Origin of the sequence: Agromyces sp. CCNWLW213 (assembly GCF_037199545.1) — a bacterium.
In the GTDB taxonomy this organism is placed as follows: Bacteria; Actinomycetota; Actinomycetes; order Actinomycetales; family Microbacteriaceae; genus Agromyces.
This window is the reverse complement of sequence record NZ_JBBBDX010000011.1, coordinates 1-57,671: the sequence shown is the minus strand read 5'-3', so window position 1 is coordinate 57,671 and position 57,671 is coordinate 1. Positions and strand designations below refer to the sequence as shown.

At 73.2% G+C, this 57,671-nt stretch carries 40 protein-coding genes (1 of these 40 running past the window's edge); 24 read left to right on the top strand and 16 right to left on the bottom strand.

Annotated features, from left to right (window positions below):
* A protein-coding gene (guaA, locus tag WBQ80_RS16230; RefSeq protein ID WP_336572007.1) for a glutamine-hydrolyzing GMP synthase crosses the window boundary here: on the top strand, positions 1–890 show its 3' portion. It extends 688 nt beyond the left edge of the window; the window shows 890 of its 1,578 coding nt (coding positions 689–1,578); its start codon lies off the left edge, out of view; its stop codon occupies positions 888–890.
* Positions 891–953: 63 nt separating this feature from the next.
* Here guaA and WBQ80_RS16225 read toward each other — a convergent pair whose 3' ends face one another.
* Complete coding sequence (locus WBQ80_RS16225; RefSeq protein WP_336572008.1) at positions 954–2,924, bottom strand: cell wall-binding repeat-containing protein; 1,971 nt, start codon at positions 2,922–2,924, stop codon at positions 954–956.
* 147 nt (positions 2,925–3,071) lie between these two features.
* On the opposite strand from WBQ80_RS16225, the gene WBQ80_RS16220 reads away from it, so the two are divergent.
* The 3 genes from WBQ80_RS16220 to WBQ80_RS16210 all read left to right on the top strand — a co-directional run bounded on the left by WBQ80_RS16220 (position 3,072) and on the right by WBQ80_RS16210 (position 5,906).
* The gene (locus tag WBQ80_RS16220) at positions 3,072–4,019 is read left to right on the top strand and encodes an L-lactate dehydrogenase (RefSeq protein ID WP_336572009.1); all 948 of its coding nucleotides are present in this window, start codon (positions 3,072–3,074) and stop codon (positions 4,017–4,019) included.
* A 123-nt stretch (positions 4,020–4,142) separates the two neighbouring features.
* Positions 4,143–4,574, top strand: coding sequence for a YciI family protein (locus WBQ80_RS16215; RefSeq protein WP_336572010.1), 432 nt, complete (start codon positions 4,143–4,145; stop codon positions 4,572–4,574).
* 24 nt (positions 4,575–4,598) lie between these two features.
* A complete protein-coding gene (locus tag WBQ80_RS16210; protein WP_442892693.1) occupies positions 4,599–5,906 on the top strand; it encodes an RNA polymerase sigma factor in 1,308 nt (435 codons plus the stop codon).
* 204 nt (positions 5,907–6,110) lie between these two features.
* On the opposite strand, the gene WBQ80_RS16205 is transcribed toward WBQ80_RS16210, so the two are convergent.
* Positions 6,111–6,923 (bottom strand): Bax inhibitor-1/YccA family protein, encoded by an 813-nt coding sequence (locus WBQ80_RS16205; RefSeq protein ID WP_336572011.1) that lies wholly within the window; start codon positions 6,921–6,923, stop codon positions 6,111–6,113.
* 136 nt (positions 6,924–7,059) lie between these two features.
* Between WBQ80_RS16205 and WBQ80_RS16200 the strand changes: the two genes are divergently transcribed.
* Positions 7,060–8,130: a glycerophosphodiester phosphodiesterase family protein gene (locus tag WBQ80_RS16200; protein ID WP_336572012.1), complete on the top strand. Its 1,071-nt coding sequence runs from the start codon at positions 7,060–7,062 to the stop codon at positions 8,128–8,130.
* Between the two features lie 87 nt (positions 8,131–8,217).
* On the opposite strand, the gene WBQ80_RS16195 is transcribed toward WBQ80_RS16200, so the two are convergent.
* Positions 8,218–9,111 carry a DUF559 domain-containing protein gene (locus WBQ80_RS16195; protein ID WP_337282610.1) on the bottom strand — a complete coding sequence of 298 codons (894 nt, stop codon included), beginning with the start codon at positions 9,109–9,111 and terminating at the stop codon, positions 8,218–8,220.
* A gap of 208 nt (positions 9,112–9,319) precedes the next feature.
* Between WBQ80_RS16195 and WBQ80_RS16190 the strand changes: the two genes are divergently transcribed.
* Positions 9,320–11,830, top strand: a complete 2,511-nt coding sequence (locus WBQ80_RS16190; RefSeq protein ID WP_337282609.1) for an ATP-dependent helicase — start codon at positions 9,320–9,322, stop codon at positions 11,828–11,830.
* A gap of 48 nt (positions 11,831–11,878) precedes the next feature.
* Here the strand turns inward: WBQ80_RS16190 and WBQ80_RS16185 are convergent, their stop codons facing one another.
* From WBQ80_RS16185 to WBQ80_RS16175, 3 genes are all read right to left on the bottom strand, one after another.
* A complete protein-coding gene (locus WBQ80_RS16185) occupies positions 11,879–14,368 on the bottom strand; it encodes a hypothetical protein (RefSeq protein WP_337282608.1) in 2,490 nt (829 codons plus the stop codon).
* 80 nt (positions 14,369–14,448) lie between these two features.
* Positions 14,449–15,318 (bottom strand): DUF72 domain-containing protein, encoded by an 870-nt coding sequence (locus WBQ80_RS16180; protein ID WP_336573570.1) that lies wholly within the window; start codon positions 15,316–15,318, stop codon positions 14,449–14,451.
* Positions 15,319–15,339: 21 nt separating this feature from the next.
* Complete coding sequence (locus WBQ80_RS16175) at positions 15,340–16,062, bottom strand: VIT1/CCC1 transporter family protein (protein WP_337282607.1); 723 nt, start codon at positions 16,060–16,062, stop codon at positions 15,340–15,342.
* A 225-nt stretch (positions 16,063–16,287) separates the two neighbouring features.
* Between WBQ80_RS16175 and sucC the strand changes: the two genes are divergently transcribed.
* Positions 16,288–17,457 carry an ADP-forming succinate--CoA ligase subunit beta gene (gene sucC, locus WBQ80_RS16170; RefSeq protein WP_336572244.1) on the top strand — a complete coding sequence of 390 codons (1,170 nt, stop codon included), beginning with the start codon at positions 16,288–16,290 and terminating at the stop codon, positions 17,455–17,457.
* Positions 17,458–17,491: 34 nt separating this feature from the next.
* Entirely contained in the window at positions 17,492–18,400 is a 909-nt protein-coding gene (gene sucD / locus WBQ80_RS16165; protein ID WP_336572243.1) for a succinate--CoA ligase subunit alpha, read from the top strand.
* 83 nt (positions 18,401–18,483) lie between these two features.
* Here sucD and WBQ80_RS16160 read toward each other — a convergent pair whose 3' ends face one another.
* Positions 18,484–20,241 (bottom strand): prealbumin-like fold domain-containing protein, encoded by a 1,758-nt coding sequence (locus tag WBQ80_RS16160; RefSeq protein ID WP_336572242.1) that lies wholly within the window; start codon positions 20,239–20,241, stop codon positions 18,484–18,486.
* A gap of 362 nt (positions 20,242–20,603) precedes the next feature.
* Here WBQ80_RS16160 and WBQ80_RS16155 point away from each other — a divergent pair, with 362 nt between their 5' ends.
* The 8 genes from WBQ80_RS16155 to ddaH all read left to right on the top strand — a co-directional run bounded on the left by WBQ80_RS16155 (position 20,604) and on the right by ddaH (position 30,539).
* The gene (locus tag WBQ80_RS16155; RefSeq protein ID WP_336572241.1) at positions 20,604–21,113 is read left to right on the top strand and encodes a hypothetical protein; all 510 of its coding nucleotides are present in this window, start codon (positions 20,604–20,606) and stop codon (positions 21,111–21,113) included.
* A 90-nt stretch (positions 21,114–21,203) separates the two neighbouring features.
* Complete coding sequence (locus tag WBQ80_RS16150) at positions 21,204–22,676, top strand: hypothetical protein (RefSeq protein WP_336572240.1); 1,473 nt, start codon at positions 21,204–21,206, stop codon at positions 22,674–22,676.
* 30 nt (positions 22,677–22,706) lie between these two features.
* Positions 22,707–23,975 carry a cell division protein PerM gene (locus WBQ80_RS16145; protein WP_336572239.1) on the top strand — a complete coding sequence of 423 codons (1,269 nt, stop codon included), beginning with the start codon at positions 22,707–22,709 and terminating at the stop codon, positions 23,973–23,975.
* Between the two features lie 134 nt (positions 23,976–24,109).
* Entirely contained in the window at positions 24,110–25,672 is a 1,563-nt protein-coding gene (locus WBQ80_RS16140; RefSeq protein ID WP_336572238.1) for an APC family permease, read from the top strand.
* Between the two features lie 72 nt (positions 25,673–25,744).
* Positions 25,745–26,335: a phosphoribosylglycinamide formyltransferase gene (gene purN / locus WBQ80_RS16135; RefSeq protein WP_336572237.1), complete on the top strand. Its 591-nt coding sequence runs from the start codon at positions 25,745–25,747 to the stop codon at positions 26,333–26,335.
* Positions 26,332–27,966, top strand: coding sequence for a bifunctional phosphoribosylaminoimidazolecarboxamide formyltransferase/IMP cyclohydrolase (gene purH / locus WBQ80_RS16130; protein WP_336572236.1), 1,635 nt, complete (start codon positions 26,332–26,334; stop codon positions 27,964–27,966). The genes purN and purH overlap by 4 nt, the downstream gene beginning before the upstream one ends.
* 108 nt (positions 27,967–28,074) lie before the next feature.
* Positions 28,075–29,172 carry a Glu/Leu/Phe/Val dehydrogenase dimerization domain-containing protein gene (locus WBQ80_RS16125; RefSeq protein WP_336572235.1) on the top strand — a complete coding sequence of 366 codons (1,098 nt, stop codon included), beginning with the start codon at positions 28,075–28,077 and terminating at the stop codon, positions 29,170–29,172.
* A 107-nt stretch (positions 29,173–29,279) separates the two neighbouring features.
* Positions 29,280–30,539: a dimethylargininase gene (gene ddaH, locus WBQ80_RS16120; RefSeq protein ID WP_336572234.1), complete on the top strand. Its 1,260-nt coding sequence runs from the start codon at positions 29,280–29,282 to the stop codon at positions 30,537–30,539.
* Here the strand turns inward: ddaH and WBQ80_RS16115 are convergent.
* From WBQ80_RS16115 to WBQ80_RS16100, 4 genes are read right to left on the bottom strand one after another with little or no spacing between them, the layout of a single operon-like run.
* Positions 30,511–31,209 carry an ABC transporter ATP-binding protein gene (locus WBQ80_RS16115; protein ID WP_336572233.1) on the bottom strand — a complete coding sequence of 233 codons (699 nt, stop codon included), beginning with the start codon at positions 31,207–31,209 and terminating at the stop codon, positions 30,511–30,513. The two genes, ddaH and WBQ80_RS16115, sit on opposite strands and share 29 nt — an antisense overlap.
* On the bottom strand, positions 31,206–32,168 hold the full coding sequence (locus tag WBQ80_RS16110; RefSeq protein WP_336572232.1) for an ABC transporter ATP-binding protein: 963 nt from the start codon (positions 32,166–32,168) through the stop codon (positions 31,206–31,208). Before WBQ80_RS16110 ends, WBQ80_RS16115 begins: the two co-directional genes overlap by 4 nt.
* Before the next feature lie 2 nt (positions 32,169–32,170).
* Positions 32,171–34,963 carry an ABC transporter permease gene (locus WBQ80_RS16105; RefSeq protein WP_336572231.1) on the bottom strand — a complete coding sequence of 931 codons (2,793 nt, stop codon included), beginning with the start codon at positions 34,961–34,963 and terminating at the stop codon, positions 32,171–32,173.
* Complete coding sequence (locus tag WBQ80_RS16100; RefSeq protein WP_336572230.1) at positions 34,960–38,013, bottom strand: hypothetical protein; 3,054 nt, start codon at positions 38,011–38,013, stop codon at positions 34,960–34,962. The genes WBQ80_RS16105 and WBQ80_RS16100 overlap by 4 nt, the downstream gene beginning before the upstream one ends.
* Before the next feature lie 430 nt (positions 38,014–38,443).
* On the opposite strand from WBQ80_RS16100, the gene WBQ80_RS16095 reads away from it, so the two are divergent.
* Complete coding sequence (locus WBQ80_RS16095; RefSeq protein ID WP_442892703.1) at positions 38,444–40,348, top strand: ABC transporter ATP-binding protein; 1,905 nt, start codon at positions 38,444–38,446, stop codon at positions 40,346–40,348.
* Positions 40,345–42,150, top strand: a complete 1,806-nt coding sequence (locus WBQ80_RS16090; RefSeq protein WP_336572229.1) for an ABC transporter ATP-binding protein — start codon at positions 40,345–40,347, stop codon at positions 42,148–42,150. The genes WBQ80_RS16095 and WBQ80_RS16090 overlap by 4 nt, the downstream gene beginning before the upstream one ends.
* A gap of 99 nt (positions 42,151–42,249) precedes the next feature.
* Here the strand turns inward: WBQ80_RS16090 and WBQ80_RS16085 are convergent, their stop codons facing one another.
* The 3 genes from WBQ80_RS16085 to WBQ80_RS16075 all read right to left on the bottom strand — a co-directional run bounded on the left by WBQ80_RS16085 (position 42,250) and on the right by WBQ80_RS16075 (position 47,879).
* Positions 42,250–43,626 (bottom strand): type III PLP-dependent enzyme, encoded by a 1,377-nt coding sequence (locus tag WBQ80_RS16085; protein WP_336572228.1) that lies wholly within the window; start codon positions 43,624–43,626, stop codon positions 42,250–42,252.
* Positions 43,623–44,201: a hypothetical protein gene (locus WBQ80_RS16080; protein WP_336572227.1), complete on the bottom strand. Its 579-nt coding sequence runs from the start codon at positions 44,199–44,201 to the stop codon at positions 43,623–43,625. Before WBQ80_RS16080 ends, WBQ80_RS16085 begins: the two co-directional genes overlap by 4 nt.
* A gap of 84 nt (positions 44,202–44,285) precedes the next feature.
* Entirely contained in the window at positions 44,286–47,879 is a 3,594-nt protein-coding gene (locus tag WBQ80_RS16075) for a DUF3376 domain-containing protein (protein ID WP_336572226.1), read from the bottom strand.
* A gap of 237 nt (positions 47,880–48,116) precedes the next feature.
* Here WBQ80_RS16075 and WBQ80_RS16070 point away from each other — a divergent pair, with 237 nt between their 5' ends.
* Positions 48,117–48,788: a response regulator transcription factor gene (locus WBQ80_RS16070; RefSeq protein ID WP_336572225.1), complete on the top strand. Its 672-nt coding sequence runs from the start codon at positions 48,117–48,119 to the stop codon at positions 48,786–48,788.
* Between the two features lie 17 nt (positions 48,789–48,805).
* Positions 48,806–50,707 (top strand): sensor histidine kinase, encoded by a 1,902-nt coding sequence (locus WBQ80_RS16065; RefSeq protein WP_336572224.1) that lies wholly within the window; start codon positions 48,806–48,808, stop codon positions 50,705–50,707.
* 27 nt (positions 50,708–50,734) lie between these two features.
* Here the strand turns inward: WBQ80_RS16065 and WBQ80_RS16060 are convergent, their stop codons facing one another.
* Together WBQ80_RS16060 and WBQ80_RS16055 are read right to left on the bottom strand one after the other, a co-directional pair.
* Positions 50,735–51,049 carry an MGMT family protein gene (locus tag WBQ80_RS16060; protein ID WP_336572223.1) on the bottom strand — a complete coding sequence of 105 codons (315 nt, stop codon included), beginning with the start codon at positions 51,047–51,049 and terminating at the stop codon, positions 50,735–50,737.
* Between the two features lie 29 nt (positions 51,050–51,078).
* Positions 51,079–51,537 carry a GNAT family N-acetyltransferase gene (locus WBQ80_RS16055; RefSeq protein ID WP_336572222.1) on the bottom strand — a complete coding sequence of 153 codons (459 nt, stop codon included), beginning with the start codon at positions 51,535–51,537 and terminating at the stop codon, positions 51,079–51,081.
* Positions 51,538–51,699: 162 nt separating this feature from the next.
* Between WBQ80_RS16055 and WBQ80_RS16050 the strand changes: the two genes are divergently transcribed.
* The 4 genes from WBQ80_RS16050 (at position 51,700) to WBQ80_RS16035 (ending at position 57,539) form a co-directional block, all read left to right on the top strand.
* A complete protein-coding gene (locus tag WBQ80_RS16050) occupies positions 51,700–52,917 on the top strand; it encodes an NADP-dependent isocitrate dehydrogenase (RefSeq protein ID WP_336572221.1) in 1,218 nt (405 codons plus the stop codon).
* Between the two features lie 98 nt (positions 52,918–53,015).
* A complete protein-coding gene (locus tag WBQ80_RS16045; RefSeq protein ID WP_336572220.1) occupies positions 53,016–54,902 on the top strand; it encodes a heavy metal translocating P-type ATPase in 1,887 nt (628 codons plus the stop codon).
* Positions 54,903–55,068: 166 nt separating this feature from the next.
* Complete coding sequence (locus WBQ80_RS16040; protein WP_336572247.1) at positions 55,069–56,202, top strand: ROK family transcriptional regulator; 1,134 nt, start codon at positions 55,069–55,071, stop codon at positions 56,200–56,202.
* A gap of 71 nt (positions 56,203–56,273) precedes the next feature.
* Positions 56,274–57,539, top strand: a complete 1,266-nt coding sequence (locus WBQ80_RS16035; protein ID WP_336572219.1) for an extracellular solute-binding protein — start codon at positions 56,274–56,276, stop codon at positions 57,537–57,539.
* Positions 57,540–57,671 lie beyond the last annotated feature (132 nt).

The following is a 57,671-nucleotide window of genomic DNA, read 5'->3' as shown; positions in this document are numbered from 1 at the left end:
GCGTCGACTCCGCGGTCGCCGCGGCGATCGTCCACGAGGCCGTCGGCGACCAGCTCGTGTGCGTCTTCGTCGACCATGGACTGCTCCGCAAGGACGAGCGCAAGCAGGTCGAGGTCGACTACGTCGCCGCCACCGGCATCCGCCTCGTCACGGTCGACGCCGCCGATACGTTCCTCGCCGCGCTCGCGGGCGTCACCGACCCGGAGGAGAAGCGCAAGATCATCGGGCGCGAGTTCATTCGCGCGTTCGAGCAGGCCGAGCGCGACCTGATCGCCGAAGCCGACGCCGACGGCGAGCCCATCCGGTTCCTCGTGCAGGGCACGCTCTACCCCGACGTGGTCGAGTCGGGCGGCGGCTCGGGCACGGCGAACATCAAGAGCCATCACAACGTCGGCGGCCTGCCGGAGGACCTGCAGTTCGAGCTCGTCGAACCGCTGCGCACCCTCTTCAAGGACGAGGTGCGCGCCATCGGACGCGAGCTTGGGCTGCCCGAGGCGATCGTCGGCCGCCAGCCGTTCCCGGGCCCCGGTCTCGGGATCCGGATCGTCGGCGAGGTCACGCGCGACCGGCTCGCGGTGCTCCGCGAGGCGGATGCCATCGCGCGGGCGGAGCTCACCGCCGCGGGCCTCGACCACGAGATCTGGCAGTGCCCGGTCGTGCTGCTCGCCGACGTGCGCTCGGTGGGCGTGCAGGGCGACGGCCGCACGTACGGCCACCCGATCGTGCTGCGTCCGGTCTCGTCGGAGGACGCGATGACCGCCGACTGGACGCGCCTGCCCTACGACGTGCTCGCCAGGATCTCGAACCGCATCACGAACGAGGTGCGCGAGGTCAACCGCGTCGTGCTCGACGTCACGTCGAAGCCGCCGGGCACCATCGAGTGGGAGTGACGTCGCACCGGTGACATGAGCGAAGGGGTGCCGGTCGCTCGAGACCGGCACCCCTTCGCCTGCTCACTGCGACAGCGCGGCGATCTGCGTCTCGACGGTCGTCGACACCGCTCCCGGGCTCCCGAGGATGACGATCCGGGCCGGCCGCAGGCGCTTCAGTTCCTTGGCGATCGCCTCCGGGAGGGCATCGGTCGGGGTGAGGAGCACCGGTCCGCTCGTGATGCCGGCGACCGGGCCGGCCGCGAGCGCGTCGGGGAAGTTCGCGCCGTTCGCCACGTACGCGACGGAGACGCCGGGTTCGAAGGTTCCCGAGAGGACCGCCGAGGTCTCGTACCTCGTGGGTCCCGCGTACCGGTCCACGAAGTACAGCCCGAGCTGCCGCAACTGCGCCTCCACGGTGCTGCTGATGACACCGGCGCTGCCGAGCACCCGCACCTGCTCCGGCCGCAACCGTTTCAGCTCGTCCACGACGACGCTCGGCAGGGCCGTGGCCCCCGTCAGGAGGATGGGGCCATCGGCGAGCCCGGCATGCGGGGCGCCGGACAGCGCATCCGGGAACGTCGCACCGCTCGCGAGATAGACCACTGGGATGCCCGGCTCGTATCGGGACTTCGAGACCGCGACCGCCGTCGCATACCGGTCCGCGCCGGCGAGTCGGGTGACGGACCCGGTCGTGAATTCCCTGAGTCGGCCTGCGACGGTGGAACTGACCGCGCCGGGACTGCCGAGGACGACGATGCGGCCCGGCTTCAGGCGGCGGAGCTCGTCGGCCACGACGGCTGGGAGTGCATCCGGAGCGGTCAACAGGACCGGGCTCCGGGTCGCAGCGGCCACGGGTGCGGCCGCGAGTGCGTCGGGGAACGCGACGCCGCTGGCGACGTACGCGACCGGGACACCGGCGGGGAACTGCGCCGCGGACACGGCGACCGCGGTAGCGTAGCGATCGCTCCCCGCGACCCGGGTGACCTCACCCCATGACGTGGTCGGCGACGTGGAGGCGAGCTGGGCGTCCTTGCCCGTGATCTCGGTCTGAGGCAGTACGCGGATCACATCCCGGTTGCTCACGCTCCGATCGCTCCAGAACTCGGTGCGGTATGTCGAGGCCCAGGGCGCATTGAACTGCAGACTCCAGAAGCCGGGGGGCAGGCCTTCGACGGTGTACCGACCCTCCGCATCGGTCTGTGCCACCTCCAGCGTCTCACCCTGCTGCACGCCGGTGGCGAGGCTCTGCATGCTCTCGGCGTAGACGTTCCCGCCGACGACCGGCTTCCCGTCGGGGTCCGTCATGCGACCCGAGATGCTGGCGCCTCGTGCGAGCTCCGCGTTCATGGTCGACAGATTCGCGCCGGCGGCCATCTTCACGAAGGCCGCCTGGGAGACGTAGGGTTTGTCACCCCAGTACTCCGTCACGTACCGTTCGCCTTCTGTGCTCCTGCCCCAGAACTCGAGCGTCCACTCACCCGGCGGGACGCCGCGGATGAGATAGCTCCCATCCGGCCGGAGAGCGCCTTCGTCGTAGTCGAAGTCGACGACGCCTCCGTCTCGGCCGACGACGGTCGCCACCGCGTCCCCGGGTCGGGTGCCGCCGGGCAGTGTGATCCGCCCGGAGACGGTGGCGCCCAGGCCCAGCTGGGCGTCCATGTCCGTCAGATGCTGTCCGGCCGCGAGGTCGAAGAAGACGGCCGTGGACGGGAGGTACCGGTTGTTCCAGTATTCGGGGACGTAGTCGGCGAGTTCGTCGAGCCGGGAGCCGAGCTGGAAGTGCAGGGTGTACGAACCCGGTGCGAGGCCGTCGATCCGGTACCTGCCGTCGTCGCCCACGGTGGCACCGGGCAGCCCGGGCCCTGCGCTCACCCAGCCGCCGGCGAGCGGCCGGCCGTCCGTGAGCGTCACCGTGCCGGAGATCGAAGCGGAAGCGCCGGCGGCCTGCGCAGTCAACGAGTCGGCCAGCGACGTGACGAGGGCTGTGGCGATGAGCGCGAGTACGAGGGCGGGACGAGCGGCGCGCGGGCGCGCGGGGCTGGTGCGGGGCAATCGGTTCTCCGGACGACGTTCGGGTCGGGTCGCCCGACGCCCGGAATGGTGCGGGGGCTCGTATCGATCGAACCACAGCGGCGGAATCCTGCGCAGGCCCGTTGCCGTTTCGTGACATCCGGCGCCCGCTTCGGAAGGATGGCGGACATGGGTGTGGTGGAGAACGCGAAACTGACCGTCGTCGGGGCCGGGAGCGTGGGCGCGAGCCTCGCGTACGCGGCGCTCATCCGAGGGTCTGCGAGGCATGTCGCGCTGTACGACGTGAACTCGGCGAAGGTCGACGCCGAGGTGCTCGACCTCGCGCACGGCACCCCGTTCGTGGGCTCGAGCACGATCGAGGGCGGCGACGACCTCGCGGTCGTCGAGGGTTCCCACGTCGTCGTGATCACGGCGGGCGCGAAGCAGGAGCCGGGCCAGTCGCGGCTGGAGCTCGCCGGCACCAACGTGCGGATCCTCGAGGACCTGTTGCCGAAGCTGCTCGAGCGTGCACCCGACGCGATCTACATGCTCGTCACCAACCCCTGCGACGTGCTCACGGTCGCCGCGCAGAAGATCTCCGGGCTCCCGTCGAACCGCGTGTTCTCGTCGGGCACCGTGCTCGACACCGCGCGGCTCCGCTGGCTGCTCGCCAAGCGCGCGGGCGTCGCCACCTCGAGCGTGCACGCGCACATCGTGGGCGAGCACGGCGACACCGAGTTCGCGCTGTGGTCGAGCGCCACGGTCGGCACCGTGCCGATCCTCGACTGGGCGCACGGCGAGGGGTTCCGGGCCGACGAGCTGGAGCAGATCGCCGCGGACGTGCGCGACGCGGCCTACCGCATCATCAAGGGCAAGGGCGCGACGAACTACGCCATCGGCCTGTCGGGCGCGCGCATCGTGGAGGCGCTGCTCGGTGACGAGTCCGCGGTGCTGCCGGTGAGCGCGGTGCTGGGCGGCGTGCACGGTGTCGACGGCGTCGCGCTGTCGGTGCCGAGCATCGTGAACTCGTCGGGCGTGACCCCGCTCGGCGAGACGCCGTTCTCCGACGACGAGCGCCGGAAGCTGCACGACTCGGCCGACGCGCTGCGGTCGTCGATCGCGTCGCTCGGGATCTGAGGTCGGCCCCGCGGCATCCGCTCGCGAAATTCTTCGGCGGATGCGTCGATCGGGAGGGTTCCCGTTCGACGTCATGAGTGAGAGGGTCGAAGTGCGACCCGGACACGCGAGGAGCGAACCACCATGGCGAAGTACATGCTGATCATGCGGGCCACCGACGAGGCCGTGCAGGCGTACCAGGACATCCCCTTCGAGCAGGTGATCGAGGCGATGGGACGGTACAACGAGGAGCTCATGAAGGCGGGCGTGCTGCTCGCGGGCGAGGGACTCTCCGACGCGAGCGAGGGCTTCGTCGTCGACTTCTCGGCCGAGCCGCCGCTCGTGACCGACGGGCCCTACGGCGAGACCAAGGAGCTGTTCAACGGCTTCTGGATCCTCGAGGTCGCCTCGAAGGAGGAGGCCGCGGAGTGGGCCAAGCGCTGCCCGCTCGGCCCCGGCTCGAAGCTCGAGGTGCGCCGCGTCACCGAGATCGAGGACTTCCCGCAGGACAACGAGTGGATCCAGAAGGAGGCCGGCTGGCGCGAGGAGCAGGCGCAGCGGGCCTCCCGGGCCTGATTCCCGCGTGACCGCGCTCGCCACGTGACCGACCAGTCGGACGCCGCGACGGCCCGCCCGGTGGACCCCGAGTCCGCCCGGCGGGCCGTCGCGGCCGTCTGGCGCATCGAGTCCGCGCGCATCGTCGCAACGCTCACCCGCATGGTCGGCGACTTCGCGCTCGCCGAGGACCTGGCCCAGGACGCGCTCGCCGAGGCACTCGCGCAGTGGCCCGCCTCGGGCATCCCGTCGAACCCGGCCGCGTGGCTCACCGCGGTGGCCAAGCGCCGCGCGATCGACGGATGGCGACGACGCGAACGGTACGACGAGCGGCTCGCCGCGATCGCCCACGACCTCGAGCGCGAGCAGGCCGAGGCGACGGATGCGACGGCCGACCTGCCGTACGACCCGGACGCGATCGACGACGACATGCTGCGGCTCGTGTTCGTGTCGTGCCACCCGGTGCTCTCACGGGAGGCGCGCGTCGCGCTCACGCTGCGGGTGGTCGCGGGCCTCACGACCGATGAGATCGCACGGGCGTTCCTCGTGCCGGTGTCGACGGTGCAGCAGCGGATCGTGCGCGCGAAGAAGACGCTCGGCGATGCGGGCGTGCCGTTCGAGGTGCCGCCGCGGTCGGAGTTCCCCGAGCGGCTCGGCACGGTGCTCGGCGTGCTCTACCTGATCTTCAACGAGGGGCACTCGGCCTCCGCGGGGTCCGACCTGATGCGACCCGAACTCAGCCGGGAGGCCCTGCGGCTCGCACGCGTGCTCGCGGGGCTCGTGCCGCGTGAGCCCGAGGTGCACGGGCTCCTGGCGCTCATGGAGCTGACCGCCGCGCGGTTCCCCGCCCGCCTCGACGCGAACGGCGACCCGGTCCTGCTGGCCGACCAGGACCGGCGGCGGTGGGACCGCTCCGCGATCGCGCGCGGGCGCGCCGCGCTCGGCCGGGCCGACGCGATCGGCCGAGGCCGCGGCCCCTTCGCGCTGCAGGCCGCCATCGCGGAGCAGCACGACGTCGCGGCATCCGTCGACGACACCGACTGGGCGACGATCGTCGCGCTGTACGAGGCCCTCGGGCGCGTGGCGCCGTCACCCGTGGTGGAGCTCAACCGCGCGGTCGCCGTCGCCATGGCCGACGGGCCCGAGGCCGGGCTCGCGATCGTGGACGGGCTGGCGGCCGACGGCCGGCTCGCCCGCTACCATCCGCTGCACGCCGTCCGGGCCGAGCTGCTCGAGCGGCTCGGGCGAACGGATGCCGCGCGCGAGGCGTTCGCGGAGGCCGCGCGCCTCACCGCGAACGAGCGCGAGCGCGCGGTGCTCCTCGCGCGCGCGTCGCGGCCGGGGTCGCGCTGACGCCGGCCCGCCCGCAGCCCGCTGCCCGGCGCCCCGTCCCGCCGCTTCGCCGTGATGAAGTGCCGTTTCCGAGGTGGAGGCCCCGTTGCACGGGCACTCCACCGCAGAAACGGCACTCCGACGGTTGGGCTTCCGTCGCGCGCTCCGGAGACGCGGAACGGGCCGCCCCGAAGGGCGACCCGTTCACGTGCGCGGCATCCGCTGCTAGTCGCTCGACTGCATGATCGCGAGCATGCGCAGGATCTCGAGGTACAGCCAGATCACGGTGACCATGATGCCGAAGACACCGGTCCACGCGTACTTCTTCGGGGCGCGGTTGCGCACGCCCTGCTGGATGAAGTCGAAGTCGAGCACGAGCGAGTAGGCGCCCATGATGACGACGAAGACGCCGAGGATCACGCCGAGCGGGATGCCGAAGAAGCCATCCCACGAGCGGAGACCGAACGGGTCGTCCGTCACGTTGAAGATCATCAGCCCGAAGTTGACCAGCGAGAACACCAGGTAGCCGACCATGGCGATCAGGAAGACCTTCGTGGCCTTCTTCGATGCGCGGATCTTGCCCGACGCGAAGAGCGCCAGGGTCACGCCGACGACGACGAGCGTCGCGATGACGGCCGGAGCGACGACGCCCGGGAAGATCGCCTCGTAGTACGCGGAGATGCCGCCGACGAACACGCCCTGCACCGCCGAGTAGGCGAGCACGAGCCCGGGCGACGGCTCCTTCTTGAAGATGTTCACCAGCGCCAGCACGAAGCCGACGATGCCCGCGCCGATCCAGAGGAACGGGACGGACTGCATCGTGATCCAGCCGATCGCGGCGCCGACCAGGAGCACGCCGAAGGCGGCGGCCGACTTCTGGATCGTGTCCTCGATCGTCATGACCTCGCGGTCGGGGAGCGTGGCCGGCTGGTTGTAGATGTCCTGCAACTGCTGGGCGGACATGTCCTGCGCGACAGCCACCGCCCCCTGGTTGGAGAACGCCTCGTTACGTGAGAAGGCGGGGTTGTTGAGTGCCATTGCCGTGGTTTCCTCTGCTTTCGGCTTTCCGTCGGGTGGAGAAGGAACTCCCAATCTATCGGGTCCATCCGTGTCAACGCCGAGAATTCGCGCCGCATTCCGGTGGAGGCATCCGGGCCGTGGCTACGCTGAGGGGATGCTGCCAGGCGCCGCCGAGCATCCGCTCGTCATCGGCCACCGTGGTGCGCCCGGCTACCGGCCCGAGCACACGGAGGCGTCGTACCGGCTCGCGTTCGCCCTCGGCGTCGATGCGGTCGAGCCCGACCTCGTCGCGACGCGCGACGGCGTGCTGGTCCTGCGCCACGAGAACGAGATCTCCGGCACGACGGATGTCGCGTCCCGCCCCGAGTTCGCGTCGCGCCGGACGACGCGGTCGATCGACGGCCGCGAGCTGACGGGCTGGTTCACCGAGGACTTCACGTGGGCGGAGCTGTCGACGCTCCGAGCGACCGAGCGGCTCGGCGGCATCCGCCAGCACAACGCGACCTTCGACGGCCGCTACCCGATCATCCGGTTCCGCGACCTGCTGGCGCTGCTGGATGGCGCCGCCGAGGAGACGGGCCGGGTCATCCGGCTCGTCGCCGAGTTCAAGCACGCGACGCACTTCGCCTCGCTCGGACTCCCGCTCGACGAGCTCTTCGCCGCCGAGCTGTCGGCCGCCGGATGGGGTCGCGGCGACGACCGCCTCATCTCCGAGGCGTTCGAGCCGACGCTCCTCGAGCGGCTGCGCGACGGCGGCATCGGCGGCACGCGCGTGCTCCTCGTGGAGGACCGCGGAGCGCCGTGGGACCTCGCCACGATCGACGGCCCGGCGGCCCGGACGTACGACTCGTACGCGACCGGGGCGGGCCTGGCCGGGCTCGCGGGGGTCGTCGACGGGATCAGCGTCGGCAAGGCGCGCCTCGTCGGTGGGCCGGCGTCGTCGACGGATGTCGCGGCCGCCGCGCGACGCGTGCGACCGGACGCTCCGCTGCGGGGTGCGGCGCTCGTGGACGCGGCGCACGCCGCCGGCCTCGCGGTCTACACGTGGACGCTCCGCCCGGAGAACCGCTTCCTCGCCCCGCCCCACCGCCGCGGGGCCACGCGCAGCGCGTGGGGGGACTGGCTCGGCGAATTCACCCGCATCCTGCGCACCGGGGTCGACGGCGTGTTCCTCGACCACCCGGACCTCGGCATCGAGGCGCGCCGCGCCGTCGCCGACTCCTGACCGCCATTCGGGCGCTCGGTGCGTGACCGAGTCACCTCGAACGGCCCGGTGGCGGGCCCTCGGGCGGCCGTTCGAGGTGACTCGAGGTCATCCCGGCCATCCACGCGCACGCAGGGCCCGGTCCAGCGCCTCGAGGATCGCGGCATCCGCCATGCCTGATCGCACGCGGATGACGAGCCAGCCCGCGAGGGCGAGCTGGTTCAGCCGATCGACGTCGCGGTCGAACTGCCGACGGTCGGTGCGATGCTGCTCGCCGTCGTACTCGAGGAGGACCCGGTGCTCCCGGAAGACGAGGTCGCCGTCCGTCGACGTGCCGTCCGGCAGACGTATCGGATGGTTCAGCGCGGGCTCGGGATATCCGGCGCGCATCACGAGGAGGCGCAGCCTCGTCTCCCGGGCCGATCTGGAGCGTGGCCGCAGTTCGAGCCGCGCCGCCCGGATCGCCCGTGCGCCGCGCCGGGCGCCGTGGCGCGCGATCGCCGCATCGAGCGTTTCCGCTCCGCACAGCGGCTGGGGGCTGCCGAGGAGTCGGTCGCCGGCGGAGATGAGCTCATCGAGGTCGAGCGATCCCGCAAGCTGACACCACGCGTCTGCCGGCGCGAGCACCGGGAGACCGTGCAGGAAGGCGATCGCCGGGGCGGCGGAGGCGCGATGGCCGACGACGCCCCGGCCATGCGGTTCGCGGCCCGCGGCCGAGACGTGGAGCGCGGTCTCGGCGGCGACGTGCGCCGGCACCGGCAGGCCCCAGAGCCGAGCGGCCGTCGCGTGGCTGAACCAGTGCTCGGCGTGCATGTGCGCCGCGTAGGCGAGGCAACGGTCCAGCAGCGTGTCGACGGGCGCCGCCGAGCGGATGCCGCGGAACGGGGCGGTCAGGTCACGCGCTCGGAGGCGGCGGCGGCTGATGCCGAGCTCGCGCGCCTCGGCCACGCGGAACGGCGCGAGACGCAATTCGAGCGGCAGCGGGCGCGGCGGGACGGGCATGCACGAACGGTGCCACGTCATCCGCGCGGGAGCACTGCGCTGTCCACAGCGGCCCGGGCGCGGTCCTCGAGTCACCTCCGATGGCCGCGTTCAGGACAGCCGAGCGGCCGTTCGAGGTGATTCGGCGTGGGTGCCGTGAAGAGCAGGGGTGGGCGCGAAGTCAGGGGCGGGGTGGGCTGTCGGATGCCGCGCCTAGACTTGACGGGACATGACGCTGATCCTCGACCCCGACGACCCGACCGGCTGGCGCGAGGCGCCTGTCGCGGCCACCGACGAACGCACGGGGGCGCCGCACGGCGCCGGGCACGCGGCATCCGATCGGCTGACGGCCGGGCTCAACCCGCAGCAGCGCGAGGCGGTCGAGTACCGCGGGCCCGCGCTGCTCATCGTCGCGGGCGCGGGGTCGGGCAAGACCCGCGTGCTCACGCACCGCATCGCGAGCCTCATCGACGGGCGCGAGGCATGGCCGAGCCAGATCCTCGCGATCACCTTCACCAACAAGGCCGCGGCCGAGATGCGCGAGCGCGTCGAGGCGCTGCTCGGCGAGGCGGCCGGCGGCATGTGGATCTCGACGTTCCACTCGGCGTGCGTGCGCATCCTGCGCCGCGAGGCCGAGTCGCTCGGGCTGTCGAGCACGTTCACGATCTACGACTCGGCCGACCAGCGCACCATCCTGAAGCGCATCATCAAGGAGCTCGATGCCGACACGCTCGGGTTCACGCCGGCGAGCGCGCAGGCGAAGATCTCGAAGCTCAAGAACGAGCTGTCCGACGTCGAGACGTACGCCCGCAACGTCAACACGAACGACCCCAACGAGGTCATGTTCCTCGAGATCTTCCGGCAGTACACGCGCCGGCTGCGCGACGCGAGCGCGCTCGACTTCGACGACCTCATCAGCGAGACCGTCTACCTGTTCCGCGCGTTCCCGAAGGTCGCGGCGCTGTACCAGCGGCGGTTCCGGCACATCCTCGTCGACGAGTACCAGGACACCAACCACGCGCAGTACGCGCTCATCCGCGAGCTCACGCGCCCCGTCGAGCCCCACGTCGTCGCCGAGCTCGACCAGCACGGCGTGCTCGTTCGCGGCATGACGGATGCCTCGGGCGCGATCCCCGGCGCGAGCCTCACCGTCGTCGGCGATTCCGACCAGTCGATCTACGCCTTCCGCGGCGCCGACATCCGCAACATCGTCGAGTTCGAGCGCGACTTCCCGGGCGCGAAGGTCGTGCTGCTCGAGCAGAACTACCGATCGACGCAGAACATCCTCTCGGCGGCGAACGCGGTCATCTCGAACAACTTCGACCGGAAGGACAAGAAGCTCTGGACGGCCGACGGCGACGGCGACAAGATCACCGGCTACACCGGCTACACGGCGCACGACGAGGCGCAGTTCGTCGTCGATGAGATCGAGGCGCTGCGCCGCGCGGGCGTCGCCTACCGCGACATGGCGGTCTTCTACCGCACGAACGCGCAGACCCGTGCACTCGAGGAGATCTTCGTGCGCTCCGCCGTGCCGTACCGCGTCGTCGGCGGCACGAAGTTCTACGAGCGCGCCGAGATCAAGGACGCGATGGCCTACCTCATCGCCGTCGCGAACCCGCTCGACGAGCTCGCGCTGCGCCGCATCCTGAACACGCCGAAGCGCGGCATCGGACCGGCGACCGAGACGAGCCTGGCGAGCTTCGCCGAGCAGAACGACCTCACCTTCCGCCAGGCGATGCGCGCGGCCGACGGCCTCGGACTGGGCCCGAAGGTGACCAAGGCGATCGTCGACCTGGCCAAGGTGCTCGACGAGGCGTCGGCGATGCTCGTGCCGTCGCAGAAGGGCCTCGACGAGGGCACGAACGAGGGCGCGGCGAAGGTGTCCGACGTGCTCGCCTTCCTGCTCGACCGCTCGGGGCTCGTGGCGACGCTCCGCAACAGCCGCGATCCGCAGGACGAGACCCGGGCCGAGAACGTCGAGGAACTCCTCGCGCAGACGAAGGACTTCGACCGCGAGAACCCGGGCGCGGGGCTCGTCGACTTCCTGACGCAGGTGTCGCTGGTGGCCGCCGCCGACGAGCTCGACGACGCATCCGGCACCGTGTCGCTCATGACGCTGCACACGGCCAAGGGCCTCGAGTACCACGCCGTGTTCCTCACCGGGCTCGAGGAGGGCCTGCTGCCGCACCAGATGTCGGCGTCCGAGCCCGGCGGCCCCGCCGAGGAGCGGCGACTCTTCTACGTCGGCATCACGCGCGCCCGCAAGCGGCTCTTCCTCTCGCTCGCGATGAGCCGCGCGCAGTTCGGCGAGGTGTCCGTCGCCATGCCGAGCCGGTACCTGCAGGAGATCCCCGACGAGCTCGTCGACTGGAAGCAGTCGCCCGGCATGGCCAACAGCCGCGGCGGGAGCCAGCCTCGCGCGCTCAACGCGCGCCGCGGCGGCTACGGCGGCAGCGGCGGCGGGGCCTGGGGGACGCGCGACCGCGACCTCGAGCGGTTCAGCGTGACGAAGTCCACCGCGACGAAGACGGAGTGGGCGAACCGGGTCACGGGCACCGTGCGCGACAACGGCGACCTCACGCTCGAGGCCGGCGACCGCATCCGTCACACGGACTTCGGCGAGGGCACCGTACGCCAGGTCACCGGCGAGGGCAGCAAGCGCATCGCCCACGTCGCCTTCGACGCCGCGGGGCAGAAGAAGCTCCTCATCAAGATCGCGCCCATCGAGAAGCTGTAGCGGCCGCCACCGATCCGGCGTCCGGGAGGACGCGTGCCGACCGGCCGATCATCCGCCGCCCGCCGCGGACGAGGCCCGGCACAGGTCGTCGAGCGCGCGCTGGTACGCCGGGGTCCGGTAGTACCAGCTGTGGGTGTCGACCACGCCGACGTAGCCGCTGAGGTCGATCTCCTCGGCGTACCGGTCGCGCGCGTTCCCGGCCGTGCCGACGGAGTGCGCCGGGAAGCCCAGGTAGTCGGTCAGGCGCCACAGGTTCAGCCACCGCGACGCGGGGAACCCGCCCGGCACCGCCGGGGAGCCTCCCTCGAGGTCGGCGCCCGACCACGGGTCCCGCTGCCACGCGGCGGGCCGGCCGCAGGGAACCGCGCCGATGACCTCCGGGCCCAGCACCTCGGGGAAGAAGCGCCCGAAGTACGGCCGGAGCTGCACGCCGAAGGTCAGCAGCCCGATCCGGTCGCGGTACGAGGGCCAGCCCGGATCGTTCCGCAGCGCGTAGAGGGCCGCGACCGCGACGACGGCGCCCATGCTGTGGGCGGCGAGCACGACCGACCGCGGCCGGGTCGTCCCGTCGCGCTCGACGGGCGGCAGGTCGAGCCACCACCGGATGCGACGCGCGACCTCGGGAACGGCCCGCTCCGCGTAGCACGGCGCGCCGAACGGGTGTCCCGCCCGCGGCAGGAAGCATGCGAGGTCCCAGACGAGCGCGAGCGGCCGGGACGAGCGCCGGCCGCCCAGCACGAGGCCGGCCGTGACGGACAGGCCGATGACGACCCAGACCATGAGCGACGCGTCGATCCACCGCGCGAAGGCCGTGGCGACGGCGGCGGCCGCCTCGGGCGGAAGCACCCGGCGGAGCGACCCGGGCGCGAGCGCCATCGCGACCGTGACGACGGCGGCCGTGAAGAACGCGATCGCGAGGACTCCGACCATCGGCTCGGCGAGGTGCAGCCGGGCCGCGAGGGCGCGCTTCTGGTCGACCTCGGGACGGAGCAGCGTCGACAGCGTCGCCCGGGCCGATGCGGCATCCGTCGTCGACGGCGCGTCGGACGTCGACCCGGGCGCGGCCGCCGGCGCCCGCGCCGTGACGTCCCGTCGGCGGACGAGCATCGCGCCGACGACGATCGCGCCGACGAGGATGGCCGCCAGGGTCGTGCCGAGGAACGGCGCGAAGAACGGGCCGATCGTCATCTCGCCCGGCAGGCAGTCCTCGCCCGAGCACTCGGGGTACGGCTGGTCGAGCCGGTTCGCCGCCGCGGCGCCGTTCAGCCAGTCGCCGACGAGCACGTTGAGCAGGGACCCGAGCACGAGCTCGATCGAGAGCCCGAGGGTGAGGAAGACCGCGGCGCCGCGCCCGCGCCAGCCGCGACGGGCGCGGTCACGGGCCGGCAGCGCCCACGTCACGACGATGAGCGCCAGCGCCGTCGCGATGATCGCGAGCAGGATGCGGTCGGAGGCCTGCCCCATGACGCGCGGCTCGAGGCGGATGTCGCCGTGGAACCCGAGCACGAGCATCGGGACGGCGTAGAGCACCACGGCCGCCGTCAGCAGCCCGAACGGGGCACGGCGGTTCGCGTGGGTCAGCTCGTACGGCGCGGAATCGGTGGTCGCGACGAGCGCGGCGCACGCGACGACCACGAGGCCCGACGCCACGGCGAGGAACGGCGTCACGCCCGTGGTGTCGCTCGCGTACGCGAAGCTCGTCACGAGCGCGACCACCGCGACGCCGGCTGCGAGGTGCAGGATCGCGAGGCGGTGGGTCTCGGTGCGGGTGAGCCAGAACCGCGGCTCGGCGAGCAGCGGCCGGCCGTCGTCGTCGTCGTCGGGCCCGCCGAGGATCCGGCCGGCGACGTTGTAGCGCAGGGTCGAGAGCTTCGAGACGAGGAACACCGCCACGAGGGCGAGCACCGGCACGAGCGAGAACAGGGCGACGCGGCGCTCGTCCTTCCAGGCCGCGAACGTGTCGCCGGCCCCGCCGATCGGCTCGCAGACGGTCCGCCCACCGCGGAAGCACTGCAGCGCCAGCAGGTCGATCGCGACGGATGCGACGGCGAGCGCGAGCACGAGCGTGAGCGCGAGGCACGCGATGCGCACGATCGCGGCGCCCGCGCGGATGCGGCGGCCGTCGCGCGGCGAGGGCAGCTGCCAGGCCCAGATCGCGGCGTTGGCGATGCTGAACGGCAGGAGCAGCGTCCATGCCGCGCGGGCGAGGACGGCGAGGGCGACCCCGCCGATGCCGGACTCCGGCGGCGCGGTGCGCACCATCCCGCCCCACGAGTACGTCTCGCGGTGGACCCCGTGGGGGACGCGACCGCGCGGGACCTCGGCCGGCTCGACCACGCCGCGCGAGGTCTCGCCGTGCACGCGGTCGACGCGCCCGCGTTCCACGGCCTCCGGGGTCGGGTGCCAGAAGCTGCCGAGGTCGTCGCCGAAGGCGAGCTCGACGTCGTCCTTCGGCAGATCGAGCATGTCGTGCGGCGGCGTGTTGTTCACCCCGTGGATGCGGAGCTCGAGCACGGGTTCCGATTGCGATGCCGACATCGTGCGTACCGCCTCCCTGCGGCGAACGGGCCTCAGGCCCCCGACGCGCGTCATGGTAGTCCCGTGGCGAGCCGAAGCCGTCAGGGACGCCCCGGAGCCTGCGGAAGCGAGGCGGGCACCGGGAGCCGGGCGATGAGGCCCATCGCGTCGTACGGCGCGCGGACCTTGATGTCGTTGTCGAAGTACAGGTACGCGTCGCGGCCGGCCTCGAGGTGCGCGCGCGTCCACTCCGCCCACCGGTCGAGCGAGCCCTCGTCGTAGCCCGATGCGTAGAGCTCCTCCTCGCCGTGCAACCGGGCGTACGCGAAGTCGGCGGTCGTCCGGTCGAGGCGGGGGTACTTGCCCGCCGTGTCGGCGGTGACGGATGCCACGCCGTGCCGCTCCAGGACGGTCGTCCACCGGTCGGCGGCCTCCTCGAACGACGGATGCCGCACCTCGACGGCGTACCGGATGCGCGTCGGTCCCGGGGCGCCCGGCACCGCCGCCGAGAACGACGCCCGGCCCTCCATGCGGTCATCGTGCCGGGCGGCGAGCGCGGCGGCATCCGCTCGGGTTCTCGGCAGTCGTGCGAGGAACGCGTCGAGCAGGTCCTCGTCGAATCGGAGCGTCGGTGGGAGCTGCCACAGGACGGGACCGAGCTTCGGCCCCAGGTCGAGCACGCCCGAGGCGAGGAAGTTCGCCAGGGGCGCGTCGATGTCGCCCAGGCGCTTGACGTGGGTGATGAACCGCGGGCCCTTGACCGCGAAGAGGAAGCCGTCGGGCGTGCCGTCCCGCCAGCGGAGCCAGCTCGCCGGGCGCTGCAGCGAGTAGAACGAGCCGTTCAGCTCGATCGAGGTCATGCGCTCGGCGGCGTAGGCGAGCTCGTCGGCCTGACGGAGGCCCTTCGGATAGAACACGCCGCGCCACGGACGGTACCGCCATCCGGAGATGCCGATCCGCGCCTCGGCCATGCCGGCGTCCTGCCCGTCCCGCTAGACCGCGCCGCCGAGCAGGGCGCCGATCGCCCACGTCACCGCGAGCGCGAGCGCGCCGCCGATGACGACGCGCGACACGGCGCGGAGCCGCGGGGCCCCGCCGATCCACGCCGAGAGCCAGCCCGTGACGGCCAGCGCCACGAGAACCGCGATGAACGTCGTCGCGATGCGCCACTCGGGCGGGGGGAGCAGGATCGCGATCATCGGCAGCACCGCCCCGACCAGGAACGACGCGGCGGACGCCCAGGCCGCGTGCCACGGGTTCACGACGTCGGCCTCGGCGATGTGCAGCTCGGCCTCGAGGTGGGCCGCGATCGCGTCGTGCTCGGTGAGCTCGATGGCCACGCGCTCCGCCGTCTCGCGCGAGAGGCCCTTGCCCCGGTAGATCTCGGCGAGCTCGGCGAGTTCCTGCTCGGGCATCGTGGCGAGCTCCTCGCGCTCCTTCGCGATGAGGGCCCGCTCGGTGTCGCGCTGGCTCGAGACCGAGACGTACTCGCCGAGCCCCATCGAGATCGCCCCGGCGGCGACGGAGGCCACGCCAGCGACGACGATGGCGCCGAGGTCCGTCGTCGCCGCCGCGACGCCCACCACGAGGGCCGCGACGGAGACGATGCCGTCGTTCGCGCCGAGCACGGCGGCCCGGAGCCAGTTGAGCTTCGCGTGCACCCTGCCGTCGTGCGGGTCGGTGCGGTGCGTCGGTTCGGCAGCGGCATCCGTCATGTCGGCAGTATCGCAGCGCCGGGGGCGGATGCCACCGGCCGGAGGTCCCGCGACGTGGAGCGCCCGACGTGCGGGCGACGGCCGGTTCGGGCGTGCCGCGGGGGAGGGGTACCATGGTCGCGGCCCGTTTATCTCGACATCGAGGTATCTCGACGTCGAGAGGTCACCCGGGCCCCCTCACCCACCATCCCTACGCGCGAACCGCGGAACGATTGGAAGCAGAGCGTGGATCTTTACGAGTACCAGGCCAGAGACCTCTTCGAGAAGTACGGAGTGCCGGTGCTCCCGGGCATCGTCGCCGACACGCCCGAAGAGGCGCGCGCCGCGGCGGAGAAGCTCGGCGGCGTCGTCGTCGTCAAGGCACAGGTGAAGACCGGCGGCCGCGGCAAGGCCGGCGGCGTGAAGGTCGCCAAGAACGCCGACGAGGCGGAGGAGGCCGCGAAGGCGATCCTCGGTCTCGACATCAAGGGTCACGTCGTCAAGCGCGTCATGGTCGCCGCCGGCGCCAAGATCGCGCAGGAGTTCTACTTCTCGGTGCTCCTCGACCGCGCCAACCGGTCGTACCTCTCGCTCACGAGCGTCGAGGGCGGCATGGAGATCGAGCAGCTCGCCGTCGAGAAGCCCGAGGCGCTCGCGCGCATCGAGGTCGACCCCGGCACGGGCATCACGCCCACCAAGGCCCGCGAGATCGCCGAGGCCGCGAACTTCCCGGCCGAGCTCGTCGACAAGGTCGCCGACGTGTTCGTCAAGCTGTACGACGTCTACCGCAGCGAGGACGCGACGCTCGTCGAGGTGAACCCGCTGATCCGCGACGAGGACGGCAACGTCATCGCGCTCGACGGCAAGGTGACCCTCGACGAGAACGCGGAGTTCCGCCACGCCGGCCACGCCCTGCTGGAGGACAAGGCCGCGGCCGACCCGCTGGAGCAGGCCGCGAAGGAGCTCGACCTCAACTACGTCAAGCTCGACGGCGAGGTCGGCATCATCGGCAACGGCGCGGGGCTCGTCATGTCGACGCTCGACGTCGTCGCGTACGCCGGCGAGAACCACGGCGGCGTGAAGCCCGCCAACTTCCTCGACATCGGCGGCGGCGCGTCGGCCGAGGTCATGGCCAACGGCCTCTCGATCATCCTCGGCGACCCGCAGGTGAAGGCCGTCTTCGTCAACGTCTTCGGCGGCATCACCGCCTGCGACCAGGTCGCGAAGGGCATCGTGGGCGCGCTCGCCGAGCTCGGCTCCACCGCGAACAAGCCGCTCGTCGTGCGACTGGACGGCAACAACGTCGCCGAGGGCCGCCGCATCCTCGAGGAGGCGGCGCACCCGCTCGTCACCCTCGCCGAGAACATGGACCAGGGCGCCGACAAGGCCGCCGAGCTCGCGAACGCCGCGCGCTGATCGAGCCCGTCGAGATCAAGGACTAGGAAAAGCAATGACCATCTTTCTGAACAAGGACTCCAAGGTCATCGTCCAGGGCATCACCGGCGGCGAGGGCACGAAGCACACCGCGCGCATGCTCGCGGCGGGCACCCAGGTCGTCGGCGGCGTGAACGCGCGCAAGGCCGGCACCACCGTGCTGCACCGGGACGCCGATGGCAACCCGGTCGAGCTGCCGGTCTTCGCCAGCGTGCAGGAGGCCATCGAGCAGACGGGAGCCGACGTGTCGATCGCGTTCGTGCCGCCCGCCTACACGAAGGACGCCGTCGTCGAGGCCATCGACGCCGAGATCCCGCTCCTCGTCATCATCACCGAGGGCGTGCCCGTGCAGGACTCCGCCGAGTTCTGGGCGTACGCCAAGGAGAAGGGCGAGAAGACCCGCATCATCGGACCGAACTGCCCGGGCATCATCAGCCCCGGGGAGTCGCTCGTCGGCATCACGCCGGCGAACATCACGGGCAAGGGCCCGATCGGGCTCGTGTCGAAGTCGGGCACGCTGACCTACCAGATGATGTACGAGCTGCGCGACCTGGGCTTCTCGACCGCGATCGGCATCGGCGGCGACCCCATCATCGGCACCACCCACATCGACGCACTCGCAGCGTTCGAGGCGGACCCCGAGACGAAGGCGATCGTGATGATCGGCGAGATCGGCGGCGACGCCGAGGAGCGCGCGGCCGACTTCATCAAGGCCAACGTCACGAAGCCGGTCGTCGGCTACGTGGCCGGCTTCACCGCACCCGAGGGCAAGACCATGGGCCACGCCGGCGCCATCGTCTCCGGCTCGGCGGGCACGGCCGAGGCGAAGAAGGAGGCCCTCGAGGCCGCGGGCGTCAAGGTCGGCAAGACGCCGTCCGAGACCGCCCGCCTGCTGCGCGAGGTGTACGAGACGCTCGGCGCGTAGCGCTGCGCACCGCAGGGAGGGCCCCGTCCGGCGTTCGCCGGGCGGGGCCCCTCGTCGTCAGGATGCGATTCCTCCTCCGGGTCTCACGGGTCGATCACGACCACGCATGTGTAGGTGCCCGGCTGCAGGTCCTCGAGCTTGACGCTGGGATCGTCGAGTTCCTCATCGAGCGAGACGTCGGGATCGGTATCCGGGTCCTCCACCGTGGCATCGCACTCGATGCTCGAGAACGTGCCACCGGGCTCGAGGGAGTCGACACTGACCGTGATGTCGGTCAACGGCGTGTTGAGGAAGTTGACCGTGACGGGATCGTCCTCCTCGTCGGCGCAATCCGGGCCGAGCACGACCGTGACATCCTTCGTGGCGTCATCGCTCACGTAGCCATCCGGTACGTCCTCAGTGACCGTGTAGTCTCCGGCGACCGACGAGACGAGCAGGTCGTCGAAGCAGAGCTCGCCGTCCGCATTCGTCTGACCGGTCAACGGTGTCTCGGGGTCGATGTCACCACCCGTCACGGTGAAGGTGACGCCCTCATGCGAGTGCGTCTCGTTCACCGTCGCCGGATCGTCATCGTTGTCCGCGGCGTGCTTGCGGTCCTTCACGATAAGGAGCGAGCCCGTCTGGAGCACGTTCGTGTACGTGCAGTCGACGGCCTGTCCCTCGGCGAGGTCGAAGGTCACGGTTCCGGCCGCCGTGTCGACGGCGAACGCGGCCTGCGTCTCCTCGGGGGTCTCCCCGTATCCCGTGCTCATCGTGCAGTCGATGTCATCGAGCGCCCAACCATCGGGGATCGTGCTCTCATCGACGACGTAGTCCGTGCCGAAGGGCACGTCGGTGAACGTCTGCGCACCGCCGTTGCCGAGGTCGAACGTCAGGTCGGGCGTCTCCGCATCGGACTCCACGGTGAAGCTGCGGTCGAACCCGAACAGCGTCGTCTCGGGCTCATCGGCGGGATCCGTCAACTTGCGGATCGTCACCGTCGCGCAATTCGTGATGGGCGTCCCGGATGGCGCGATGAAGTCCTTGAGGGCCGCCGTGAACGAGTCGGACGAACGGCTCTTCAGGTACGCGCCGGCGAAGGACGTGCAGCTATCGCCGAGCAGCTCGGTGAGGTTCACGGAGGCCTCGCCGAACGTGCGGGCCGAGATCGGTCCGGGCAGCGGTGCCGACTCGCTCGCCGGGATCTGCGTCGTGTTGATCGACCCGGTCGCGATGCCCGCCTGGCTGAGGTTGGTGCGCAGGCCCCAGCAGGGGAACGCGTTCGATGCGACGCAGTCCGACGGGGTGACCGCCACCGGGTCCTCCACGTAGGTCGGACCGAACGACGTATCCTCGAGCCAGTACGCGATGGACAGTGTGGGGTTGGTCCCACCCTGCGAGAGGTCGTACTGGATCAGCAGGTCGCCCTCGGTCCGCGCGGGAGTGACGCCGTTGCCCACTTCCGGATCGGCAGCCTCCTGGTTGAACTCGAAGTCCATGTTCGTAGTGCCACGCGGCTCTTGGACGCGGTGCCAGAACATGTGCAGGAAGTCGTCGCCGCCCGGCACCTTCTCGACGTACGTGTTGAAGTTCAGCAGATCGCTCTTGTTCGGCGGGATGCTCCCGTCCACGACGGACGGGACTTCGGTGTCCTCCTTCGACCCGTTGCCGAATGAGTCGTCCCCCGACCCGGGCGGGAGATCCGCCGTGGGCGTGGTCACCCCGTCACTCGCCCAGTCGATCGAGGGTGCCGCGTCATCGACCTTGAGGTTGGCGTTGGTGTCGACCTCGAAGTTGCTGCCGGTCAGGCTGACTTCGGGATGGTCCGCCAGTGCGGGCCCGCTGATGAGCACGGTGCCCACGAGCGCCGTGACGCCGACCGCGGCCGCCCCCGGGAGATATCGTCGACGCGACTCGGCGCGTTCTTCGGATGTTCGAATTCTGGCTGCAAGCGGCATCATCGCCTCCGGGTATTCGCAGCGTCGTCCGGTCCGGGCGGACCGGACGGTCCTCTGCGGGGCGATGATGCGGGGAGAGATCGGGTTTCCGTCGGCGCGTCGGGCGAGGTGGGTAGAGCTTCGCCGGGCGTGCATCGCGCCGTAGGGGAGTCTGTATGCCACTGCGCACGGTACTCCGGTCGGCGTGCGCGCCGCGAGTGGAGATGAGAAATCCTCATACCCCAGATCGGGGGGCGCTCCCGGACCGCTCGTGGCAGCATGGAGCCATGACAGTCCGGCCGAGTCCGGTGCACGTCCTCAAGGCGAGCTTCGTGACCGAGGAATCCGTGTACGGCGTGATCCTCGTCTCCGGCATGATCGTCGTCGCGGGCGCGCACGGCGACAGCTCGTGGTCCGTCTTCTGGACCGTCGCCGTGACCGTGATCGTCTTCTGGGCCGCCCACGTCTACGCCGGCACGGTCGCGAATCACGGGGTGGACGCCGAGGGCAGGATGATGGGCCTCCGTCGGGCGTTCCGCCACTCGCTGCGCCGGTCCCTCGGTCTCCTCGTCGCCGCCCTGATCCCGTCGGCCATCCTCCTCATCGGGGCCACGCGCGCGGTACCCGATGCGGTCGCGCTGTGGGCGGCGCTCTGGGCCGGCGTGGTGGTGCTCGCGGTGCTCGGCTTCGTCGCGTTCCGACGTCGCGGCGCGAGTCCGCTCATGCAGGTCCTCGGGTCGCTGGCGACCGCCGGATTCGGGTTCGCGATGATGCTCCTGAAGGCGTTCGTGCACTGACGCCGCCGGCCCACGGGACCATCGTCCCCCGGCGTGCCACGGGCGTGGATATCGTCGGCTCCGAGGCGTCCGACGACGGGGGAGTCCGCCATGTCCGATCCGATCCGCACCGATGAGGAGCTCCGCGCTCGCATCGCCGAGCTCGAGGCCGAGAACCGGAGCCTCCGCGCGGCGGTGCCGGAGGTCCCGGCGGCCGCCGGGGCGCGAGCCGCGACATCCGCGCCCGCGGCCCGGCCGAGGCGGCATCGCGGCCGCACCGTCGCAGCCGTCGCACTCGTCGTCATCGGCCTCCTGCTCGCCCCCGTCGCGGTCGTGAGCGCGTGGGCGCGGCTGCAGCTCATCGACACCGACCGGTTCGTGTCGACCTTCGCGCCGCTCGGCGAGGATCCGGCGGTGCAGGCCTACATCGGTGACGAGGTGGTCGGCGCGATCGAGGAGCAGGTCGACATCCCGCAACTGACGTCCGACGTCTTCGACGGCATCCGGTCGCTCGACCTTCCGCCGCGCGCCGAGGACGCCCTGGGTCTGCTCGAGGGTCCGGCCGCCGAGGGCCTGAGCTCGCTGCTGCAGCAGACCGTGGACCGGGTGGTGACCTCCGAGGCCTTCGCCGACGTGTGGGCGGCGGCGCTGCGCGGCAGTCACCGGCAGTTCATCGCCGCGCTCCAGGGCGACCCGGATGCCGCGCTCGCGATCGGCGACGACGGCACGCTCTCGGTGCAGCTCGGCCCGATCATCGAGCAGGTGAAGTCCCGGCTCGCCGATCGCGGCGTCGAGTTCGCCGCGGCGATCCCGGTGATCGAGCGCAGCGTCGTGGTGGCGAAGGTCGACTCGCTCGTGCTGATCCAGACGATGTACGCGCTCGCCGTCGCCGTCGGCACGTGGCTGCCGGTCCTCGTGCTGGTGCTGCTCGCCGCGGGCGTGCTCGTCGCGAAACGCCGCAGCGCCGCGCTCGTGTGGACGGCCGGCGGCCTCGCCCTCGTCATGCTCCTGACGCTCGCCGGGTTCGGAACCGGCCGGTTGTTCTTCGTCGGGACCGTGAGTCCGTCGATCATGCCCGCGGGCGCCGCCGAGGCGATCTACGGCGGTCTCACGGACCTGATGGTCTCCACGATCGTCGCCCTGGCGGTGCTCGCCATCGCGATCGCGCTGATCGCGTGGCTGTCGGGACCGTGGCGCCCGGCGCGCGCCGCCCGCGGGTTCGCCGACGACGGCTTCGGGGCGGTTCGCCGCGCGGCCGAGGAGCGCGGCGTGACGACGGGGCGCTTCGGTGCTGCCCTGGACCGCTCGAGGGTTGCGGCCTACGTGGTCATCGCGGTGATCGCGTCGCTCGTGCTGTGGTTCAGCCGGCCGATCGAGCTGTCGACGGTGATCTGGACGGTGGTGCTCGCCCTGTTCGCGGTCGCGCTCGTCGAGCTGCTGCGGCGCCCGGGTGCGGACGTCCCCGACGCGGCTGAGGAGGTTCCCGGGACGGCGGCGGCGGTGCCGGCGGACGGAGGGGACGAGGCGGACGCCGACGCCCGGATCGCGCTGGGTCGCATCGACTCCGCACGTCCTGCGGGCTGATCCCACGCCGGCGCATTAAGGTCGAGTGCGATGAGACGCACGACGATCGCCCTGCTCGCCGCCCTCGAGGCGACCGTGTCGACGCTCATCGGATACGGCGTCGCGCTCGTGCCGCTGATGCTGCTCTGGGCGGTCGCGTTCGAGCTCGCGGCGCCGCTGGACGTGTTCTTCCGCGTCGCAGGCGACCTCTGGCTCCTCGGGCACGGCGTCGACGTGACCGTCCGCCTCGACGAGGCGACGGCGGCGAGCGTCGGCATCGCCGGCGCCGAGGAGCCCTTCGCCGTGACGCTCCCGTTGCTCGGCTTCGCCGTGCTGACGTTCGCCTTCGCGATGCGGATCGGGCGGCGCGCGACCCAGGGCGGGGATCCACTCGTGGGCGCCGCGGCCGCCGTGGTCACGGTCGGCCTGCTCGGCGGCGCGATGGGGTGGCTCGCCACGACCGAGGTCGCGGCGCCGTCGCAGTGGCAGGCGGTCCTGCTGCCGGCGCTCGTGATGGCGGCGGGGACGCTCGTCGGCGTCGCTCGCACCTTCGCGCGTCTGGGCTGGGCGACGGATGCCACGACGACGGCCGTCCGCGACCGCATCGACCGGCTGCCCGCGGTCGCGCTCGACGGCGTCCGGACCGCGGTGCGCGTGGGCGTGGGTGCGGCGTTCGGCGTGGTGGCCGTCGCTGCGGTCCTGGTCGCCGTGCGGATCGTGCTCGACCACGCGACCATCGTCGGGCTCTACCAGGCGCTGGGCGCGGGCGTCGACGGTGACACGGCCATCACGATGGTGCAGCTCGCGCTGGTGCCCAACCTCGTCGTGTGGGCCGCGGCCTGGCTCCTCGGGCCCGGCTTCGCCCTCGGCGCCGGCACCACGGTGTCGCCCGGCGTCACGCTGATCGGGCCCGTCCCGGGGCTGCCGCTCCTCGGCGCCCTACCGCCCGAAGGGGCACCGCTGGGCGTGCTCTGGCTTGCGCTGCCGGTGCTGCTCGGCTTCGCCGGGGCGATCGCCGTCGCGACGTCCGTCCCCGTGCACGAGAAGGCGCCGTGGTGGGCGACGCTCGCGGTCGGGCTCGGTGCGGGCGTCGTCGCGGGCGGGCTGCTCGGCGTGTTCGCGGCCTGGTCGGGCGGCGCGGCCGGACCGGGTCGGCTGGCGCAGGTGGGGCCGGACGCGCTCCTGGTCGCGGCCGCCGCCGCAGCGAGCGTGGGCGTGGGCGCGGTCGCCGGCGTGTTCGCCGCACGTGCGCGGGCCCGGAACGCGCTGACCGGGGTACCGGCGCGGGACGAGCCGGAGCGCGTGGCCCCGCCGGTCTAGCCGCGGCATCCGGCACTGTGTTGCACGACCGGACAACAGTCGTGTTAGCCTGCCGGACAACACGCGACCCGGCGGCCCGTCGAGGGCCCGCTAGGGTGCGCCCGCCACCGACGCATCGCTCGACGAGGAGTCCCATGCCCGAGACCGCAGGCCCGCCGAGGCCCGCCCGCCCCGCAGACGACCGACACGACGGGAAGGGCCTCGCGGCCGGCACCCTCGGTCTGTGGGGATCCACCGTCATCGGGCTGGCCTCCACCGCGCCCGTCTACTCGCTCGCCGCCACGCTCGGCTGGGTCGTGCTGGCCGTCGGCGCGCAGGCTCCGATCGCGTTCATCCTCGCCTTCGCGCCCATGCTGCTCATCGCGTTCGCGTACCGCGAGCTCAACCGCGAGGTTCCCGACTGCGGGACGACCTTCACCTGGGCCACCAAGGCGTTCGGCCCCTGGGTCGGCTGGATGGGCGGATGGGGCGTCGCCGTCGCGGGCGTCGTGGTCCTCGCGAACCTCGCGCAGATCGGCGGCATCTACTTCTGGCTGCTCATCGACGAGTCCCTCGCCGAGGACCCGTTCGTCGTCACCGCGACCGGCGTCGTGTTCATCGCGCTCATGACCTGGGTGTCATGGCGAGGACTCGAGATCGGCGAGCGCCTGCAGCAGGTGCTGCTCGCGATCCAGTACCTCGCGCTCATCGCGTTCGTCGTGCTCGTCGCGATCCAGTTCGCCACCGGCACGGCACCGGAGGGCGCGACCCTGCCGACGCTCGAGTGGTTCAACCCGTTCGGGTTCACCGACTTCTCGGCCTTCGTCGAGGCGATCCTGCTGGCCCTCTTCATCTACTGGGGCTGGGACACGTGCCTCGCGCTCAACGAGGAGACGAAGGACCCGACGCGCACGCCGGGCCGGGCCGCCGTGCTCACGACCGTCATCCTGCTTGTGACGTACGTCGGCGTCACCGTCGCCGCGATGGCCTACGCGGGGCTCGGCGACGAGGGCTTCGGCCTCGCGAACGAGGCCAACTCCGACGACGTGTTCTTCGCGCTCAAGGACGCCGTCTTCGGTCCGTGGTCGTGGCTGCTCGTGGTCGCCGTCATGATCTCCGCGGTCTCGTCCACCCAGACGACGATCCTGCCCACCGCTCGCGGCACGCTCGCCATGGCGGTGTACCGGGCGCTCCCCGAGCGGTTCGCCGGCGTGCACCCCCGGTTCCGGACGCCGGCCTTCTCGACGCTGCTCATGGGCGCTGTCGCGATCCTGTTCTTCGTCGGCATGTCGCTCATCAGCGACAACCTCATGCAGGACACCATCCTCTCGCTCGGCCTCGCGATCGCGTTCTACTACGCGATCACCGGGTTCGCGTGCGTCTGGTACTTCCGTCGCACCCTGCGCGAGAGCGCGCGCAACCGGTGGTTCCGCGGCATCCTGCCGTTCGTCGGCGCCGCGCTGCTCGCCGCCGCGTTCGGGTTCTCGGTGGTCGACATGCTCGACCCCGAGTACGGGTACACGGTGCTGTTCGGCGTCGGCGGGGTGTTCGTCGTGGGCGTCGGCTCGCTCGCGCTGGGCGTCGTGCTCATGCTCGCCTGGGCGGCGTTCCCGGCGTCGGCGCCGTTCTTCCGCGGCGAGGCGCTCAACGAGGGCACCGACGTCCTGGTCCCGGAGGACGAGCTCCCGCTCGTGAGCTCGGTCGACGGGGGGCGGTAGCGCGACGAGGCACGCAGGTGAGCGGATGGCGCCGGGTCATCCGCTCACCTGCGCGACCGGTACCCTCGTAGGGTGCTGAAGCTCGTCGTGCTGATCTCGGGCACGGGATCGAACCTCCGCGCCCTGCTCGAGGCGTCGGAGGACGCCGAGTTCCCCGCCCGCGTCGTCGCCATCGGCGCCGACCGCGACTGCGAGGGCCTCGGGCTGGGCGAGGAGTTCGGCATCCCGGCCTTCACCGTCCCCTACACCGCCTACGGCTCGCGCGACGAATGGGGCGAGGCCCTCATCGAGCAGGTGCGGAGCTGGCAGCCCGACCTCGTCATCCTCTCGGGTCTGATGCGACTCGTGCCGCCCGCCGTGGTCGACGCGTTCAGCCCCCACCTGATCAACACGCACCCTGCGTACCTGCCCGAGTTCCCGGGTGCGCACGGGGTGCGCGACGCGCTCGCCGCGGGCGTCACCGAGACCGGCGCGAGCCTCATCGTCGTCGACAACTCCGTGGACGGCGGCCCGATCATCGCGCAGGAGCGCGTCCCCGTGCTGCCCGGCGACACCGCGACCAGCCTCCACGACCGCATCAAGCCCGTCGAGCGCCGCCTGCTGATCCAGGCCGTGCTCGACATCGCCAACTCGCACCTCGACCTGAAGGAGCTCGCCCGATGAGCGGAGCCAGCATCGACCCGAGCCTCTACCGCGATCGCGACGTCGTGCCGGTGCGCCGCGCACTCATCGCCGTGAGCGACAAGACCGGCCTCGTCGATCTCGCGACCGCGCTCGTCGAGGCGGGGGTCGAGATCGTCTCGACCGGCGGCACGTCGAAGGCCATCGCCGGCGCCGGCCTGCCGGTCACGCAGGTGGCCGACGTCACGGGCTTTCCCGAGCACCTCGACGGGCGCGTCCGCACCCTGCACCCGGGCGTGCACTCCGGCCTGCTCGCCGACCTGCGCCTGGAGCACCACGAGCGGGAGCTCGCAGGCCTCGCGATCACGCCGTTCGAGCTCGTCGTCGTCAACCTCTACCCGTTCGTCGAGACCGTCGCCTCGGGCGCCGAGCCCGACGCCGTGGTCGAGCAGATCGACATCGGCGGTCCGGCGATGGTGCGCGCCTCGGCGAAGAACCACGCGAACGTCGCCGTGGTCGTCTCGCCCGACCGCTACGACGAGATCGTGTCCGCCGTCCGCGCGGGCGGCACGACGCTGGTGCAGCGCCGCGACCTCGCCCGCGAGGCCTTCCGTCACACGGCGACCTACGACATCGCGGTCGCCTCGTGGATCGGCAGCGTCGTCGCACCCGACCAGGCGGTCGAGGAGTCGCCGTTCCCCGCCTGGGTCGGTGCCGCCTGGACCAAGGACGCCGATCTCCGCTACGGCGAGAACGCGCACCAGAAGGCCGCGCGCTACTCCGCGGTGGGCGGCCGCCCGGGCATCGCGCAGGCCGCGCAGCTGCACGGCAAGGAGATGTCGTACAACAACTACGTCGACGCGGATGCCGCGGTGCGGGCCGCGTACGACTTCGAGGCACCCGCCGTCGCGATCATCAAGCACGCCAACCCGTGCGGCATCGCCGTCGCGGCACCCCATCGACAGGCTCAGGACGGCGCCGGCGCCGCCGACCCCATCGCCGACGCGCACCGCCGCGCGCACGAGTGCGACCCCGTCTCGGCGTTCGGCGGCGTCATCGCCGCGAACCGCACCGTGACGCGCGAGATGGCCGAGACCGTCTCGGGCATCTTCACCGAGGTGCTCGTCGCGCCGGGCTTCGAGCCCGAGGCCGTCGAGGTGCTCACGCAGAAGAAGAACCTCCGCCTGCTCGAACTGCCCGAGGGCTTCGAGCCGCCCGCCGTCGAGATCCGCCAGGTGTCCGGCGGGCTGCTCCTGCAGCAGGCCGACCGGTCGTTCGCGGATGCCGCCGGCTGGACCCTCGTCGCGGGCGACGCCGCCGACGAGGCCACGCTCGCCGACCTCGCCTTCGCCTGGCGCGCGTGCCGCGCCGTGAAGTCCAACGCGATCCTGCTCGCCTCGGGCGGCGCCTCGGTCGGCATCGGCATGGGCCAGGTCAACCGCGTCGACTCGTGCCGCCTCGCGGTCGACCGCGCCGGCGACCGTGCGGCCGGGTCGGTCGCGGCATCCGACGCGTTCTTCCCGTTCGCCGACGGCCTGCAGATCCTGCTCGACGCGGGCGTGAAGGCCGTCGTGCAGCCCGGCGGTTCGGTGCGCGACGAGGAGGTCGCCGCCGCGGCGAGGGCGGCCGGCGTGACGATGTACTTCACGGGCGAGCGCCACTTCTTCCACTGAGTCCATCCCCCTCCCGCGGCCTCCGCGGCGGAGTACCCTTGACGTGAGGGCGCCCACGAAGCGCCTGCACAGCCGCGCCCACAAGGCGATGAACAAGGAGAACGATCGATGACGATCACCCACGCCCCGGTCCCCTCACCCGACGCCGGGGTCCACGCCGCCCTTCCCCTCGACGCACCGGACCACGAGCGCGTACTCATCACGCGCGGTCCTCGCTCGGGCCTCACCATCATCGTCGCGGTGCACTCGACCGCACTCGGCCAGGCACTCGGCGGCGCCCGCGTCTGGCACTACGAGCACTGGACCGACGCGCTCGCCGACGCCTTGCGGCTCTCGCAGGCGATGACGCTGAAGAACGCCGCGGCCGGCCTCGCCCGGGGCGGCGGCAAGTCGGTCGTGTGCATCCCCTCCGGCGAGACGCTCGACGAGGCGCGCCGCCACGACGCCATGCTCGACCTCGGCGACGCCGTCGAGTCGCTCGGCGGGGCGTACATGACCGCGGAGGACGTCGGCACGAGCGCCGAGCTCATGTCCGTCGTGCACGAGCGGACCGAGCACGTGTGCGGCCTCCCCGCCGAGCAGGGCGGCGTGGGCGAGCCCGCGGATGCCACGGCGGCCGGCGTCCACGCCGGAATCCTCGCCACGCTCGACCACGTCTTCGGCTCGCGGGAGGTCGCTGGGCGCCACTTCGTCGTCGCCGGACTCGGCCAGGTCGGCGGGCGCCTCGCCCGCGCGCTCGCGGCTGGAGGCGCACGGCTCACCGTGACCGACGTGGCGGACTCCAAGCGCGCGCTCGCCGACGAGCTCGGCGCCGCCTGGGTGGCTCCGGCCGACGCGCACCGCGTCGAGGCCGACGTCTTCGTGCCGTGCGGACTGGGCGGCGTACTGACGCCGCAGGTCGTCGAGGAGCTGCGGGTCCGCGCGGTCGTCGGCGCCGCGAACAACCAGCTCGCCGAGCGCGACGTCGCTCGCATGCTCCGCGCGCGCGGGATCGCCTGGGCGCCCGACTTCGTGGTGAACGCCGGCGGCGTCGTCTACCTCGACCTCGCCGCGACCCCCGGCATCGCCCCGGAGGAGCTCGACCAGCGCATCGCGGGGATCGGGGACGTGGTCGCGGCCGTGCTGCGCGACGCCGACGCCGCGGGCATCACGACGCTCGACGCGGCGGAGCGCATCGCCGAGGCGCGCCTGGCCGCGGCGCGCTGATCGCCTCGTCCGGCACCGCCCGGCGAGGGCCGGCCGGGCGCCGGGGCGCCGTCGCGACGACGACGCCCCGGCGCGGGAGGCCGCGTCGCCCCCGATAGGCTGGCGCCATGACGACGCCCGCCGCGATCCGCCTGCCCGCCGTCCCCGATCGATCCCCGGCGCAGGCGTCCGTGGCTCGCCGGAGCATCGCGGCGATCGCGTCGGCGGCGGCCGTGGCCCTGGTCGCGTTCACGGCGGGCGTGCTCGCGACGTCCCTCGCCCAGGGGCAGAATCCCGCGGTCTTCGGCCAGGCGTTCGGCTACTTCGCGCTCGCCGCCCTCGCGCTGTGGGCGCTCCTCTGCGTCGCGAACGCCGCGGGCGCGCTGCGCGCCTGGTTCCTCGCGGCGCTCGCGGGTCTCACGTCGGCGGTGCTCGCCGGGCTGCTCGCGGCGAGCACCAACGTGCTCGCGCGAGGGATCGAGGTGACGGGTCAGGTGTTCTCCGTCGTGCTGGGCTCGCTCGCGGGCATCAACCTCGTGTTCATCGTCGCGGCGGTGCTCGCCGAGACGTTCCTCGCCCCGCGCGTGGAGCGGGCGGTGCTGCAGCACCGTCCCCGGCGCCCGCAGCGGCGCGTCGCGCTCGTCCGCATCCCCGCGTCGAATCTCGCCGAGGGCGAGCTCACGCACCTCGAGCGTCGGACGGTCGACACCGCGCGTGCCGACGAGCAGTGGGACGACTACTGCGCCGCGCTCGTCGCCGAAGGGTGGGAGACCGTCGAGGTGGACGCCGCGCCCGACCTGCCGGACTCGGTCTTCATCGAGGACGCCGTGGTGTTCTTCGGCGACCTCGCCGTACTCGCCAATCCCGGCGCCGACTCGCGCAAGCCCGAGGTCGAGGCCGTCGAGCGCGCCGTCCGCGCCATCCCGGGCGTCTCGGTCGCGCGCATCACCGCGCCCGGCACGCTCGACGGCGGCGACGTGCTGAAGGTCGGCGGCACCGTCTACGTCGGCGCCTCGTCGCGCACCAACGCCGAGGGCATCCGCCAGCTCCGCGGCCTCCTCGTCCCGCGCGGCTACACCGTCGTCGCCGTGCCGATGACGAAGGCACTGCACCTGAAGAGCGCCGCCACCGCACTGCCGGACGGCACCGTCATCGGGCATCCCGACCTGCTCGAGACGACCTCGCTGTTCCCGAGGTTCCTGGCGGTGCCGGAGCCCGAGGGCGTCGCGGTCGTCATCCTCTCCGACGAGACGCTGCTCATGTCGGCGTCGGCCCCGCGCACCGCCGAGCTGCTGTCGGGGCTCGGCTACCGCGTCGTGACGGTCGACATCGGCGAGTTCGAGAAGCTCGAGGGCTGCGTCACCTGCCTGTCGGTGCGGGTGCGCTGACCCGGGTCACCCGGCCGTCGTGCAGCTCGACCACCCGGTCGGCGCGCTGCACGAGGTTCGGGTCGTGCGTGGTGACCACGGCGCCGACGCCCCGGGAATGCACGAGCTCGGTGATGAGCCCCATCACCGTGGCGGCCGTGCCGCTGTCGAGCTGGCCGGTCGGCTCGTCCGCGAGCAGCACCGAGGGGCGGGCCGCGAGCGCGCGGGCGATGCCGACGCGCTGCTGCTGGCCGCCCGAGAGCTCGTAGGGACGCTGCGCCGCGTGCCCGGCGAGCCCCACGAGCTCGAGCGCCTCCGCGACGCGCGCGTCGCGCTCCGCCGCGGGCACGCGCTGGAGGCGGAGCGGCACCTCCACGTTCTCGGCGGCGGAGAGCACCGGGATGAGCCCGAACGACTGGAACACGTAGCCGACCCGGTCGCGTCGGACCGCCGCGAGCGCGTCGTCGTCGAGACCCGAGAGGTCGTCGTCGCCGAGCAGCACGCGGCCCGCCGTCGGGCGGTCCAGGCCGCCGAGCAGGTTGAGCAGGGTGGTCTTCCCGGCCCCCGAGCGCCCGGTCACGACGACGAGCTCGCCGGGACCCACCTCGAGCGACACCTCGTCGACGGCGGTGACGGCGCCGGCGCGTCCGTCGTACACCCGGCTCACGGACTGGGCGCGGAGCGTGGTCATCGTGCCTCCTCGAGGTCGCCGCCGTCCGATGCGGGGGCGGATGGCGCGGTCGGGCCGTCGCCGGGCGGGACCGCGGCGTCGTGTCCCGGTCGCACCTGCACGTGGTCGGGCTCGAGCGAGAGACGGACGCGGTCGCGCAGCCCCAGGCCGGTGACGAACTCGTGCGGGAGCTGCAGGCGACCGACCCGGTCGAGCACCGCGAACTCCTCCGCGATCGCCTGCTCGGCGCCGTGCTCGTCGAGGCGCGTCGAGCGCAGCACCTCGGTCGAGGTGCGTCCGTCGCGGATCTGCACCGTGCGCCGGACGTGCTCCGACACCGACGGGTCGTGCGTGACGATGAGCATGGTCACGCCGAGCCGTTCGTTCACCGAGCGCATCGCCTCGAGCACCGAGGCGGAGGTGGCCTCGTCGAGTTCGCCCGTGGGCTCGTCGGCCAGGAGCACCTTCGGGTCGTTCGCGAGGGCGACCGCGATCGCGACCCGCTGCTGCTCGCCGCCCGAGAGCTCGGCGGGGCGGCGGTCCGCGGCATCCGGCACCCCCAGCAGGTCGAGGAGCTCGGCGACCCGCGTGCTGCGATCGGCGCGCCGCACGGTGCCCGCGACGGCCATGGCGAGGGCCACGTTCTCGGCCGCGGTGAGGTACGGCAGCAGGTTGCGCGAGGTCTGCTGCCAGACGAACCCGACCGTGGACCGGCGGTAGCCGACCCGCTCGCGCGCGCCCATCGCGAGCAGGTCGTGGCCGGCGACGCGGGCGACACCGGCGGTGGCGGTGTCGAGGCCCGAGAGGATGGTGAGCAGCGTGGACTTGCCCGATCCGGAGGCCCCGATGAGGGCCACGAGCTCGCCCGGGTCGATGCGCAGGTTGAGCCCCTGCAGCGCCTGCACCTCGACGCCGTCGGCGCTGAAGATGCGCACGAGGTCCGAGCACAGGATGTGCGGTTCCGCGATGGCCTGCGTCATGGTCAGCCTTCCTCCTCCTTGCGCATGGCGCGTGCGGCGCTCACGCGCCCGCCGATGTGCGCGGCGACCGCCGCGGCGACCGCCGACACGATGACGGATGCCGCGACGACCGTCCCGATGAGCGCCCAGTCGTAGGCCACCGCGGGCGCCTGCACGCCGCCCGTGAACGCGCGCAGGTCGACCCCCTGGAGGACGACGATGGGGACGGTGGCGCCCAGGAGCACGCCCGCGACCACCGCGACCGCGGTGACCGGCCCGATCTCCCACGCGACGATGGCCCGTTCGCCGCGGCGCCCGAGGCCGAGGGTCGCGAGCAGCGGCAGCAGCCGTGCGCGCGCCCCCTGCCCGACGAGCAGCGCGAGCGCGAGCGCGAGGGCCGTGAGGAATGTCGCGATCGCGATCGCCGCGGCGAGGCCCGCCCGGAGCCCGCTCGCGTCGGGGGTCGACCCGACCTCGTCGCTGAGGCGCTCCGCGCTCGTCGCCGTCGCACCGTCGCCCGCGATGCCGGCGAGCCGATCCCCGACCGCGTCGGCGTCGGCGCCCGGGGCGAGGCGCACGAGCACGGCGCGCGGGACGAGCGAGTCCACGAACGGCGCCGCGTTCACCCGGTCGATGAGCATCCACGCGGGGCGCGTGGTGAAGGGGCTCTGCGAGTCGGTGGTCGCGAGCACCTCCACCTCGCGACCCTCGAGTTCGACGTCCTCGCCTCCGGCGACGAGCTCCGCGACCTCCGCGGACGCGACCACGGGCGTCGGCTCGCGTTCGTCGGCGAGCGGACCCGGGAGCGGCAGCGCGTCGAACCGGCCCTCCTGCACCGTCGCGAGCTCGGCGCGATCGACGACGACGAGCACGACGGGTCGGTTCCTGCCGTCGACCTCGAGGACCGCGGGTCTCGCCGAGTAGACGGGCGCGATGGCGTCGACCCCGTCGGCGGCGCCCATCTCCTCGAGCTGCGCTCGCGTGAGCGGGACGCCGGACACCACGACGTCGGAGCCCGCGCGGCGCTCGCTGGCGGCGTCGGTGCCCGCGTCGATCGTCGAGAGCACGACCGCCGACGTCACCGCGACCGACATGCCGACGACCACGGCGAGCACCGGGACGAGGCCCGCGCTCGGATCGCGCAACGCGCGTGCCGACCCGAGGAACGGGACGAGGTCCGGTCGCCGCGACATCCGCCGGACCAGCGCGGCGAGCGGCAGGGGGTAGAGGCGGAGCACGACCACGCACGCCGCCAGTGCCAGCAGGAGCGGCGCCGCGGCGAGCAGCGGATCGACGCCCACGCTCGCCGACCCCGCCGTGCCGCGTTGCTGGAGCAGCACCACGGAGGCCACGGCGACGATGACGACGAGCGCCTCGACCACCACCCGTGCACGCCCGGTGCCGGACGCCCCCAGGTCGGCGCGGGCGCGGCGGAGCGGGCTCAGGGCCGGCGCGCGGGCGACGAGCACCGCCGCGGGCGTGGCCGCGAGCAGCAGGGCGAGGGGCCAGCCGGCGAGCGAGTCCGCCTCCGGCGTCGCCGCGACCCCGACGGCGAGGCCGACGGCGGCGGCGGGGACGCCGACGGCGAGTCCCTCGAGCAGCAGGATCCCGCGCAGCTGGCCCGGCGACCCGCCGCGGGCCGCCGCGAGCTCGAGTCCCGGTCGGCGGCGCTCGAAGACGACCTGCGCGGCCAGCACGAGCACGGCGATCGCGACGCCGAGCGGGCCCGAGGCGACGGTGGCCAGCACCGTGTCGACGGATGCGGCCGCGGCCGTCGCCGCGTCGAGCTCATCGCGCAGCCCGGAGGTGAAGCCGACGTTCCCGACCGTCTGCACGGCGAGGTACGGGACGTACGTCCCGGGCGGGGCGTCGGGAAGCGTGACCTCGACGACCCGGCCGGAGCCGAGCACCTGCTCGGTGCTCGCGAGCTCGCCGAGCTGGGCGGCGATGCGCGGGGCGTCCGCCGCGCGGACCGAGGCGTCGTCGATCGGGATCCACGCGTCCATCCGGAGGGCGAGCGCGAGCGGGGCGAAGTCGGGCCAGGACGCCGGGTCGAGCCATCCGACGGCGGTGTACTCGGGTGGGGCGAGGCCGTTGTCGACGACCGAGGCGCGCAGGCCCGTGGGCACGTGCGTCCAGAAGCCGGCGCGGGCATCCACCGGCTCGACCGTTCCCGAGAGGCGGACGCCGACCGGGATGCCGCTGTAGTCGATGTTCCGGACCTCGCCGACGGCCCAGCGCATGTCGTCCGCGACCGGCTGCGCGAGCACGATCTCCATCGGCTCATCGCGAGGTTCGGCGAGCGGGCCGGCCAGGGGCGCCGGCCACGCGCCGTCGACGACGCGGAAGTGCTCGCGGAGGCGCGGATCGAAGCCCGGCTGGATGCGGTAGACCGGGTTGGCCGGGCTCGCGCCGGGCACGTTCGCGCGCACGGGTCCCGACACGGCGACCATCAGCGGGTCGCCGGTCGCGGCTCGCAGCGGCAGGGGCAGCTCATCGCGGATGCCGCCGAGGCGCTCCTCCTGGCCGCCCCAGACCGCCTCCACGTCCTCCGGCAGGGTGGTCCCGCCCGCGGAGGGGCCGATGTCGGGGCCGAGCGGTGTGCTCGCGGTGAGATCGAGCTCCACGGCGGGACGATCGGCGAGCCGCTCCGCAAGCGCCTCGGTGTGGACGGCCGCGACGGCCCGGGGGACCGCGACGGCGAAGGCGGCCGCGGCGCAGACCAGCAGCGCGACGGCGATCGACGGGAGCGGGCCCGAGGCCCACTGGCGGAGCAGGAGCCCGAGCGCGGAGGTGCGGGAGCGTCGGGCGGTCATCGTTCCTCGTCTCCCGGTCGCGCGGTGAGGGCGCGCACGCGGACCGCCCTCGCCGCCGTGATCGCCACGAGGATCGCACCGGCGACGAGCGCGCCGACGCCGATCACGAGGGGGATCCAGGTCGGTGCGTACGTCGCCGTGAGTCCTGCGGCTGCCGACGGCACGGCCGCGCGGCCGAGGTCCGGCGCGGTCGCGAGCCCGACGGCCACGCCGATCGCGATCCCGATCACGGTGGCGGTCAGGGCGACCCCGGCGAGCTCGGTGCGCCGGGCGGAGCCCTGTCCGCGCGATGTCGTGCCGAGCGCCCGCAGTACGGCGACCTCGCCGGACCGGGCGCTGCCGAGGGCCGCGGCGAGGCCCGCGAGGCCGACCAGGGCGAAGCCGGCGGCGCCCGCGGCGCCGATCCAGAGCGCGGCGAGCGCGGGCTCGACCAGCGCGGCGCTCGAGGCGTCCGCGCGCGTGTCGACGTCGATCGCGAGGCTCCGGTCGGCGAGGAGGGCACCGGCCGTGGCGGCGGGGTCGTCGGCGGCGAGCCAGTACTCGGTGTGCTGCGGAACCCCGGCGTCGCCGGCGAAGGCCGCCGTGCCGACCGCCGAGAGGTCGGCGAGGATGGCCGGGTCGCCGCCGGCGACGACGGGCACGACGTCGGCCACCTCGGCGCGGATCGTGGCGCCGCCCTCCTGGATGCGGAACTCGATCGGGTCGCCCGGCTCGGCATCGGCGAGCGCGGCGATCCGCTCGTCGACGACCACGGGCACGGCGTCCTCCGCCGAGGCCGCCGCGAGCCGGTCGGCGGGCGCGGTGGACGACACGGCGAGTTCGCCCGAGAGGCCCGTGGCATCGCCGCCGACGGCGACGTCGCGGACGGACACGACGAGGTCGCCCGAGCCGCCGGTCAGCCTCGCCTCGACGCCCAGCAGCGTGAGGTCCTCGGCGTCCGGCGCGATCGAGGTCAGCGTCTCGGGAGTGCCGGGGTCGGCGGCGCCGGCGTCGACGCGGTGGGCGATGCCGGTCCCGTCGAGCATCCACACGGCGATGGCCGCGCGAGGCGCCCCCTCGGGCGCCGGTTCGCCGGCGTCGGCGGGCGTGCCGGATGCCGCCGGGGCGACCTCGACGGTCACGGCCACCTCGGAGCCGGGCGCGACCTCGGGCCCGCGCGGGGCCGACGCGAGGGCGGTCGCGATTCGGGACGGCATCCGGGTGCCGGCACCGGGCGCCGCAGCGTCGAGGCGGTCGGCGGGCAGGGCGACGAGGTCGGCGGGGTCCGACCCGACGCGGACGTCCCCCCGGAACACCGGGACGGCGGCGCGGACGCCGTCGACCGCGGAGAGCTCCGTGCCCGCGGTGGCGGCGGCATCGTCGCCGGTCACCACCGAACGGCCGGGGAGCGAGACGCGCACCTCTCCGCCGATCTCGGCGGCGGCCGCCGAGCGGTCGAACTCGCGCCACGAGCCGTCGACCGCGCCGGTCAGCGCCAGGCCGCCCGCAGCGAACGACAGCACGAGGACCGCCGACGCGTAGAGCGGCGTACGGCGCGCGATCTGCCGCGCCGGCAGGGACGGCGAGAGGCCCGGGAGGGTCGCGCCCCACCGCTCGAGGAGGCGGCCGGCGCCGCCCGCGAGTGCGACGGCGGCGACGGCGAGTGCCAGCAGCACGAGCACCGGGGCGAGGGAGGCGAGGGGGTCGACCTGCGCGGTTCCGGTCGCCGACGGGACGAAGGGGGACCCGTAGAGGCGGAACTGCCACAGGGCGACGGCCGCCAGGGCGACGAGGAGGACGACGCCGCCCACGGCGAGGGCGCGCCGCGCGCGACCGGTCTCGTCGCCCGAGCCTCGGACGATCGGTCGCCGGGCGTCCGCCCAGGCGGTCCCCGTCAGCACGACCGCGACGACGCCGACCACGCCGGCAGCCGCGAGCCAGGGGAGGAGGGGGCGGGTGGCTGCGAGCGGGGCGGCCGCGCCGAGCGCGACGCCGCCGGCGAGCGCGCCGACGACCCCCGCGGGCACCGCGACGGCGATGGCCTCGACCGCCGCATCCCTCGCCAGCGTGCCTGGGGAGGCTCCGCGTGCGAGCAGGAGGGTGGTCTCGCTCCGTCGGTCCGCGACGAGCAGGGCGGCCAGGCGCACGAGCGCCACGAGGCCGGCGACCCCGAGCAGCAGCAGCGGGAGCGGCACCAGTGCGCGCACCGAGCCGAGGCCGGCGAGCAGTCGGTCGAGGGTCTCGCCGAGCCGGCCGCTCTCGATGATGCCGTCGGTGCCGACCGCGGGCTCGTTCGAGAGCGCGGGGGTGACGAAGGGGAAGGCCGCACGGAGCGCCGCGAGGGTGTCGGCGTCGGCGGCGGACGCGTCGGCGACCACGGTCCACCGCACGAACAGGGCGCCCTCGACCTCGGTCAGCGCCGACTCGTCGACGAGGACGGGGCCGAACGCGTCGGCGTCGACGCCCGAGGCGAGCAACGGGTCGCCCGCCCACTCGGACGCGGCGGGGTCGATCGGGCGCCACGTGCCCGCGACGACCAGGCGGATGCCCTCGAGCTCGATGACCGACCCGACCTCGAGCCCGGCGGCCGCGGCGGCATCGACGTGCACGGCCGCGGGCACGGCATCCTGCTGCGTCCCGCCGCCGCCCGCCGCTGCGTCCGGGTCGTCGGACCAGACGCCCTCGACGAGCTCGGCCCGGGCGGGGACGGCGGGGTCGGCGAGGAGCACGGCCTGCGTGGCGTCGTCGGCCGCGTCGAGGCGGGGCAGCGGCGCGCTCTGCACCGACCTGGTCCAGGTGGCCGCGTGCGGCGCGACGAAGCGGTCGAGCACGCCGGCCGCCGCATCCGACTGCGCCCCGGCGTCGTCGGCCAGCCGCGTGTGCCAGCGCGCAGCGCCGTCGGCGCCGTCGGCCGCGACGATCGCGTCGCGCGCACCCGACGTCGGTGCCGTGACCAGGATGCCCGTGACGACGGCGAGCAGGGCCGTCAGCAGCAGCGTCACCGCGGCCAGGCCCGCGAGCACGCCCGACCGGGCTCGCGAGCGCGCGACCTGCACGCGCGTCGTCGCCACGCGACCTCCTCATCGTCCGGGCCCCACGCGCGAGGGAAGCAGGGTCACCGGAGTCCGGCGCGTGTCGGGTCGGGACAGCGTAACCGAGAACCTGCTCTTGCGCGCCACCCGTGCCACCCCATAGCCTGAAGGGCTGGCCGTCCGGGGAACCATCCGCGCGGCCGTGGGTTCGTGACAACGACGCAGGAGGACGACATGCAGACCACCGACACTCTCGCCCGCACGGTCGCGGCGTTCGGTCCTGTCGTTCCGACGTCCGCCACGGCCCTGGCGGGGTAGTCCCGACCGGGTCCGTCGTGCCGGCGAGACGCCGGCTCCTGCCCGCGGGGGCGACTCCCCGCCGTTCGCGCGCCTCGAAGCGCGCCACCACGTTTCTCCATCGACGAGGTCCTCGACGAGCGACCCGTCGCGCTTTCCGGAAGGATCCGGCGTGACCGCCACGCATTCCCAGCTCCACCCTCCCCATGACCGTCGCGTCGGCACCGTGCGGGCGCTGCTCCGCCTCCGCGCCTACGCCCGGCCCGCCATCCCGTGGATCCTCGCGGGCATGGCGGCGTCGCTGACGGCCCAGCTCGTCGCGCTGTCGATCCCGCAGGTGCTCCAGGCGATCGTCGACGGTCCGCTCACCGACGGCGACGCGGCATCCGTCGTGCCCCTCGCGCTGCTCGTGCTCGGGCTGGGCGTCGTCGAGGCGCTCCTCGTGGCGCTCCGGCGCTGGTTCGTCCTCAAGCCGGGCACGCGTGTGGAGGCGTCGATGCGCAACACGCTCTACGCCAAGCTGCAGGACCTCCCCGTGAGCTTCCACGACCGCTGGCCGAGCGGGCAGCTGCTCTCGCGCGCCGTGAGCGACCTCAACCTCATCCGCCGGTGGATGTCGTTCGGGCTCGTGCTGCTCACGGTCAACCTCGTCGTGATCCTCGTCGGCATCGGCATCCTCGTCTCGATGAACTGGATGCTGGGGCTCGCGTTCCTCGTCGCGTCCCTGCCGCTCTGGGTCGTCGGCTACCGCTTCGAGGGCCGCTACTCGGAGGTCTCGCGTCGCAGCCAGGACCAGCAGGGCGACCTCGCGACCGCGGTCGAGGAGTCGGTGCACGGCATCCGCGTGCTGAAGGCGTTCGGGCGCGGCAAGCACGCCCTCACGACCTTCCGCGCGCAGGCCGAGACCCTGCGGTCGACCGAGCTCGAGAAGGGCCGGCTCGAGGCGGCGATCTGGTTCTGGCTCATCGTGGTCCCGGCCATCGCGCTCGCGGGCTGCCTCGTGCTGGGCGTGTGGCTGGCCGCGCAGGGCGCGCTCAGCGTGGGCGAGCTCGTCGCGTTCTTCGCGACCGCGGGCGTGCTCGCGTGGCCGATCGAGTCGATCGGCTTCCTGCTCGCCTTCACGCTCGACGCGCGCGCGGCGACCGACCGCTACTTCGACATCCTCGACAGCCGCAACGAGATCGTGGACCCCGAGCGGCCCGTGTCGATCGAGCGGCCGCGCGGCGAGCTCGCGTTCCGCGACGTCCACTTCCGCTACCAGGACTCGCCCGACCGGTTCGGCGACCTGCTCGCCGGCGTGGACCTCGTCGTGCGACCGGGCGAGAGCATGGCCCTCGTGGGACTCACCGGGTCCGGCAAGACGACGATGACGGCGCTCGCGACGCGGCTGTACGACGTCACGTCGGGTTCGGTCGAGCTCGACGGCGTCGACGTCCGCGCCCTCACGCGCGAGGAGCTGCGCCGGCACATCGCCATGGCGTTCGAGGACGCCACGCTGTTCTCGGCGTCGGTGCGCGACAACGTGCTGCTCGGCCGGCCCGAGCTCACGGGCGAGGCGGCATCCGACCCCGAGGTCGCGGCCGAGGCCGAGCGCGTGCTCGACGAGGCCCTGCGGATCGCGCAGGCCGGCTTCGCGCACGGGCTCCCCGACGGACTCGACACGAAGGTCGGCGAGGAGGGCATGAGCCTCTCGGGCGGCCAGCGGCAGCGCCTCGCACTCGCCCGCGCGATCGCGGCGAACCCTGCGGTGCTGGTCCTCGACGACCCGCTGTCGGCGCTCGACGTGGCGACCGAGGCGAAGGTCGAGGCCGAGCTGCGGCGCGTCCTCGCGACGACGACGGCGCTGATCGTCGCGCACCGCCCGTCGACGGTCATGCTCGCCGACCGCGTCGCCCTCCTCGAGGACGGGCGCATCGCGGCGGTCGGCACGCACTCCGAACTGCTCGCGACGAGCGAGCACTACCGCTTCGTGGTGTCGAGCCTGGAGGACGAGGAGCGCGGGCGGCAGGCGGAGTCGACCGACCGCATCGACGGCGCCGAGAGCGGACCGATCGAACGAGAGGAGGTGGCCCGATGACCGTCACCGGTGTCGCCGGCGAGGAGCGCCACGACTTCACCAAGGCCGAATCGAAGCAGATCCGCCAGCGCTCGCTGCGGCTGCTGCGCTCGCTCCTGCATCCCGTGCGCGGCACGCTGTGGCTCACGATGGCCGTCGTGCTCGTCTCGACGCTCGCCCAGGTCGCGGGCCCGGCGCTCATCGCCTACGGCATCGACACGGGCCTGCCCGCGCTCGTCGAGGGCGAGTGGGTGCCGGTCGCCTTCGCCGGTCTCGCGTACCTGTTCACGGGCGTGGTCGGCGCGTTCCTCATCGCCTGGTACATCCGCCTCGCGGCGCGCATCAGCCAGGCGGTGCTCATCGACCTGCGCACGCGCATCTTCCTGCACACGCAGAAGCTGTCGCTCGAGTTCCACGAGTCGTACACGTCGGGCCGGATCATCTCGCGGCAGACGAGCGACCTCGACGCGATCCGCGAGCTCCTCGACGAGGGCGTGAACGCGCTCGTGCGCGGCACGCTCTACATGGGGTTCACGGGCTTGGCGCTCGTGCTGCTCGACCCGGTGTCGGGCATCGTGCTGGCCGCGTCGATCCTGCCGCTCGCCCTGCTCACGCGCTGGTTCCAGCAGCGGTCGCAGCGCCTGTTCCGCCGTTCGCGCACGGCGTCGGCGAACCTGATCGTGCAGTTCGTCGAGACCATGACGGGCATCCGTGCGGTGCAGGCGTTCCGCACCGAGCGCCGCAACCAGAAGGAGTTCGGCCGGCTGGTCGAGGACTACCGCGACGTCAACGCGCGCGTGATCCAGCTGTTCGGCATCTACGACCCCGGCCTGATCCTGATCGGCAACGTCACGGTCGCGATCGTGCTGCTCGTCGGCGGGCTGCGGGTGATCGAGGGCCAGCTCGAGATCGGCGTGCTGCTCGCGGCGCTGCTGTACACGCGCCGGTTCTTCGACCCGCTCGAGGACATGGCGATGTTCTACAACGGCTACCAGTCCGCGGCATCCGCGCTGGAGAAGATCTCGGGCGTGCTCGAGGAGGACCCCAGCGTGCCGGACCCGCGCGACCCGGTCGACCTGTGGAAGGCCGACGGCCGCGTGCGCTTCGAGGGCGTCGAGTTCGCGTACACGCCCGACCGGGTGGTGCTCCCCAGGTTCGACCTCGACGTGCCGGCGGGCCAGACGGTCGCGCTCGTGGGGTCGACCGGTGCCGGCAAGTCGACGCTCGCCAAGCTCATCGCGCGGTTCTACGACCCGAGCGACGGCGTCGTGGAGCTGGACGGCGTCGACCTGCGCCGACTGCATCCGAAGGACCTGCGCCGCGCGATCGTCATGGTCACGCAGGAGGCGTACCTGTTCTCCGGGTCGGTGGCCGACAACATCCGGCTCGGCAAGCCGGACGCCACGCCCGAGGAGATCATCGCCGCCGCGAGGGCGGTCGGCGCGCACGAGTTCATCGAGGGCCTGCCGAACGGGTACGACACCGACGTGAACAAGCGCGGCGGACGCGTCTCGGCCGGCCAGCGCCAGCTGATCTCGTTCGCGCGGGCGTTCCTCGCGGACCCCGCGGTGCTGATCCTCGACGAGGCGACGTCGTCGCTCGACATCCCGTCGGAACGCGCGGTGCAGGAGGGCCTGCAGACGCTGCTCGCCGACCGCACGGCGGTGATCATCGCGCACCGCCTCTCGACGGTCGCGATCGCCGACCGGGTGCTCGTCATGGAGCACGGTCGCATCGTCGAGGACGGCTCGCCCGCCGAGCTCATCGCGGGGTCGGGGCGGTTCGCCACGCTGCACGCGGCCTGGCGCGACTCGCTCGTGTGACGGCGGCGGATGCCGCGGGCGCCCTGCTCGCGGCATCCGCCCCCTCGTCGTGCGGCGGGACCGGCGCCGCCACCCGACTCCGGCCGGACCGCCACCCGGTCAGGACGCGGGGAGGACCAGCACCGGCGTCGGCGCGATGCCGTTGAACCCCGTCGCGGTCGCCCACGTGTAGGCGCCCATCATGGGCGACACGAGCAGGTCGCCGTCGGCGAGCGGTGGAAGCGGCAGCCGGCGCGCGATCACGTCCACGCTGTCGCACGTGGGCCCTGCGAGAGTCACGGGAACGCGCGTCCGTGCGAGGACGCGGCGGGCGGCCCGCTCGGCGGAGTCCTCGCCGGACGGCCGCACGCCGAGCTCCGACGCCGCGAACACGAGGGCGTGCACGTCTTCCGCGGGGATGTTCGAGTACGCGCCGTAGAGCCCCTCGTCGAGGTAGTGCCACCGGCCGTCGGCGCGCTCGCTCGTCCCGACCACCCGCGTCACCAGGGTCATCGCGGGTGCGGCGACGAACCGGCCCGGCTCGACGACGACGCGCACGTGCCGCGGCACGGCCGCGAGGGCCGAGCGGATGCCGCGGGCGAGGTCGCCGAGCGGCGGGACGGGCTCGTCGTACGCGACGGGGAACCCGCCGCCGAGGTCGAGCAGGTCGAAGCGGATGCCGTGCCGCGCCTCGAGCACGCGCATGAGCTGCAGCGTCGTGGCGATCGCCCGCCGCCAGGGCTCGGCCGACGTCGTCTGGCTGCCGACGTGGAACGTGAACCCGCGGACGGGGAGCCGCGCGGCGAGGCAGCGCTCCACGAGCGCGGCGGCGTGCTCGGGCGCGACGCCGAACTTCGACGAGAGGTCGGACTTCGCGCCGGGGTTGGGGAACGACAGCCGCACCAGGACGCCCACCTCGCCGCTCGGGAGCCCGGCGAACTTCCCGATCTCCGACGGGCTGTCGACGACGAACGTGCGGATGCCGCGCAGGTACGCGCCGGTGAGGTCGGCCGCCGTCTTGACCGGGTGGGTGTGCAGGCAGCCCGCGATCGCGACGCCCTCGCGCTCGAGGAGGTCGACCTCCCCGCGCGAGGCGACCTCGAACGATGCCCCCGACGCCTGCACCGCGCGGATCACCGCGGGGTGCGGCAGCGACTTGGTGGCGAAGTGGATGCCGACCCCGGGCAGCTCGCGACGGAGCTCGGCGAGCTGTGCGGCGATCCGCGCCGTGTCGAGCACGAACAACGGCGAGCCGTGCTCGCGCACGAGGTCGCCGAGCCGGATGCGCTGCGCCTCCGCGGCGAGGTCGCGTCGGACGAGTTCCCGGTGCGCCGGCGGCTCGGGCAGCGGTCCCGTATCGGCGCGGCGGCGCCGGTCGGCGCGATGCGGACGGTCGGACGGCTCGGGGCGCGCGGCCGGTTCGCTTCGCAGGCCGTCGGTCGTGCGCCGCGGCTCGTGGACGGCCGGCCGCGGGGCGGTGCGGGTGAGCAGGCTCATGGGACCGCCACCTCCAGCTCGCGCACCGGCGCCGTCTGGAGGCGCGTGCGGATGCGGCGTGCGGACGCGCCGTGCGCTCCGCCGTCGGGCAGGATGAGGCGCCGGCCGAGCTCGAACGAGGCGATCGCGATCGCGTAGAAGACGGCGTCGGCGGCGAGCTTGCCGACGAGCCACGCCCTCGGGTCGGGGCCCAGCCACGCGGCCGCGGCCACGAGGAGGGCGGGACGCACCACGAGCGTGTCGAGCACCTCGGCGGGGCCGAACTCGGCGAGCATGCCGCGGAGCGTCAGGGCGACCGCGGCGGCGGCGCGGCCGGCGGGTGCGTCGATGGTCGCGACGCGGCGCGACGCGAGGTGCCCCCGGATGCCGCGGACGACGACGAGCGCGTAGTAGCCCACGCCCTCGGCGACGGTGCCCGCGATCGCGGCCACCACGATGGAGCCGCTGGCCTCGTACGCCGCCCACGAGCCCCCGACCGCGGCGAGCGTGCCGAGCACCTCGAGCGGCAGGTACCGCATGACCCATTCGGCGACGCGCCGACGACGCGTGCGATCTGCTCCACCCGAACCCGACATGCTCCGAGGGTCCCAGCGGGCGCCTCGCGACGGATCCGGAGCCGCCCCCCGGAACCGTCGGGGCGGCCCCTGAGATCGGCCGGACTACGCGAGCGGGGCGCGCTGCACCGAGTCGGTGACGGGCGGGGTCTCGCCCACTGCCTCCGGCAGCCACCAGAGCACGTTCGCCCACACGACGACGAACACGGCGGCGGCGACCGTGTCGGCCAGCAGCTCGGCGGCGCCCGCCGTCGCGTACGTCGCCGCGACCCAATAGGCGACCACCGCGAGTCCGACGGAGGCCAGGGTGACCGTCAGCCAGTTCACCAGGCGCGTCGCCCGGATCTCCGCGAGGTCCCGTCCGATCCCCAGCCACCCCCAGGTGAGCGCGACGGTGACCGCGCCGGCGCCGACGGCGAGGACCGGGAGGTTCCACGAGCCCTCGGGGGCGAGCCACAGCGGCAGCGCGTCGGCGAGGTCGAGCCAGAGCTGGACGAGCGGCAGCACGCCGCCGAACAGGCCGAACACGGCGACCATCGCGATCGTCCGCGCGTCCCGGCCGGGGATCGGCTCGCGTCGAGCCGACGACGCGAGCCTCCGTGCGACCGCGCCGAGGACCACCGTCACCCCGATGCAGAGCAGGATCAGCAGGAAGTTGCTCTGCAGCAGCGCGATCACGAGCGGGACGACGCTCGCCGTCGCCACCCCCGCCATCACGTACGCGCGCCGGCGCGCGATGCGACGCGCCGCCTCGACCTCGTCGCCGAGCGGCCCGCCGAGCGCCTCGGCCACGTCCTGCCATCGTCGCTGGACGGCGACCGCACCGCCCCAGGTCGAGGCGACCGCGACCGCAGCGACGAGCGAGGCCACGATCGCCCAGCCGGGCTGCACCGCGTCGATCGACTCCCAGGTCAGCGGCCAGGCGACGGCGGCCACGAACCCGGCGACGAGCGCGAGGCGGGGCGGGTCGGCGACCGCGGGCAGGGCGACGAGCAGGGGACGCAGGACGGCGAGCACCGCCCCGGCGAAGATCCGCCACGCGCGTCCCACGGGCTGGACGAGCACCCGGTCGAGGAGGCGGACGGTTCGCGACGCGATCGCGAACCGGTACGCGGGCGGCAGGTTCAGGACGGTGTCGGTGCCGGCACGCACGCGGGCGCGCAGCGCGCTCGGGTCCGCGGGGAGCGCGGCCTCGCCCCCGGGCGCGGGCGGTGCCGCGTCCGCTGCGGGCACCCCGTTCGCCGACGGCCGCGGCGACACCGTGTCGAACGGCGACAGCCCCGCCTTCACGTACGCCGGCTCGGCCGCCTCCTCGAGGACCGCGTCCTGCAGCAGCCGCACCGCGGCATCCGTGCGGACACGGCCGGGAGCGAGCGAGTCGAAGAAGCGCGCGAGACCGCCCGCGGCGTCCAGTCGACCCCACCACCAGTCGTTCACGCGCCAGTCCCGCGAGAGGAACCCGAAGAAGTTCCCGAAGCCGTACCCGGCGAGCTTCGTCTGCCGGTCGATCAGCGGGTGCTCCGCCTCGGAGCGGACCTCCGCCGCGATCGCCTCGACGCTGCGTCCCGGGTCGCGCAGCGCCCTGCCGAGGACGGCGTACCGGCGATCGGCCTCGAGCGCCGAGAACTCGCCCGGGTCGGCGGGCGCCTCGTCGACGCCGATCGCCCAGTAGCGCACGTGCGACAGCGCCGCGGGGATGCCCGCCGCGTGGTACAGCGGCGGGAGGTGCTCGGCCGCGAGGGTTCTCGTCGACGCGAGCGGACGCCAGGCCGAACCCGTCCACGTGGCCGAGAGGCGGCGCTCGCCGCGCTCGGCCTCGCGCTCCACGCGCGTGCTCGTCAGGCCGAGCAGGGCGACCGCCCGGTCGAGTTCCGTCCACTGCTCGGTCGTGCGGATCCGGGCCGACGCCCGGACCCAGGCGTCGATCCACTCGTCGATCTCGGCGGGCGTCGGCGACCGTCGCTCGGCGGCCGCCCGCTCCGCGAGGCCGACCACTCGGGCCGTGAGCTCGTCGCGCCAGCCGACGGCCGCCTCCAGCGCGCCGTACGCGGCGACCCGGACCGACCCCAGGTCGATCGCCTGCCGTGATCCCGTGCGCTCGGGCATCGACTCGAGCGCGCGCGCCCATCCGAGCACGCAGTTGGCGGCATCCGCCAGTGCGAGCGGCGACCTGGCGAGCTTCGCGGTGTCGGCGACGCCGAGTTCGGTGAACCGCTGGCGCAGGGCCGGACCGAGCGCGGCGAGCCGGCTGCGCGGGATGGGCCGGTATCGCCTCCGCGTCGGCAGGGAGGACGCGAGCTGCCACAGGCTCGGGGCGGAGATGGTCTCGGCGAGGTGATCGGCGAGGTCGGCCGAGAGCGCGCGCACGTAGGCGGACCTTCGCGCCTGCACGGCCTCCGGGGTCCACTCCGCGTTCGCCACGAGCGGCGCCGTGCCGTCCAGGCGCGCGGCGGCGACGAGCCGCTGGGCGTTGAAGCGCTCGAGCTCGGCCACCTCGCGCGCGACCGACTCGCTGCGCATCTGCTTCGAGACCATGGCCCGCAGGGCGCGGAAGAACCGCGACGCGTTCGCGTCCCATTCGGTCTCGCGACCGACGGGCGGATCGGGCTCGGGGTCGAGGAAGAGCATCACGCGGTCGGCGCGACGCTCCGAGACGCGCAGGCGCGCCGAGCGCAGGGCGCGCTCGATCGGCACGTTGTCGAACACGGCGCCGTCGACGATGCGGTACGGCGTGCCAGACTGCTCGCGATGCGAGGCGAAGGCGAAGCGCATCCCGCGTTCGGCCGCGTCATCCGGTTCGCCCGCCGTGCCGCCCCACGAATCGACGTGCGCGGGCTCGAATCCGCCCGCCAGCGACGACGTGGAGCGCGCGGCGAGGGCCAGCCGCTCGAGGCTCGCCTCATCGTCGACGAGCCGGGTCCGGTCGATGCCGTCCTCCCTGCGGGGGACGCGGTTGTCGAGGAGGTGCGCGTCGCTGCCGACGAACCGGAAGTGCCCGCGACCCTCGTTGGCGTCCTCCTCGTACGCGTCGTCGGCGTCGATCACGGTCGCCGAAAGGTCCACGCCCGTGTACGGCGAGACCAGGTCGGGATGCCGCTCCTCGGTGCCGTAGATCGTCGTCAGCGCGTCGAGCACCTTGGGCCGGAAGTAGCCCTCGCCCTGCATGAGCGCCACGATGCCGGCCGTGCCCGGAGGATGGAGCAGCCCCCAGAAGCCGCCGACCGTCGCCCAGACGTCGAGGAGCCGGCCGAGGTCCGACCCAGCGCGCTGCGCGACCGAGTACACGACGGCGTTGAGGCCCCCGGCGCTCGCGCCCGCGAGCAGGTCGAACTCGACGCGGTCGTACCCTGCCGCGTCGAGCAACTCGGCGTACGAGCGCAGCCTCGCGAGCACGGGCGGAGTGAGCGGGCGGCCCTCGAGCTCGGGGACGAGCGCGAGGGTGCCGCGCTCGGTGTCGAAGAGGCGGATGCGGCGGATCAGGTCGAGCTCGGCCACGGCGCCGCCGATCCACACGGCGAGGCTCACCCCGCCGCGCATGGCGAGCGCGATCCGCATCGTGCGGTTGAACGACGGGACCGCGTGGCGGGCGAGCGCCACCTCCTCGACCCGTTCGCGGGGCCGCACCACGACGAGCTCGACGACGCGTTCCGAGGTCGTCGCGCCGGAGGCGCGGGTGGGGTCGGCATCGTTCGGCACCATGGCGTCGCTCCTCGGGTGGTCGGGCGCCGGCGGCGCCAGGGATGCCGCGCGGCGGGCAGGGTGCGCGGCGGATCCCAGCGTGGCACGATCGCGGCCCGCCGCGCACGCCGGGACGGCGCTCATGCGCGCTTGCCCCCTGAACGGGGACGGCGCGGTGCGCGCCGTGGACGCGGTAGCCTCGCGGTGGGCGGCGCATCGACGTCGACGGCTGTCGCACGCCTTCGAGCGGGAGGTGGAATGGAGCAGTCCGGAGAACAGCGACCCCTTCGTGTGGCGATCGCGGATGACGCACTGCTGCTGCGCGAGGGCATCGCGAAGGTGCTCCAGGGCGGCGGCATCGAGGTCGTGGCATCCGTCGGCACGGCCGACGAGCTGCTCGCCGTGCTCGACGGCGACGACCTCGACGTGGCGATCCTCGACATCCGCATGCCGCCGACGCATCGCGACGAGGGCATCGTCGCGCTCGAGCGCATCCGCGAGCGCGGCGACGACCTCGGCGTGCTGCTGCTGTCGATGTACGCCACCCCCGAATACGCGCTCCGGGTGATGGGTGCGGGCAGCGGCACCGGCTACCTGCTGAAGGAGCGCGTGTCCGAGCCGCAGACCCTCGTGCGCGCGGTCGAGACCGTCGCGTCCGGCGGGTCCGTCGTCGACCCCGAGGTCGTCGAGCAGCTCGTCAAGCGCACGCGCGCCGACGATCCGCTCGCGCGGCTCACGGAGCGCGAGCGCTCCGTGCTCGAGCTCATGGCGCAGGGCTACTCCAACGGCGGCATCGCGCAGACCCTGTTCCTCGGCCTGAAGACCGTCGAGACACACGTCCGCAGCATCCTGCAGAAGCTCGATCTCGAGGAGTCGCCGGAGCACCACCGCCGCGTGCTCGCGGTGCTGACGCTCCTCGGCGAACGGTAGGGGGTGAGGCGCCCGTGATGGCGCACGGAGACCGCCGCCGCATCCTGCGACGCACCGCGATCATCGTCGGCGCGGTCGCGTTCAGCCTCTGGATGGAGGTCGCGGGGTTCCTCGCGACCCCGGTCGAGGACCAGACCGAGGTCGCGTACGTCACGCTCCATGCGACCGTGCCGATCGTCTTCGCCGCGTGTGCGGCCGTGGCGTGGGCGATCGGCCCGAACGCCGTCCCGGCCCGGCTCATGGTGGCGTTCGTGATCCTGTGGATCCCGCAGTCGATCTTCCAGGTCATCGGCGGCATCGGATGGCTCTGGCCGGTGGTGCGCGGCATCGACCTCGTCTGGGCCGTGGTGTCGGGCCTGCTCGTGCTCGTCTACCCGCGCGGCTGGCTCGCCGACCGGTTCGACCGGGTCATCGCGACGACCGCGGTCGTGGCATCCGTCGTCAACCTCGTCGCCGTGCTCGCGCTGGCGGGACCCGAGGCGGCCCCGTGCGACTGCGTCGCGAACCCCTACCGCATCGCCGATGCGCCGCTCCTGTTCGCGATCCTCGACTACGGCTACCGCGTGGTCGGCGTGGGCCTCGCGCTCGTCATCGCCGGGCGCCTGCTCGTGCGCTGGGTCCGCGGCAGCGTCCCCGCCCGGGCCGTCGCGTTCCTGATGCCCGTGTCGCTGCTGGCGTGGGCGGTCGCGATCGCCGTGCAGGCGACCGGCTACATCACGTCGACCTCGACCGGCATGGTCATCGACACCGTGGCCCTGCTCGCGATGGCCGCGGTGCCCGTCACGTTCGTGGCCGGCATCGCGCACACGCGCAACATGCGCGCCCGCGTGGCCGACCTCATGCGCATCACGCGCGAGGGCGCCGACCGCGGGCTCTGGGCCGAGTCGCTCGCCCGCACCCTGCGGGACGACAGCGTGCGCGTCTACTGGTGGGACGAGGAGCGCGGCCGCTACGTCGACGCGGCGGGCCGGCTCATCGACTCGCAGGAGGCCGGCCGCGGCCACAGCATCCTTCCCGTCGCCTCGCCGTCGGGCCTGCCGATCGCGCTCATCCGCCACGACCGGGTGCTCACCGACAACATGCGCCTGCTGGACGGCGTCTCGAGCGCACTGCGGCTCGCGGTCGACAACGGCCGGCTCCGCTCCGACCTGGAGCGCACGCTCGACCAGGTGCGCCAGTCGCGCCAGCGCATCGTGGAGGCCGGCGACGAGGCTCGCCGCCGCATCGAGCGCGACCTGCACGACGGCGCCCAGCAGCAGCTCGTCTCGCTCGGCATGAACCTGCGGCTCGCCGCGAACACCGCCCGGTCCGCCGGCCAGGACCAGCTCGCCGAGGAGCTCGAGGCGTCCATCGCGAGCCTGAACCAGGGGCTCAAGGAACTGCGCGAGCTCGCGCACGGCATCCACCCGAGCCTGCTCTCGCAGGGCGGGCTCGCGCTCGCCGTGCCCGAGCTGGCCGGTCGGTGCCCGGTGCCCGTCGAGGTCGACGTGCAGGCCGACGGGCGCCTGCCGGAGCTGGTCGAGTCGACGGCCTACTTCGCGATCTCCGAGTCGCTCGCGAACGTCGCGAAGCACTCGCAGGCGACGCGCGCGTGGGTGCGGGCGAGGGTCGACGGCGAACTCGTGGTCATCGAGGTGCGCGACAACGGCGTCGGCGGCGCGTCGCTCGACGCGGGCACGGGCGTGCTCGGCATCGTCGACCGCATCGAGGCGGTCGGCGGCGAGCTCGAGCTCGTGAGCCCGCCCGGCTCGGGCACGACCGTGACCGTCCGGATGCCGCTGCACCCGCCGGCCACGGACGCGCACGCCGCCTCGGGTGCCGCCCTGCTCGTCGCGGCCGACGCGGGCGAGCCGGCACCGGACGCGCCGGGCGCCGCGGGCGTGCCGGCCGGCGGCGTGGGCACGCCGCTCGACGTGTAGCGTCGGGGGCCGTCGCTCGGTGTCGACTCAGCCGCTCCAGCGGCAGGCCGCGAGGTCGATGCGGTAGCCGTCCTCGTCGTCCGCGGCGCGCAGGGGAACGCCCTCGGCGTCGTAGTGCGGGCGGGCGAGCTCGGCCTTCCCGGCGGGCGGGCGGCCACCGGCGCGGATCACGCGCCACCAGGGCACCGAGCCGCCCGAGTGCGCCATGACCTGTCCGACGGCGCGAGCGCCACGGGAGCCGAGCGCCGCGGCGATGTCGCCGTACGTCATCACGCGACCCGGCGGGATGGCGTCGACCACCGAGAGCACGGCCTCGGCGAAGCCCTCGCCGGCCCGTGGCATCCGTCGCCCCGATATCGTCGTCGAGTGCGTCAGCTCGCGAGCTGCAGCGAGCCGATCACGTCGCCGTACTGCGTCTCGCCCACGTCGCGGAAGCCGATGCGGTGGAAGAACTCGCCCGGCCCCTCGGCGCCCGGCTCCCAGAGCACCGTGATGTGGTCGAAGCCCCGGCGCTTGGCCTCCTCGGCCAGCGCGTGCGCCAGGAAGCGGCCCACGCCCTTGCCCTGCGCCTCGGCGTCGACGTTGATCCGCCAGATGCAGGCGCGGAATTCCTCGTGCTCGTTGTCGGGGTCGAAGTTGCCGTGGATGAAACCGACGACCTTGTCGCCGTTCAGCGCGACGCGCTGCCACGCGGTGGCGGGATTGACGACCGCGGTCTCGGCGGCGTAGGTGACGGGGGCGATGAACTGCTCCTGGCCGGGCTTCAGCGACAGGTTGTTCGCGGCCACCACGTTCGTCGCGTTGAGTTCTTCGAGTCGCAGTTCAGCCATGCAACGCAGCCTAACGGAGCGGTCGTCGCCCCGGGAAGCCGCGGGGATGTCTCGATGTCGAGATATCCGGCCGAGGCGGTAAGCTTTCAGGCGGCGTGTCGGACACCCCCGAGACTTCCTCGCTTCCCAAGCAATCCCACGAGATCCCAAGGAGACCGCCCCTTGTCGAAGATCAAGGTCGAAGGCACCGTCGTAGAACTCGACGGCGACGAGATGACCCGCATCATCTGGCAGGCCATCAAGGACCAGCTCATCCACCCGTACCTCGACGTGAACCTCGAGTACTACGACCTCTCCATCCAGAAGCGCGACGAGACCGACGACCAGATCACGGTCGACGCGGCCAACGCGATCAAGAAGCACGGCGTCGGCGTCAAGTGCGCGACGATCACGCCCGACGAGGCGCGCGTCGAGGAGTTCGGCCTGAAGAAGATGTGGCGGTCGCCGAACGGCACGATCCGCAACATCCTCGGCGGTGTCATCTTCCGCGAGCCCATCATCATCTCGAACATCCCGCGGCTCGTGCCCGGCTGGAACAAGCCGATCATCGTCGGCCGCCACGCGTTCGGCGACCAGTACCGCGCCACCGACTTCAAGTTCGAGGGCCCCGGCACGCTCACGATGACCTTCACCCCGCAGGACGGCTCCGAGCCGCAGCAGTTCGAGGTCTTCCAGGCGCCCGGCTCGGGCGTGGCCATGGGCATGTACAACCTCGACGAGTCGATCCGCGACTTCGCGCGCGCCTCGCTCAACTACGGCCTCGCCCGCAACTACCCGGTGTACCTCTCGACGAAGAACACCATCCTCAAGGCGTACGACGGCCGATTCAAGGACATCTTCCAGGAGGTCTTCGACAGCGAGTTCAAGGCGAAGTTCGACGAGGCCGGCATCACCTACGAGCACCGCCTCATCGACGACATGGTCGCGGCCTCGCTCAAGTGGGAGGGCGGCTACGTCTGGGCCTGCAAGAACTACGACGGCGACGTGCAGTCCGACACCGTCGCGCAGGGCTTCGGCTCGCTCGGCCTCATGACCTCGGTGCTCACCACTCCCGACGGCCGGATCGTCGAGGCCGAGGCGGCGCACGGCACGGTCACGCGCCACTACCGCCAGCACCAGCAGGGCAAGCCCACCTCGACCAACCCGATCGCCTCGATCTTCGCCTGGACGCGCGGCCTCGCGCACCGCGGCAAGCTCGACGGCAACCAGGAGCTCATCGACTTCTCGCACACGCTCGAGGACGTCGTGATCACGACGGTCGAGTCCGGCGCGATGACCAAGGACCTCGCGCTCCTCGTCGGTCCCGAGCAGGAGTACCAGACGACCGAGCAGTTCCTCGACACGATCGACGCGAACCTCAAGGCGCGCCTGGCCGCCTGAGCCTCGACGCTCTCGTTCGAAGGGGTCGGATGCCGCGGCATCCGACCCCTTCGCCGTGCCCGGGCCGGCATCGGCGCCGCATCGGGGAGGATGGGGGCATGGCCCGCGGCATCCGTCTCGTGCGCCGCTACCCGGCCGTCGCGCTCACGCTCGCGATCGGACTCCTGGGAGCGGTGCTGGCGCTCGCCGGTGCGGGCTGGCTGGTCGCGTGGATCTTCAGCACCTACGCGCTCGGCGTCGCGGCGTGGCAGGCGATCGGGATGGTCCGCGACCTGCTGCGCGGGCACTGGGGGCTCGACCTGCTCGCGGTCACGGCGATCGTGGCCACGGTGCTGGTGGGGGAGTACGTCGCGTCGATCATCGTGGTGCTCATGCTCACGGGCGGCGAGGCGCTCGAGGACTACGCGGGCCGGCGCGCCAAGCGCGAGCTCGACGCGCTGCTCGCGCGGGCGCCGCAGCACGCGCACCGCGTCGTCGACGACCACTTCGTCGACGTGCCCATCGACGACGTGCAGCCGGGCGACGTGCTGCTGGTGCGCCCGAGCGAGATCGTGCCGGTCGACGGCACGCTGCGTTCGGCCGAGACCTCGGTCGACGAGTCCTCGATCACGGGCGAGAGCCTCCCGGTCGAGAAGCACGCCGGCGACGAGCTGCTGAGCGGGTCGGTCAACGGTCACCTCGCCGTGCAGATGACCGCGTCGGCCCGGGCGGCCGACAGCCAGTACCAGCAGATCGTCGCGCTGGTCGCCGGTGCGGCGGCGAGCAAGGCGCCCGTCGTCCGCCTGGCCGATCGCTACGCGGTGCCGTTCACGGTGTTCTCGCTGCTGCTCGCGGGCCTCGCGTGGTGGGTCTCCGGCGACCCGGTGCGGTTCGCCGAGGTGCTCGTGCTCGCCACGCCGTGCCCGCTCCTCATCGCCGCGCCGGTCGCGTTCATCGGCGGCATGAGCCGCGCCGCGCGCAACGGCGTCATCGTCAAGGGCGGGGGAGTGCTCGAGCAGCTCGCGAAGGCGCGAACGGCCGTCTTCGACAAGACCGGCACGCTGACGCACGGTGCGCCCGAGCTCGTCGCGATCCGTCCCGAGCCCGGGTTCGACGCCGACGGCCTGCTCGCGCTCGTGGCATCCGCCGAGCAGTATTCGTCGCACGTGCTCGCGGCCTCGATGATCGACGCCGCGACCGCGCGAGGTCTGCGCCTCGTCGAGGCGGAGAGCGCCCGGGAGGCGGCGACGAACGGCGTCGTCGCGCGGATCGGTGGCCGGGAGGTGATCGTCGGCAAGTACGCGTTCGTCCTCGAGCACGCACCCGGGGCGCGCCGGACCGGCATCGCGCCGGGCGAGCTCGCAGTGTACGTCGCCGTCGACGGCCGGTACGCGGGCGCCCTGCTGGCGCGCGACCGGCTCCGGGACGACGCGCGCGAGACCCTGCTGCGACTCGAGCGCCTCGGGGTGCGCCACACGATGATGCTCACGGGCGACGCGCAGGCGACCGCCGACCACATCGCCGCGGAGCTCGACATCGAGCGCGTGCGCGCCGAGTGCCTGCCCGCCGACAAGGTGCACGAGGTGGCCGCGATCACCGAGCGGCCGGTCATCATGGTCGGCGACGGCGTCAACGACGCCCCGGTGCTCGCCGCGGCCGACGTGGGCATCGCGATGGGCGCGCGCGGGGCCACCGCCGCGAGCGAGTCGGCCGACGCGGTGATCCTGGTCGACGAGGTCTCACGCACCGCGAAGGCCGTCGAGATCGGACGCGACACGGTGCGGATCGCCCTGCAGAGCATCTGGCTCGGCATCGTCGTGAGCGTCGGCCTGATGCTCGTCGCCGCGTTCGGCTTCATCCCCGCCACGGCCGGAGCCCTCCTGCAGGAGTTCGTCGACCTCGCGGCGATCCTGTTCGCGCTGCGGGCGATCGGCGGGCGCCGGGATGCCGCCTCCGCGGCGGCCGCGCACGCCCCCGGGCGCGACGCGGCCTCCGTCCGCCGCTGAGACGCGCGGGGTTCGCCCTGCTCGGGAGCACCTGCGGCGCGACAGGTCACGGGTGGGTAACGAACGCTTGCGCGGGGTTTGTTCGTAAGGTTTACTAACAAACGTGACCGCGACGGAGACCACACGCCCCCAGCCGCAGGCGCCCACGACGAGCGGGGCGGCCCCGCTGTTCGCCGAACGCGCGCTCCGGGCCTCCGGCAAGGTGCTGCCCGAGCATGCGCGCAGCCACAACCGCTCGCTCGTGCTCCAGACGCTCTACACGCAGGGGGCGCAGAGCCGGGCGGATGTCGCGCGCGAGACGCGCCTGACCCGCGTCACGGTCTCCGACCTCGTCGCCGAGCTCATCGCCGAGGGCCTCGTCGTCGAGCTCGGCCAGCGCGAGGACGCCCGCCCGGGCAAGCCCGCGACCCTGATCGACGTCGATCGCGGAGGCATCCACGTGGTCGCACTCGACCTCTCCGAGCACACCCGCTTCCGCGGCGCGGTGCTCGACCTCGACGGCGGCGTCGTCGCGCGAGCCGAGGTCGCGCTCGACGGCGCCACCGGCGATCGCGCGGTCGACCTCATCGTCGAGCTCCTCGACGGGCTGCTCGCCCTCACGACCGCGCGCGTGCTCGGCATCGGCGTCGGCTCGCCCGGCGTCGTCGAGCCGAACGGCGTCGTCCGCTCGGCCCCGAACCTCGGCTGGACCGACGTGCCCCTCCAGGAGCGCCTCGCCGGGGCGTTCCACCTGCCCGTGCACGTCGCCAACGACGCCAACGTCGCGGTGCTCGCCGAGCACGCGACCGCTCCCGGCGACCTCGTCCTCGTCAAGGTGGGCCACGGCGTCGGCGCCGGGCTGATCGTCGGCGGCCGCCCCGTGCTCGGCGCCGGCTCGGCCGCGGGCGAGATCGGCCACGTCGTCGTCGGCACCGACGGCGGGCCGCGCTGCGCGTGCGGCAAGCACGGATGCCTCGAGTCGTGGCTCGCCGTGCCGCGGCTCACCGCCGAGCTCGAACGGCTCGGCACGACGGATGCCGCGGCATCCGCTCGCGAAGAGACCCTGCGGGAGGCGGGCCGACGTCTCGGCATCGTGCTCGCCCCCGTCGTCGGTGCGCTCAACCTCTCCGAGGTCGTGCTCAGCGGACCGACGGAACTGCTTGACGGACCGCTGCTCGAGGCGGCCGTCGAGACGCTCCGGAACCGGACCATGGCGGAACACCACCGTGATCTGAGGCTCCGGATGACCGCGCACGGGCAGGACATCGTCCTGCGCGGCGCGGCCGTCATGGTCCTGTCCGGACAACTCGGGGTCTCCTAGCAGGCCCACCCCGCACCACGGGTGGGCCGCACCCCGCACCCACCCCCCGTCCCATCGAAAGGAACCCTGCAATGAGGAAACTCGGCATCGCGGCGCTCGGCGCCGCTGCTGCGCTCACCCTCGCCGGTTGCGCCACCACCGGAAGCGACGCCGCCTCCGACGAGGGCGCCGAGATCCGCGTCTGGCTGGTCGGCACCGATACCCCCGACGAAGCGCGCGACTACCTGGTCGAGACGTTCGAGGAGGAGCACCCGGGCTCCACGCTGGTCATCGAGGAGCAGTCGTGGGACGGCCTGGTCGACCGCCTCACTACGAGCCTCTCGGGCTCCGACAGCCCCGACATCGTCGAGGTCGGCAACACGCAGGCGGCCGCGTTCACCTCCGCGGGCGCGTTCCTCGACCTCACCGAGCACTACGACGAGCTCGGCGGCGACGACCTGCTCCCCGGCTTCGTCGAGGCGGGCTCCTACGACGACAAGTTCTACGCGGCGCCGCTCTACTCGGGCTCGCGCCTGGTCTTCTACAAGAAGGACGCGCTCGCGGCATCCGGCCTCGAGGCGCCCACGACGCTTGACCAGTACATCGAGCAGGGCATCCAGCTCGCGAACGACAACCCGGGCAAGTCGGGCATCTGGTGGCCCGGCCAGGACTGGTACAACGCCCTGCCCTACATCTGGGAGAACGGCGGCGAGGTCGCCGTGCCCGACGGTGAGGAGTGGGACGCGCAGCTCTCGAGCGACGAGTCGGTCGCGGGCCTCGAGCAGGTCCAGCAGGTCATGACCGAGGCGTCGCGTGCGCCGAAGGACGGCCAGGAGACCAACCCGCAGGTCGGGTACTGCGACGGCACCACGCTGCAGCTGTCGGCCCCGAGCTGGGTCAAGTGGTCGATCCTCGCCCCGGCCGACGCCGAGACCCCCGGCTGCCCCGAGGAGGAGGCCAACCTCGGCGTCTACGCCCTCCCGGGCAAGGACGGCGGCGCGGCGCAGGTCTTCGCCGGCGGCTCGAACATCGGCATCTCGGCGAAGTCGCAGCACCCCGAGCTGGCCCTCGACGCGATGAAGATCATCCTCTCCGACGAGTTCCAGACGATCTACGGCGAGAACGGCCTCGTCCCCGCGAAGCTCTCGCTCGCCGACACGCTCGGCACCGACGAGGTCGCCCAGGCGATCGCGGCGGCCGCGGGCAACGCGAAGCTCACCCCGGCATCGCCGAAGTGGGCCGACGTGGAGGCCGCCGGCATCCTGCAGGACCTCTTCGTGAAGATCGCGCAGGGCGGCGACGTCCAGGCGCTCGCCGAGGAGGCCGACCAGAAGATCGAGGACATCCTCAACGGCTGATCCGTTCCGATCGGGTGCGGCCGCGCGCAGAATGGCGGTGCGGCCGCACCCGTCCTCCAGGCCCGGGGGGGGGGGGGCGCCGCCCGCCGCCCCCCCCCGAACCCACGAGCGGCGGGCTGCTCCGTCGTTCCT

Coding starts and splice junctions, on each gene's coding strand:
- WBQ80_RS16150 (WP_336572240.1), top strand. CDS start 21,204: ATGTCCGATCCGATCCGCACCGATGAGGAGCTCCGCGCTCGCATCGCC.
- WBQ80_RS16190 (WP_337282609.1), top strand. CDS start 9,320: ATGACGCTGATCCTCGACCCCGACGACCCGACCGGCTGGCGCGAGGCG.
- WBQ80_RS16215 (WP_336572010.1), top strand. CDS start 4,143: ATGGCGAAGTACATGCTGATCATGCGGGCCACCGACGAGGCCGTGCAG.
- WBQ80_RS16115 (WP_336572233.1), bottom strand. CDS start 31,209: ATGACCACGCTCCGCGCCCAGTCCGTGAGCCGGGTGTACGACGGACGC.
- WBQ80_RS16105 (WP_336572231.1), bottom strand. CDS start 34,963: ATGACCGCCCGACGCTCCCGCACCTCCGCGCTCGGGCTCCTGCTCCGC.
- WBQ80_RS16055 (WP_336572222.1), bottom strand. CDS start 51,537: ATGGCTGAACTGCGACTCGAAGAACTCAACGCGACGAACGTGGTGGCC.
- WBQ80_RS16080 (WP_336572227.1), bottom strand. CDS start 44,201: ATGTCGGGTTCGGGTGGAGCAGATCGCACGCGTCGTCGGCGCGTCGCC.
- WBQ80_RS16200 (WP_336572012.1), top strand. CDS start 7,060: ATGCTGCCAGGCGCCGCCGAGCATCCGCTCGTCATCGGCCACCGTGGT.
- WBQ80_RS16110 (WP_336572232.1), bottom strand. CDS start 32,168: ATGACGCAGGCCATCGCGGAACCGCACATCCTGTGCTCGGACCTCGTG.
- WBQ80_RS16185 (WP_337282608.1), bottom strand. CDS start 14,368: ATGTCGGCATCGCAATCGGAACCCGTGCTCGAGCTCCGCATCCACGGG.
- sucD (WP_336572243.1), top strand. CDS start 17,492: ATGACCATCTTTCTGAACAAGGACTCCAAGGTCATCGTCCAGGGCATC.
- purH (WP_336572236.1), top strand. CDS start 26,332: ATGAGCGGAGCCAGCATCGACCCGAGCCTCTACCGCGATCGCGACGTC.
- WBQ80_RS16070 (WP_336572225.1), top strand. CDS start 48,117: ATGGAGCAGTCCGGAGAACAGCGACCCCTTCGTGTGGCGATCGCGGAT.
- WBQ80_RS16060 (WP_336572223.1), bottom strand. CDS start 51,049: ATGCCACGGGCCGGCGAGGGCTTCGCCGAGGCCGTGCTCTCGGTGGTC.
- WBQ80_RS16090 (WP_336572229.1), top strand. CDS start 40,345: ATGACCGTCACCGGTGTCGCCGGCGAGGAGCGCCACGACTTCACCAAG.
- WBQ80_RS16205 (WP_336572011.1), bottom strand. CDS start 6,923: ATGGCACTCAACAACCCCGCCTTCTCACGTAACGAGGCGTTCTCCAAC.
- WBQ80_RS16075 (WP_336572226.1), bottom strand. CDS start 47,879: ATGGTGCCGAACGATGCCGACCCCACCCGCGCCTCCGGCGCGACGACC.
- WBQ80_RS16145 (WP_336572239.1), top strand. CDS start 22,707: ATGAGACGCACGACGATCGCCCTGCTCGCCGCCCTCGAGGCGACCGTG.
- WBQ80_RS16175 (WP_337282607.1), bottom strand. CDS start 16,062: ATGACGGATGCCGCTGCCGAACCGACGCACCGCACCGACCCGCACGAC.
- WBQ80_RS16195 (WP_337282610.1), bottom strand. CDS start 9,111: ATGCCCGTCCCGCCGCGCCCGCTGCCGCTCGAATTGCGTCTCGCGCCG.
- WBQ80_RS16065 (WP_336572224.1), top strand. CDS start 48,806: ATGGCGCACGGAGACCGCCGCCGCATCCTGCGACGCACCGCGATCATC.
- WBQ80_RS16085 (WP_336572228.1), bottom strand. CDS start 43,626: ATGAGCCTGCTCACCCGCACCGCCCCGCGGCCGGCCGTCCACGAGCCG.
- WBQ80_RS16140 (WP_336572238.1), top strand. CDS start 24,110: ATGCCCGAGACCGCAGGCCCGCCGAGGCCCGCCCGCCCCGCAGACGAC.
- ddaH (WP_336572234.1), top strand. CDS start 29,280: ATGACGACGCCCGCCGCGATCCGCCTGCCCGCCGTCCCCGATCGATCC.
- WBQ80_RS16035 (WP_336572219.1), top strand. CDS start 56,274: ATGAGGAAACTCGGCATCGCGGCGCTCGGCGCCGCTGCTGCGCTCACC.
- WBQ80_RS16125 (WP_336572235.1), top strand. CDS start 28,075: ATGACGATCACCCACGCCCCGGTCCCCTCACCCGACGCCGGGGTCCAC.
- WBQ80_RS16155 (WP_336572241.1), top strand. CDS start 20,604: ATGACAGTCCGGCCGAGTCCGGTGCACGTCCTCAAGGCGAGCTTCGTG.
- WBQ80_RS16180 (WP_336573570.1), bottom strand. CDS start 15,318: ATGGCCGAGGCGCGGATCGGCATCTCCGGATGGCGGTACCGTCCGTGG.
- WBQ80_RS16220 (WP_336572009.1), top strand. CDS start 3,072: ATGGGTGTGGTGGAGAACGCGAAACTGACCGTCGTCGGGGCCGGGAGC.
- WBQ80_RS16045 (WP_336572220.1), top strand. CDS start 53,016: ATGGCCCGCGGCATCCGTCTCGTGCGCCGCTACCCGGCCGTCGCGCTC.